The 54,409-nt window shown below is 62.5% G+C and carries 57 protein-coding genes, 1 pseudogene and 1 riboswitch (1 of these 59 running past the window's edge); of the genes and pseudogenes, 24 read left to right on the forward strand and 34 right to left on the reverse strand.

Going from position 1 to position 54,409, the window contains the following annotated elements; translation table 11 throughout:
* Positions 1 to 378: 378 nt before the first annotated feature.
* From RPF88_RS14525 to RPF88_RS14540, 4 genes are all read left to right on the forward strand, one after another.
* Positions 379 to 1,581 (forward strand): alpha-2,8-polysialyltransferase family protein, encoded by a 1,203-nt coding sequence (locus RPF88_RS14525; RefSeq protein WP_244514274.1) that lies wholly within the window; start codon positions 379 to 381, stop codon positions 1,579 to 1,581.
* A gap of 75 nt (positions 1,582 to 1,656) precedes the next feature.
* A complete protein-coding gene (locus tag RPF88_RS14530) occupies positions 1,657 to 2,538 on the forward strand; it encodes a hypothetical protein (protein ID WP_013532751.1) in 882 nt (293 codons plus the stop codon).
* A gap of 92 nt (positions 2,539 to 2,630) precedes the next feature.
* The gene (locus RPF88_RS14535; RefSeq protein ID WP_013532752.1) at positions 2,631 to 2,999 is read left to right on the forward strand and encodes a hypothetical protein; all 369 of its coding nucleotides are present in this window, start codon (positions 2,631 to 2,633) and stop codon (positions 2,997 to 2,999) included.
* Positions 3,000 to 3,179: 180 nt separating this feature from the next.
* Complete coding sequence (locus tag RPF88_RS14540; RefSeq protein ID WP_082826424.1) at positions 3,180 to 3,395, forward strand: hypothetical protein; 216 nt, start codon at positions 3,180 to 3,182, stop codon at positions 3,393 to 3,395.
* A gap of 263 nt (positions 3,396 to 3,658) precedes the next feature.
* On the opposite strand, the gene smc is transcribed toward RPF88_RS14540, so the two are convergent.
* The 3 genes from smc to RPF88_RS14555 form a co-directional block, all read right to left on the reverse strand.
* Positions 3,659 to 7,120, reverse strand: a complete 3,462-nt coding sequence (smc, locus tag RPF88_RS14545) for a chromosome segregation protein SMC (RefSeq protein ID WP_013532753.1) — start codon at positions 7,118 to 7,120, stop codon at positions 3,659 to 3,661.
* Between the two features lie 105 nt (positions 7,121 to 7,225).
* On the reverse strand, positions 7,226 to 7,969 hold the full coding sequence (locus RPF88_RS14550; RefSeq protein WP_013532754.1) for a DsbA family protein: 744 nt from the start codon (positions 7,967 to 7,969) through the stop codon (positions 7,226 to 7,228).
* Between the two features lie 163 nt (positions 7,970 to 8,132).
* Positions 8,133 to 8,633 (reverse strand): DUF721 domain-containing protein, encoded by a 501-nt coding sequence (locus tag RPF88_RS14555; protein ID WP_013532755.1) that lies wholly within the window; start codon positions 8,631 to 8,633, stop codon positions 8,133 to 8,135.
* A gap of 53 nt (positions 8,634 to 8,686) precedes the next feature.
* Here RPF88_RS14555 and mutY point away from each other — a divergent pair, with 53 nt between their 5' ends.
* Both mutY and RPF88_RS14565 read left to right on the forward strand, forming a co-directional pair.
* Positions 8,687 to 9,892: an A/G-specific adenine glycosylase gene (mutY, locus tag RPF88_RS14560; protein ID WP_013532756.1), complete on the forward strand. Its 1,206-nt coding sequence runs from the start codon at positions 8,687 to 8,689 to the stop codon at positions 9,890 to 9,892.
* Entirely contained in the window at positions 9,885 to 10,496 is a 612-nt protein-coding gene (locus RPF88_RS14565) for an HAD family hydrolase (RefSeq protein ID WP_013532757.1), read from the forward strand. The genes mutY and RPF88_RS14565 overlap by 8 nt, the downstream gene beginning before the upstream one ends.
* Before the next feature lie 66 nt (positions 10,497 to 10,562).
* Here RPF88_RS14565 and RPF88_RS14570 read toward each other — a convergent pair whose 3' ends face one another.
* On the reverse strand, positions 10,563 to 11,696 hold the full coding sequence (locus RPF88_RS14570; protein ID WP_013532758.1) for a site-specific DNA-methyltransferase: 1,134 nt from the start codon (positions 11,694 to 11,696) through the stop codon (positions 10,563 to 10,565).
* A gap of 175 nt (positions 11,697 to 11,871) precedes the next feature.
* Here RPF88_RS14570 and RPF88_RS14575 point away from each other — a divergent pair, with 175 nt between their 5' ends.
* On the forward strand, positions 11,872 to 12,558 hold the full coding sequence (locus RPF88_RS14575) for an HAD family hydrolase (protein WP_013532759.1): 687 nt from the start codon (positions 11,872 to 11,874) through the stop codon (positions 12,556 to 12,558).
* Positions 12,559 to 12,600: 42 nt separating this feature from the next.
* Here the strand turns inward: RPF88_RS14575 and RPF88_RS14580 are convergent, their stop codons facing one another.
* A complete protein-coding gene (locus tag RPF88_RS14580; RefSeq protein ID WP_013532760.1) occupies positions 12,601 to 13,332 on the reverse strand; it encodes a hypothetical protein in 732 nt (243 codons plus the stop codon).
* Here RPF88_RS14580 and RPF88_RS14585 point away from each other — a divergent pair.
* The 5 genes from RPF88_RS14585 to RPF88_RS14605 are packed head-to-tail and all read left to right on the forward strand — an operon-like array spanning position 13,331 to position 19,669.
* The gene (locus RPF88_RS14585; protein ID WP_263499029.1) at positions 13,331 to 13,459 is read left to right on the forward strand and encodes a hypothetical protein; all 129 of its coding nucleotides are present in this window, start codon (positions 13,331 to 13,333) and stop codon (positions 13,457 to 13,459) included. The two genes, RPF88_RS14580 and RPF88_RS14585, sit on opposite strands and share 2 nt — an antisense overlap.
* Before the next feature lies 1 nt (position 13,460).
* Positions 13,461 to 14,858 (forward strand): threonine synthase, encoded by a 1,398-nt coding sequence (gene thrC / locus RPF88_RS14590; RefSeq protein WP_013532761.1) that lies wholly within the window; start codon positions 13,461 to 13,463, stop codon positions 14,856 to 14,858.
* Between the two features lie 14 nt (positions 14,859 to 14,872).
* The gene (locus RPF88_RS14595; protein ID WP_013532762.1) at positions 14,873 to 16,165 is read left to right on the forward strand and encodes a M16 family metallopeptidase; all 1,293 of its coding nucleotides are present in this window, start codon (positions 14,873 to 14,875) and stop codon (positions 16,163 to 16,165) included.
* Positions 16,166 to 16,180: 15 nt separating this feature from the next.
* Complete coding sequence (locus RPF88_RS14600) at positions 16,181 to 16,777, forward strand: GNAT family N-acetyltransferase (protein WP_013532763.1); 597 nt, start codon at positions 16,181 to 16,183, stop codon at positions 16,775 to 16,777.
* Positions 16,778 to 16,780: 3 nt separating this feature from the next.
* Complete coding sequence (locus RPF88_RS14605; RefSeq protein ID WP_063167686.1) at positions 16,781 to 19,669, forward strand: EAL domain-containing protein; 2,889 nt, start codon at positions 16,781 to 16,783, stop codon at positions 19,667 to 19,669.
* A gap of 5 nt (positions 19,670 to 19,674) precedes the next feature.
* On the opposite strand, the gene RPF88_RS14610 is transcribed toward RPF88_RS14605, so the two are convergent.
* Positions 19,675 to 20,283: a YqgE/AlgH family protein gene (locus RPF88_RS14610; protein WP_013532765.1), complete on the reverse strand. Its 609-nt coding sequence runs from the start codon at positions 20,281 to 20,283 to the stop codon at positions 19,675 to 19,677.
* 170 nt (positions 20,284 to 20,453) lie between these two features.
* Between RPF88_RS14610 and RPF88_RS14615 the strand changes: the two genes are divergently transcribed.
* The 3 genes from RPF88_RS14615 to RPF88_RS14625 all read left to right on the forward strand — a co-directional run bounded on the left by RPF88_RS14615 (position 20,454) and on the right by RPF88_RS14625 (position 22,376).
* A complete protein-coding gene (locus tag RPF88_RS14615) occupies positions 20,454 to 21,260 on the forward strand; it encodes a protein-disulfide reductase DsbD domain-containing protein (RefSeq protein WP_063167685.1) in 807 nt (268 codons plus the stop codon).
* 84 nt (positions 21,261 to 21,344) lie between these two features.
* Positions 21,345 to 21,827: a peroxiredoxin gene (locus tag RPF88_RS14620; protein ID WP_027164142.1), complete on the forward strand. Its 483-nt coding sequence runs from the start codon at positions 21,345 to 21,347 to the stop codon at positions 21,825 to 21,827.
* A gap of 72 nt (positions 21,828 to 21,899) precedes the next feature.
* Complete coding sequence (locus RPF88_RS14625) at positions 21,900 to 22,376, forward strand: DUF2938 domain-containing protein (RefSeq protein ID WP_013532768.1); 477 nt, start codon at positions 21,900 to 21,902, stop codon at positions 22,374 to 22,376.
* Between the two features lie 133 nt (positions 22,377 to 22,509).
* Here RPF88_RS14625 and rnhA read toward each other — a convergent pair whose 3' ends face one another.
* The 12 genes from rnhA to coxB form a co-directional block, all read right to left on the reverse strand.
* Positions 22,510 to 23,028, reverse strand: a complete 519-nt coding sequence (gene rnhA / locus RPF88_RS14630) for a ribonuclease HI (RefSeq protein WP_027164143.1) — start codon at positions 23,026 to 23,028, stop codon at positions 22,510 to 22,512.
* Positions 23,029 to 23,032: 4 nt separating this feature from the next.
* Positions 23,033 to 23,995, reverse strand: a complete 963-nt coding sequence (locus RPF88_RS14635) for a homoserine kinase (protein ID WP_063167684.1) — start codon at positions 23,993 to 23,995, stop codon at positions 23,033 to 23,035.
* 5 nt (positions 23,996 to 24,000) lie between these two features.
* Positions 24,001 to 25,011 carry a 4-hydroxy-3-methylbut-2-enyl diphosphate reductase gene (gene ispH, locus RPF88_RS14640; protein WP_063167683.1) on the reverse strand — a complete coding sequence of 337 codons (1,011 nt, stop codon included), beginning with the start codon at positions 25,009 to 25,011 and terminating at the stop codon, positions 24,001 to 24,003.
* An 88-nt stretch (positions 25,012 to 25,099) separates the two neighbouring features.
* Positions 25,100 to 25,855: an SURF1 family protein gene (locus RPF88_RS14645; RefSeq protein ID WP_063167682.1), complete on the reverse strand. Its 756-nt coding sequence runs from the start codon at positions 25,853 to 25,855 to the stop codon at positions 25,100 to 25,102.
* The gene (locus tag RPF88_RS14650) at positions 25,852 to 26,238 is read right to left on the reverse strand and encodes a DUF983 domain-containing protein (protein ID WP_024503617.1); all 387 of its coding nucleotides are present in this window, start codon (positions 26,236 to 26,238) and stop codon (positions 25,852 to 25,854) included. The genes RPF88_RS14645 and RPF88_RS14650 overlap by 4 nt, the downstream gene beginning before the upstream one ends.
* Positions 26,239 to 26,259: 21 nt before the next feature.
* The gene (locus RPF88_RS14655; RefSeq protein ID WP_063167681.1) at positions 26,260 to 26,751 is read right to left on the reverse strand and encodes a L,D-transpeptidase family protein; all 492 of its coding nucleotides are present in this window, start codon (positions 26,749 to 26,751) and stop codon (positions 26,260 to 26,262) included.
* 91 nt (positions 26,752 to 26,842) lie between these two features.
* Positions 26,843 to 27,724: a cytochrome c oxidase subunit 3 gene (locus RPF88_RS14660; RefSeq protein WP_024503615.1), complete on the reverse strand. Its 882-nt coding sequence runs from the start codon at positions 27,722 to 27,724 to the stop codon at positions 26,843 to 26,845.
* Between the two features lies 1 nt (position 27,725).
* Positions 27,726 to 28,358: a cytochrome c oxidase assembly protein gene (locus RPF88_RS14665; RefSeq protein ID WP_027164147.1), complete on the reverse strand. Its 633-nt coding sequence runs from the start codon at positions 28,356 to 28,358 to the stop codon at positions 27,726 to 27,728.
* A complete protein-coding gene (locus RPF88_RS14670; RefSeq protein ID WP_013532777.1) occupies positions 28,358 to 28,516 on the reverse strand; it encodes a hypothetical protein in 159 nt (52 codons plus the stop codon). Before RPF88_RS14670 ends, RPF88_RS14665 begins: the two co-directional genes overlap by 1 nt.
* A gap of 2 nt (positions 28,517 to 28,518) precedes the next feature.
* Positions 28,519 to 29,463, reverse strand: coding sequence for a heme o synthase (locus RPF88_RS14675; RefSeq protein WP_127365999.1), 945 nt, complete (start codon positions 29,461 to 29,463; stop codon positions 28,519 to 28,521).
* Between the two features lie 75 nt (positions 29,464 to 29,538).
* Positions 29,539 to 31,191 carry a cytochrome c oxidase subunit I gene (ctaD, locus tag RPF88_RS14680; protein ID WP_013532779.1) on the reverse strand — a complete coding sequence of 551 codons (1,653 nt, stop codon included), beginning with the start codon at positions 31,189 to 31,191 and terminating at the stop codon, positions 29,539 to 29,541.
* Positions 31,192 to 31,229: 38 nt separating this feature from the next.
* Complete coding sequence (coxB, locus tag RPF88_RS14685; protein ID WP_013532780.1) at positions 31,230 to 32,129, reverse strand: cytochrome c oxidase subunit II; 900 nt, start codon at positions 32,127 to 32,129, stop codon at positions 31,230 to 31,232.
* Between the two features lie 376 nt (positions 32,130 to 32,505).
* Between coxB and RPF88_RS14690 the strand changes: the two genes are divergently transcribed.
* Complete coding sequence (locus RPF88_RS14690; protein ID WP_013532781.1) at positions 32,506 to 33,060, forward strand: invasion associated locus B family protein; 555 nt, start codon at positions 32,506 to 32,508, stop codon at positions 33,058 to 33,060.
* A 157-nt stretch (positions 33,061 to 33,217) separates the two neighbouring features.
* A complete protein-coding gene (gene tldD / locus RPF88_RS14695; RefSeq protein ID WP_024503610.1) occupies positions 33,218 to 34,630 on the forward strand; it encodes a metalloprotease TldD in 1,413 nt (470 codons plus the stop codon).
* 23 nt (positions 34,631 to 34,653) lie between these two features.
* Here tldD and RPF88_RS14700 read toward each other — a convergent pair whose 3' ends face one another.
* The gene (locus RPF88_RS14700) at positions 34,654 to 34,947 is read right to left on the reverse strand and encodes a hypothetical protein (protein ID WP_063167679.1); all 294 of its coding nucleotides are present in this window, start codon (positions 34,945 to 34,947) and stop codon (positions 34,654 to 34,656) included.
* Positions 34,948 to 35,021: 74 nt separating this feature from the next.
* On the opposite strand from RPF88_RS14700, the gene RPF88_RS14705 reads away from it, so the two are divergent.
* Together RPF88_RS14705 and RPF88_RS14710 are read left to right on the forward strand one after the other, a co-directional pair.
* Positions 35,022 to 35,144, forward strand: coding sequence for a hypothetical protein (locus RPF88_RS14705; protein ID WP_263499028.1), 123 nt, complete (start codon positions 35,022 to 35,024; stop codon positions 35,142 to 35,144).
* A gap of 198 nt (positions 35,145 to 35,342) precedes the next feature.
* Complete coding sequence (locus tag RPF88_RS14710) at positions 35,343 to 36,002, forward strand: transglutaminase-like cysteine peptidase (RefSeq protein WP_063167678.1); 660 nt, start codon at positions 35,343 to 35,345, stop codon at positions 36,000 to 36,002.
* 16 nt (positions 36,003 to 36,018) lie between these two features.
* Here RPF88_RS14710 and RPF88_RS14715 read toward each other — a convergent pair whose 3' ends face one another.
* The gene (locus RPF88_RS14715; protein ID WP_063167677.1) at positions 36,019 to 37,260 is read right to left on the reverse strand and encodes a class I SAM-dependent RNA methyltransferase; all 1,242 of its coding nucleotides are present in this window, start codon (positions 37,258 to 37,260) and stop codon (positions 36,019 to 36,021) included.
* Positions 37,257 to 38,021, reverse strand: a complete 765-nt coding sequence (locus RPF88_RS14720) for a TlyA family RNA methyltransferase (protein WP_063167676.1) — start codon at positions 38,019 to 38,021, stop codon at positions 37,257 to 37,259. The genes RPF88_RS14715 and RPF88_RS14720 overlap by 4 nt, the downstream gene beginning before the upstream one ends.
* Before the next feature lie 326 nt (positions 38,022 to 38,347).
* On the opposite strand from RPF88_RS14720, the gene RPF88_RS14725 reads away from it, so the two are divergent.
* Together RPF88_RS14725 and RPF88_RS14730 are read left to right on the forward strand one after the other, a co-directional pair.
* Positions 38,348 to 39,343: a sterol desaturase family protein gene (locus RPF88_RS14725; protein ID WP_337122659.1), complete on the forward strand. Its 996-nt coding sequence runs from the start codon at positions 38,348 to 38,350 to the stop codon at positions 39,341 to 39,343.
* Positions 39,340 to 40,491, forward strand: coding sequence for a GNAT family N-acetyltransferase (locus tag RPF88_RS14730; protein WP_063167674.1), 1,152 nt, complete (start codon positions 39,340 to 39,342; stop codon positions 40,489 to 40,491). Before RPF88_RS14725 ends, RPF88_RS14730 begins: the two co-directional genes overlap by 4 nt.
* A gap of 88 nt (positions 40,492 to 40,579) precedes the next feature.
* Here the strand turns inward: RPF88_RS14730 and RPF88_RS14735 are convergent, their stop codons facing one another.
* The 6 genes from RPF88_RS14735 to RPF88_RS14760 form a co-directional block, all read right to left on the reverse strand.
* Entirely contained in the window at positions 40,580 to 40,873 is a 294-nt protein-coding gene (locus RPF88_RS14735) for a hypothetical protein (protein WP_024503606.1), read from the reverse strand.
* Positions 40,874 to 41,021: 148 nt separating this feature from the next.
* Positions 41,022 to 42,935, reverse strand: coding sequence for a 1-deoxy-D-xylulose-5-phosphate synthase (gene dxs, locus RPF88_RS14740; protein WP_063167673.1), 1,914 nt, complete (start codon positions 42,933 to 42,935; stop codon positions 41,022 to 41,024).
* Positions 42,936 to 43,077: 142 nt separating this feature from the next.
* Positions 43,078 to 43,998, reverse strand: a complete 921-nt coding sequence (locus RPF88_RS14745) for a pirin family protein (protein ID WP_063167672.1) — start codon at positions 43,996 to 43,998, stop codon at positions 43,078 to 43,080.
* Positions 43,999 to 44,037: 39 nt separating this feature from the next.
* Positions 44,038 to 44,304 (reverse strand): DUF2277 domain-containing protein, encoded by a 267-nt coding sequence (locus tag RPF88_RS14750; RefSeq protein ID WP_013532791.1) that lies wholly within the window; start codon positions 44,302 to 44,304, stop codon positions 44,038 to 44,040.
* 110 nt (positions 44,305 to 44,414) lie between these two features.
* Positions 44,415 to 44,666, reverse strand: a complete 252-nt coding sequence (locus tag RPF88_RS14755; protein ID WP_013532792.1) for an exodeoxyribonuclease VII small subunit — start codon at positions 44,664 to 44,666, stop codon at positions 44,415 to 44,417.
* A 3-nt stretch (positions 44,667 to 44,669) separates the two neighbouring features.
* Positions 44,670 to 45,596: a histone deacetylase family protein gene (locus tag RPF88_RS14760; RefSeq protein ID WP_063167671.1), complete on the reverse strand. Its 927-nt coding sequence runs from the start codon at positions 45,594 to 45,596 to the stop codon at positions 44,670 to 44,672.
* Positions 45,597 to 45,717: 121 nt separating this feature from the next.
* Positions 45,718 to 45,897, forward strand: a riboswitch (cobalamin riboswitch).
* A 111-nt stretch (positions 45,898 to 46,008) separates the two neighbouring features.
* Here RPF88_RS14760 and bluB point away from each other — a divergent pair.
* Positions 46,009 to 46,626 (forward strand): annotated as a pseudogene (bluB, locus tag RPF88_RS14765) (5,6-dimethylbenzimidazole synthase); the annotation flags it as partial.
* A gap of 122 nt (positions 46,627 to 46,748) precedes the next feature.
* Here the strand turns inward: bluB and RPF88_RS14770 are convergent.
* Both RPF88_RS14770 and RPF88_RS14775 read right to left on the reverse strand, forming a co-directional pair.
* Entirely contained in the window at positions 46,749 to 47,732 is a 984-nt protein-coding gene (locus RPF88_RS14770) for a hypothetical protein (protein ID WP_063167669.1), read from the reverse strand.
* Positions 47,733 to 48,016: 284 nt separating this feature from the next.
* Positions 48,017 to 48,625, reverse strand: a complete 609-nt coding sequence (locus tag RPF88_RS14775) for a TetR/AcrR family transcriptional regulator (protein ID WP_013532796.1) — start codon at positions 48,623 to 48,625, stop codon at positions 48,017 to 48,019.
* 120 nt (positions 48,626 to 48,745) lie between these two features.
* Between RPF88_RS14775 and RPF88_RS14780 the strand changes: the two genes are divergently transcribed.
* Positions 48,746 to 49,969, forward strand: coding sequence for an MFS transporter (locus RPF88_RS14780; RefSeq protein ID WP_063167668.1), 1,224 nt, complete (start codon positions 48,746 to 48,748; stop codon positions 49,967 to 49,969).
* A 37-nt stretch (positions 49,970 to 50,006) separates the two neighbouring features.
* Here the strand turns inward: RPF88_RS14780 and RPF88_RS14785 are convergent, their stop codons facing one another.
* From RPF88_RS14785 to aroC, 3 genes are all read right to left on the reverse strand, one after another.
* Positions 50,007 to 50,549 (reverse strand): GNAT family N-acetyltransferase, encoded by a 543-nt coding sequence (locus tag RPF88_RS14785; RefSeq protein ID WP_337122660.1) that lies wholly within the window; start codon positions 50,547 to 50,549, stop codon positions 50,007 to 50,009.
* 33 nt (positions 50,550 to 50,582) lie between these two features.
* A complete protein-coding gene (gene ribB / locus RPF88_RS14790) occupies positions 50,583 to 51,683 on the reverse strand; it encodes a 3,4-dihydroxy-2-butanone-4-phosphate synthase (RefSeq protein ID WP_013532799.1) in 1,101 nt (366 codons plus the stop codon).
* 127 nt (positions 51,684 to 51,810) lie between these two features.
* Entirely contained in the window at positions 51,811 to 52,920 is a 1,110-nt protein-coding gene (gene aroC / locus RPF88_RS14795) for a chorismate synthase (protein ID WP_013532800.1), read from the reverse strand.
* Positions 52,921 to 53,098: 178 nt separating this feature from the next.
* On the opposite strand from aroC, the gene RPF88_RS14800 reads away from it, so the two are divergent.
* Complete coding sequence (locus tag RPF88_RS14800) at positions 53,099 to 53,359, forward strand: DUF1344 domain-containing protein (protein ID WP_013532801.1); 261 nt, start codon at positions 53,099 to 53,101, stop codon at positions 53,357 to 53,359.
* A 168-nt stretch (positions 53,360 to 53,527) separates the two neighbouring features.
* Here RPF88_RS14800 and RPF88_RS14805 read toward each other — a convergent pair whose 3' ends face one another.
* Both RPF88_RS14805 and fabI read right to left on the reverse strand, forming a co-directional pair.
* Positions 53,528 to 54,115, reverse strand: a complete 588-nt coding sequence (locus RPF88_RS14805) for a histidine phosphatase family protein (RefSeq protein ID WP_013532802.1) — start codon at positions 54,113 to 54,115, stop codon at positions 53,528 to 53,530.
* 44 nt (positions 54,116 to 54,159) lie between these two features.
* On the reverse strand, positions 54,160 to 54,409 hold the 3' portion of the coding sequence (gene fabI, locus RPF88_RS14810) for an enoyl-ACP reductase FabI (protein WP_063167666.1). Its footprint extends 569 nt past the window's final position; only the last 250 of its 819 coding nucleotides appear in the window; its start codon lies off the right edge, out of view; its stop codon occupies positions 54,160 to 54,162.

Genomic DNA, 54,409 nt, shown 5'->3' on the forward strand with positions numbered 1-54,409 from the left:
TTGACTGGGGGAAGCGAAACCCGCTTTCCCGGGCAACGACCTTCCCGAGAACCGGGAGAATTCGTGCTCTTGGTGCCGAGAGGGACCCGAAGCAGCAAGACGACCGCATGAGCGGTCTGCCGCACCGGGTGCTATTGCCGGATCTCGACAGGTCTCTGCCGCTCAGTTGAAGTGAATTCGCCTGCCTATTGTGCGGGACTCTAGCCTGTCTTGGACGTTAGACCCGCCGTCTGAAAGATATTTCCTACCGACGCGATAGGCAGTATTACGAAGCGGGTGGGACGCCCCGAGCCACACGGCCTGTCGGATATGAAGCAATTTTGCGGTTGAGATCGCGGAACATGCAGCGTTATTTCCATCCGATCTGGAGATCTTAAATTGCCAGCTCGAATATGCTGCGTCTTTGGCAGCTGGCAATTGCTCAGCCTGGTTGCCTCACTTCGCCAATCAACAATGGATGGAAGCTCCCCGGCGGATCAGGAGCATGAGGACTATCTCCTGCTTTATGAAACGGCCGGCGTTTCCGAGCATTTCAAGACCGGTCTTGCTGAACTTGCGTCTAAAGTATGGACCTGGAGACGGATCATATGGGCGTACGACCTTCTGACGTCCGAGCGTAAATATGGGCAACTGCAAATTTTCCGGATCCATCGTCTGATCCGAGACACAATTGGTCTCGACGCGAGTTCCGTAGCTGAAATCTGGGCCTGCTTCGTTAACCGGCCGTCGGAAAAAATACTGCTGGATTCATACCCTGAAGCCAAGATCGTTTTGTATGAGGATGGCTTGACGTCATACCTTCCATTCGAGATGGCAACCATGTCACGGCCGCCGGGCACAAGGTTTCGACGACGCATCACCGCGGTCTTGATTGCAGGACTCTCTACAATTTCACCGGCGTTCCGATTGAGGAAAGCGGCCGACAGGATAGAAAGACACCATCTGAGACGGGTGACGAAGTTTTATTCTTTGCTTCACGAAATCCCCATTCACGATGCACTGGAGAACGTACCAAGATTTCAGGTCGGCGCTTCGCTGATGCGCGACGTAATAGGTGAAGCCTGCAGGGATGCGCTTTCCGGCGGCGATGAACATTGCCGTGCGTCAGCCAACCCACGGATCCTGCTGCTCGGCCAGGCATTGTCGCGAAACCGCATAATGTCGTACGCGCAAGAGGCGGCGATCTATAGACGAATTGCGGAGCAGATCGTCGAGAGGGGATACGACGTCGTCTGGAAGGAACATCCCAGAATAAGCAAGCCCTTCTTCCCCGAATTGCTGGATGCAGTTGGCAATGTGACGGCCGACGCCAACACCAGGATCATGGAAGCTAACCTGCCACACATATATCCGATAGAGCTTGTCGTATCCCGAATGAACATCGTTGGCTGCGTCTCCGGCACGTCAGCTGCCCTTCTTTACCTGAAGTGGCTTTACGGCATCAAAACATACACATTTGCGGAAACCCTGGTCCCCCTCATGACTGGCGCGGATATTCTAATGAGCGAAATGGTAAAAGCCCATGCGGAGCCCTTTTCAACGCTCCAATCTTTGAACGAGACGCAGAAAGGGATCCGTTGAAAGGCGGTAACCCGAACAGGTTGAACACGATCCTCGCTGTCCAAATTCGGACAAACTCGATCTGGGACACCATCGATGTCAAAGCCGCTTTCAGTCCTTCAACGAGCCACCAAGGCCGACGTTCGATCGGAGCCGTTTCCACACATCATCCTGCCTGACGCCCTTCCCCTCGATCTCTACCAGGAATTGGCCGGCACGTTTCCCGCTCCGGAAACGCTCGAAATCGATACACGCCGCAACAACACCAGGTGGGATTATGAGGCCCACCGCGTTCGGTCGAACGAAGCCGTGCCGCAAATATGGCGCGATTTTATCGCCTACCATGTATCGCAAGCATTTTTCGGCGAGGTCGCCGACCTGTTCTATGACGATATTCACAAGCTTTACCCTGATTATTACCCCAATTATGAACGCCTCAAGAATATGAAAGCGGGCATCAGGTTTAGTGACACCTATGCAACACGCGACATACTGATGGATGCGATGCTCAGCGGGAACACGCCGGTGACCAATGCCGGCTCGGTGCGGACAAGCCACATCGACAATGGCGACAAGCTATTTTCTGGCCTGTTTTATATGAGGCCGGAAGATTATGATGCCGTTGGCGGGGACCTGACAATTAGTCGTTTCCAGTCCAAATACGCCACGCTGAAAGCCAAAGCGACACTCTTCAATGATGCCTATGTCGACGACACCCATTTGGAATGCGTCGAAACAGTTCAATACGACAAGAACATTCTTGTATTGTTCATCAACTCGATTGAATCGGTCCACGGCGTCACAGTCCGCCAACCCACCAACAAATCCCGGCTTTTCGTCAATCTGGTTGGAGAAGTCGAAAAGCCATTCTACATCAAAGGAAAAAAGATACGGCCGCGCTACGTCCCGGCGCATCAAAATCAGGATGAGGCGGAACAGACCTGGCTGAAAAAGCTCAAGCAAAAATTGCGGCTTTAGAAGAACAACGCCGTCGATCCGAGTTTCAGCCTGAACTGCCAATACCGAGCCGGATTCGACTTTCCCGGCGGCTAGGCAAAGATTGGAACAGAATGAGATTTTATCCAGCCGTCGAACGGATCGCCTTTTTCGCCACGCTTGCCGCTGTTCTTGCCCTTGCACTGCTGCCTATACCCCGACTTGAAGAGTACGGGATCGATATCGGTTTCCGTTCCGACAAGCTGAACCACGCCAGCGCCTTTGCCGTCATGACTTTCCTTGGAGGGCTCGGCTGGCCCGATCGAAAAGCAAGACTAATCGTCTTCCTGGCCATGATTGGAGCGGCGATCGAGGTCCTGCAGGGCACGGCGCTGATACGGCGCGATCTGGATGTGTTCGACTGGTTTGCCGATTGCGCCGGCATCGCATGTGGCCTCGTGGCCGTGATCTGTGTGAACTGGATCTTGCGGCGCAGAGGTTGAGCCCGCTCTCAAGCCTTATCTGCACGGCGCCGATAGCCACAGGAGTTCGCCCTCGGCTCCATTGACTCAGCGAAATCGGATTGCAACGATCCGATCCGAGAGTGAGCGATTTTTCTAACTTGGCCGGACAGATATTTTGGGCGCGGCACCCAGGAAGTGCGCCATCAGTATTGAGGGACGATGACGATCAAGATCAGGCTTCCGGGCGGTGTATTGAAGGTCAAGCAACGTTATGAGTTGCGGCGGCGAGAGTACAAGGGCGAAGTCCCGGTCTGGCAGTTTGGCAAATATTTCGTCATCTGGTGGCCCAGTACAATTCCTGATCGCCCCTCCAGGAGCTCGAATACTGATGAGGAACTTGAAATGAATCTTCCATCGTCTGGAGAAAGCACGTAAGCTCTATGCATCATGGCTTTGCGAATCAGATTGCCGGGGGGCACACTGAAGGTGAAGACCTACCGGGAACTGCGTGATCGCGAGCGGGATCACAGGGTGCCTGTGCTGAAACTGGGCTCGCTCTATTTCGTCTGGTCCCCGGCCAAACATCATTCGCACAGGCACAGTCCGCGGCCCTGACATTTTTTGCCGAGCGAGAACCGCTTGCACCCTTTTCCTGAAATTGCTCCGGTGCGGCCCATTCCAGCCAGCGCTGACCTGGGTCAGCTTGCCTCGCGCATGGCCTCGGCCGCCTGCAGGTCGACCGACACCAATTGGCTGACGCCCTGTTCGGCCATGGTGACGCCGAACAGCCGGTTCATGCGCGCCATGGTGATGGGATTGTGGGTGATGATGACGAAGCGCGTCTCGGTGGTGGCGGCCATTTCGTCCATCAGGTTGCAGAAGCGCTCGACATTGTGGTCGTCGAGCGGGGCGTCGACTTCGTCGAGCACGCAGATCGGCGCCGGATTGGTCAGGAACACCGCGAAGATCAGCGACATCGCCGTCAACGCCTGCTCGCCGCCCGACAGCAGCGTCATGGTCTGCGGCTTCTTGCCGGGCGGGCGGGCCAGGATTTCGAGGCCGGCCTCGAGCGGATCGTCGGATTCGATCAGCTGCAATTCCGCCGTGCCGCCGCCGAACAGATGCGAGAACAGCCGCTGGAAATGGCCGTTGACGACATCGAAGGCGGCAAGCAGCCGCTCGCGGCCTTCGCGGTTGAGGCTCTGGATCGCCTGCCTGAGCTTGCGGATCGCCTCGATGATGTCCTCGCGCTCCGACACGATCGCCTCCAGCCGGTCGGAAAGCTCCTTCTGCTCTTCCTCTGCGCGCAGATTGACGGCGCCCAGCCGTTCGCGCTCGATCTTCAGCCGGTCCAGCTGACGCTCGATCTCGGGCATCTCAGGCATCGGGCTGTCAGCCTCCAGACCGGTATGGCGAATAACCACATGCGGCGGTGTGTTCAGCGTTTCCTGGATGCGCGCCTCGACCTCCAGCCGGCGTTCGTCGGCCGCGGTCAGCCGCTCTTCGGCGCGAACGCGGCTCTCGCGCGCCTCAGCCAGGAACTGGATGGCGCCGGTGGCGGCCTTGTCCAGTTCGGATTGCCGGTTCTCCGCTTCCTGCAGACGGTCGGCCGCCGCCTTGCGCAAGGTTTCGGCCTCGGTGAGCTGCGACAGCAGGGCGCGCCGCTTGGCGTCGATTTCATCGGGCGCATCCGCCAGCCGCTCGCGTTCGGCCTCGGCCTCGGCCTTGCGTTCGCCAAGCGAGGCGATCTGCGTCGAGGCGTTTTCGGCCCGCTCCAGCCAATTGCTGCGTTCGGCGCCAATGGCATCGAGCCGGCGCGCGCGCGCCTCGGCTTCGCGGCGCAGCCCCTCATGCACCGCACGCGCATCGGCAAGCGCGGCGCGGTCGCGGGCGACATTGGCCGAGGACTGTTCGAGCTGCAATTGCAGATCGCCAAGATCGGGCGCGTCCTGCAGCAGCATTTCCGCCTCGGCGAAGGCGGCCGAAATCTCCTCATGGCTGTCGACGATGCGGGCGCGCGCTTCATCGAGTGCTGCGCGCCGGCTCTGCAATTCGCCGCCGGCCCTCTCGGCCTCAGCCAGTGCATTGCGGGCGGCGTCCAGCCGATGCTGTGCGTCACGACCGGCCTGGCGCGTGTTGCGCTCGGCCTCGCTTGCCAGGCGGAGCGCCTGTTCGGCCTCTCCCAGCGCCTCCTCGGCCTGGCGCAGGACGAGCGTCGCCTGTATCGCCTCGGCATCGAGCTCAGCCAGCCGGTTCTTCTGCGCCAGCCGTTGCGCCGCGGCGGTCGGCGCGTCGGCACTGGCGGTAAAGCCGTCCCAGCGCCACAGCGCGCCCTCGCGGCTGACCAGCCGCTGGCCGGGAGCAAGCAGCGGCTGCAACCGGCGGCCATCGCCGGCGGCATCGACGATACCGATCTGCGCCAGGCGGCGGGCGAGCTGTGCCGGCGCGTGGACCACGCTGGCCAGGCTCTTCACGCCTTCCGGCAGAGCCGCGTCGCCGGGTTGGATCGCGCCTTCGCCCCAATGCACCGGCGCGCTGCGGTCGAGCGGCACGTCGAGGTCTTCGCCAAGGGCTGCACCCAGCGCCGTTTCGAAACCGCGATCGACGCTGATCTGCTCCAGCACGGCCGGGAAGAGATCGCCGCTGGCGGCATTGAGGATTTTTGCCAGCGTGCGCGCTTCGGTTTCGATCCTTGCCAGCTCGGCCCTGGCATCCTGAAGCGGTGGCCGGGCAGCGCTTTCGGCAGCGCGGGCATCGATGACCGACTGCTCGGCCTCGGACACGGCAGCCTCGGCCTCCTCCAGCAGCGCCATGGCCTGTTCGACCAGCACCCGCTTCTCGGCCGGATCGGGCAGGCCAGCGACCTTGGAGAGTATCTCCGACAATTCCCGGTCGACATCGGCAAGCTGACGCGCGAAGCGGTCGCGGCGCTCGGCGGTATCGCGCAGCGTCCGTTCGATCTGGTTGCGCGAGGCGGCAGCCTCGGCCCGCTCGGCAGTCAGCGCGGCGAGTTTGGCTTCGCTTTGTGAAAGCGTAGATGCCGCTTGTTCGAAAGCCGCGCGGGTGGTGGCCTCGCGCTCGGCGGCACCAGCATTTTCCGAATTGAGTGCCGCCTCTTCGGCGCGCAGGCGCTCGAGAATGTCCGCGTTGTCGCGGACCATGCGCTCCTCACGCGCGATATCGCCGTCGAGCTGCTGCAGCCGGCGCTCGAGTTCGCTCTGACGGGCGCGGATGCGGCCGGCTTCCTCTTCGATCTGCGACTTGGCGATCGAGAGGCGCTGGAAGGCAGCGGCGGCGGCGGCTTCCGCGTCGCGCAGGTCCGGCAGCCGATGGGCGCCTATGCCTTGCTCCCTGGCGGCGGCCATCTGGGCCGCGGCGCGGTCGCCGACCAGTGCCGTGGCAACCGCCAGCGCCGATCGCGCCTCGCCTTCCTGGGTTTTGGCCAGCGTCCAGCGCAGATGCAACAGCGTCGCTTCTGCCTTGCGGATATCGGCCGACAGGTTCTTGAAGCGGGACGCCTGGCGCGCCTGGCGCTTCAGGCTTTCGATCTGGCTTTCCAGCTCGCCGACGACGTCGTCCAGCCGTTCCAGGTTCTGTTCGGCCGCCTTCAGCCGCAGTTCTGCCTCGTGGCGGCGGGTGTGCAGGCCGGAAATGCCTGCCGCCTCTTCGAGCAGGGCGCGGCGTGCCTGGGGCTTGGCCTGGATCAGTTCGCCGATGCGGCCCTGGCCGACCATCGACGGCGAACGCGCACCGGTCGACTGGTCGGCGAACAGAAGCTGCACGTCCTTGGCGCGGGCCTCCTTGCCGTTGATACGGTAAAGCGAACCGGCCTCGCGCTCGATGCGGCGCGACACCTGCAGTTCGTCGGCATCGTTGAAGGCAGCGGGCGCCGAGCGGTCGCTGTTGTCGAGGAAGAGCGTCACTTCGGCGGTGTTGCGCGCCGGACGCGTGCCCGAGCCGGAGAAGATGACGTCGTCCATGCCGGACGCGCGCATATTCTTGTAGGAGCTTTCGCCCATCACCCAGCGCAACGCCTCGACAAGGTTCGACTTGCCGCAGCCATTGGGCCCGACAATGCCGGTCAGGCCGCGTTCGATGACGAACTCGCCAGGCTCGACGAAAGATTTGAAACCAAGGAGGCGAAGGCGCGAAAACTTCATTCGCGCCGCCCGCTAAGCGGATTTCCGTGGTTTTGCGAAAGGAATTCGCAGCACAACGAGAAGCCGCGCACGCCGAAGCGCCGCCGCCTCAGGGCTGACTGGACGTCAGAGCAGAGGGTCGATGATGGCCGACATTTCCTCAATCGACATCGCCCCCTTGTAGGTCTTACCGTTGATGAAGAAGGTCGGTGTCGAGTCGACCTTGAATTCATTGGCGCCGCGCTTCTGGACCGATCTCACATCGTCCAGAAGTTTCTGGTCCGTCAAGCAGGCCTCGAAGGACTCCTGTGTAAAACCGGCGAGCTTCGAGATTTGCAGCAGCGCATCCTTGGTATTCTGGACGCCAACCCAGTTCGCCTGCTGCCGGAACAGGACGTCGACCATGGGGTAATAGTTATCCTTGGCGCAGCGCGCCAGCATAAAACCGGCTTCGGCGCTCGGGTCGAACGGGAATTCGCGCAGGATGTAGCGAACCTTGCCGGTGTCGATGTACTTGGTCTTCAGGTCCGGAAAGGTGGTCTCGGCGAAATGCGCGCAATGCGGGCAGGTCATCGAGGCGTATTCGACGATGGTGACCTTGGCGTCGTCCTTGCCAAGCTGCTTGTCGGGCAGCGCGCCCGGCTTCATCAGTTCCGTCATGTCCACGGTGCCCTGGGCTTCCGGCGCGGTGGCGGCGGCCGGCGTGGCCGGCTTTGCGGGAGCGGCCGGCTCAGCGGGCTTCACATTCGCAGCCTTCGCCTCCTCGCCAGAGTCGCTGCAGGCCGCGAGCAGGGCCACCGCCGGAATGGCGGCCAGCGAAGACAGGACGTTTCTGCGAGACAAGCTTTGGCCAAACGGGGGACGGTTCATACGAATCACCTGACAAGGGTTGGATTTTGCAATGCAAAGACACGAAAAGGCGAGAGTTGGCGCGAATTAAGGCATCTCGATCCCCAATCCAATCGCGAAACCTGACAAGGGCGATCACGAATGCGAGATATAGACGACGAATCCATGACTTTCTTCAAGACGCCTATGATTTTCTCTCCCCAATAATGGTCGCGCCAAGTTTCTCCAGCGAGGCGCGCAGTCCTTCATTATCGACCAGGCCGACAGTCCCCGACAATTTCGTCTTCTCAGCCGCGGTCAGCGGTCTCAGGGCCGGTCTGCGCTTTCCTTTGTCGGCTGTCACCGGCTTCTGCAGGATCCTGATGCGGTTGATGGCGGTGAAGCCGAGGAAGGCGTTGACCCGGTTGATGATCTCGCCCGTCTCGTGCTGCAGATGAAGTGCCGCCATGCCTTCGCAGGCAATGACCAGCACGGCCGGCTCGAACGGATCGTCCTCATGCATACGGCGCGGCCACTGGATTTTTTCGGGGCGCGAGTGGCTGGCCAGCCGTGGGCCGGCGATCTCGTCCCATGACTGGACGAGGCCGATCGAAATGCCGGCCCGCTTGCGCAGCACCGGATCGAGGATCCTGGTCGCGAGATCGCTGACCGGGACGGGATTGCCGTAGGGCGTTCTCCCTGCCATGTACGTCCTCCAGCGACGACCCAGCAGATACCGGCCAGGCCAATACAAGATCAATGGCACCAGCAGACCAGACCCGCAAGACCGCATCCTGGGATAGTGGCAAAGCCACATCCGCAGATAGCAGCATAGCTGCATCTGGAGATAGCAGCACAGCTGCATCCGGTGTCAGCGACGATATCGCATCCCGCCTGCTCGGCTGGTATGATGTGCATCACCGTGAATTGCCGTGGCGCATCACGCCCCGTGAGCATGCACGCGGCGTGCGGCCTGATCCCTACCGCATCTGGCTCTCCGAGGTCATGCTGCAGCAGACCACCGTCGAAGCAGTGAAGGCCTATTTCCGGATTTTCGTCGAGAAATGGCCCGATGTCGAGGCGCTGGCCGCGACGCCAGCGGAGGACGTGATGAAGGCCTGGGCCGGGCTCGGCTACTACTCCCGCGCCCGCAATCTCAAGGCCTGTGCCGATCTTGTGGCTGCGCGTGGCGGCCGGTTTCCCGACACGGAGACTGGTTTGAGAGAATTGCCCGGCATCGGCGCCTATACGTCGGCGGCCATCACGGCGATTGCCTTCGACCGCCCCGCCGCGGTTGTCGACGGCAATGTCGAACGTGTCATCTCCCGGCTGTTTTCGATCACAACCCCGCTCAGCGAAGCCAAGCCCGAGATCCGCGCCCATGTCGAGCGCATGGTGCCCGGGATAAGGCCTGGCGACTTCGCCCAGGCGATGATGGATCTCGGCGCCACCATCTGTACGCCACGCCGGCCACGCTGCATGCTGTGCCCGCTGCGCGAAGACTGCGACGCGGTCGTTTCAGGCGATCCCGAGCACTTCCCGGTGCGCCTGCCCAAGGCCGACAAGCCGCAGCGGCACGGCGCGGCCTTTGTCGCCGTACGGGCCGACGGCGCCATCCTTCTGCGCAAACGGGCCGAGAAGGGCTTGCTCGGCGGCATGACCGAGGTGCCGACGACAGGCTGGACCGCGCGGATCGATGGGGCAACCACGCAAGCGGCCGCGCCGTTTCCCGCCGACTGGCGGCATGCGGGCCGCATTGCGCATGTCTTCACGCATTTCGCTCTCGAACTCGAAGTCTTTCACGCTCACATCAAAGGTGATGCGCCAGACGGGCATTTCTGGTCGCTCGCTCACGAGATTTCCGGCGAGGCGCTGCCGACTGTCATGAAAAAGGCAATCGAGGCTGCGATACCCGGCGCGACGAAAAAGCCGTCGCCACACAGTGCAAAGAGGCCCCATGACTGAAATACGCCACATCGTTTTCGATATCGGCCGCGTGCTGATCCACTACGATCCCAACATTCCGTTCAGCCGCCTCATTCCGGATGCCGAAGAGAGAAAGTGGTTTTTCGACAATGTCTGCACGCATGATTGGAACATCGAGCAGGATCGCGGCCGGACCTGGGAAGAGGCCGAGGCGCTGCTGATCGCGGACCATCCCGATCACGCGGAAAACATCCGCGGTTTCCGCCGCCACTGGCACGAGATGGTGCCGCATGCCTATGAGGACAGCGTCGCCATCATGGTCGGTCTGATCGAGAGCGGCCACGACGTGACCATGCTGACCAATTTCGCCAGCGACACGCTGGCCGAGGCCCGCGAGCGCTTCGATTTCCTCAATCGTCCGCGCGGCGTGACGGTGTCGGCCGATATTCGCCAGATCAAGCCCGACCGAGCCATCTACGATCACCACGTCGCCGCATTCGGCCTCGAACCGGCCGCGACGCTGTTCATCGATGACAGCCAGAAGAATGTCGACGGCGCCAAGGCGGCAGGCTGGCAATCGGTGCTGTTCACCGACGCAAGGACGCTTCAAGCAGACCTTGAACGTCTCGGAATCAAGGCCTGATTTGAATCGCTTCGCGCGATCCGTTGAGCCTTTGAATCAAAGGCATTCGAAGCAATTGGCAGGGGCTCAGGCCCCTGCCCGCTCCATGCCGAGCCGCGCGATGCGGCGAAGCTCGTCGATCGGGGTCAGGCCACCGCTGCGCTCATAATGCCAGAAGGTCCAGCCGTTGCAGGCATCCAGCCCCTGCACTTCGGCGCCGACCTTGTGGATCGAACCGGCGCTGTCGCCGATCGCCACCGTGCCGTCGGCCCGCACCTTGGCCGCCCAGCGCTTCTTGGCATCGTAGAGCGTCGCACCCGGCATCATCAGGCCGGTGTCGATCAGGCTGACGAAGGCAACGCGCGGCTCGGCGCGCTTGCCCGTGAGAACGGTGAGATCGGCACCATCCAGCGGCCGCACCGCGTCGATGCGCTCGTTGGCGGCGTCGATGTAGGCCTGCTCGCGCTCGATGCCGACGAAATGGCGGCCGAGGCGCTTGGCCACCGCGCCGGTGGTGCCGGAGCCGAAGAACGGATCGAGCACGATGTCGCCCGGTTTGGTCGAGGCCATCATGATGCGGGCAAGCAGCGCTTCCGGCTTCTGCGTCGGGTGCAGCTTGTCGCCATTGTCGTTCTTCAGCCGCTCGCCGCCGGTGCAGATCGGAAACAGCCAGTCGGAGCGCATCTGGATATCGTCGTTGGACGCCTTCATGGCTTCGTAGTTGAAGGTGTAACCCTTGCCCTTCTGGTCGCGCGTGGCCCAGATCATCGTCTCATGCGCGTTCTGGAAGCGGCGGCCGCGGAAATTCGGCATTGGGTTGGTCTTGCGCCAGACGACGTCGTTGAGGATCCAGAAGCCGAGATCCTGCATCTTGGCGCCGACACGGAAGATGTTGTGATAGGAGCCGATGACCCAGATGGTGCCGTTGGGCTTCAGCACCCGGCGCGCCGCCAGCAGCCAGGCACGCGTGAAAGCATCATAGGCCTCGAAACTCTCGAACTGGTCCCAATCGTCGTCAACGGCGTCGACCTTCGACTGATCAGGGCGGTGCAGGTCGCCGTCGAGCTGCAGATTGTAGGGCGGATCGGCGAAGATGACGTCGATCGATTTTTCGGGCAGCCGGTCTAGCGCGGCGACGCAGTCGCCCTTGAGGATCGTGTCCAGCCATTCGGATTGCTGGGGAGCGTGGGAAAGCTCGTCGAGAAGACGCACGGCAGACATTCTGACACCCAAGGCACGCGTTACTGTTTACTCCTGGTTATGGTTACCGATCAGCGTAAATATTCCGTGAAGGCAAGGGACTGGTGTGGCGAATTTGCGAAGGCGGCCCTGTTGGTGTATGCCGCGCCGCCTGAGCCTTCCGAGGCCACTTCGCCCTCCCATTGTCCGGATCACCATGCCCCAGCCAGACCTTGTCATCTTCGATTGCGACGGCGTGCTCGTCGATTCCGAGATCATCGCCGCCCGCGTCGACGCCGAGCTTTTGACCTTGGCCGGATACGAGATATCGGCTGAGGAGATTTCGGAGAGCTATGCCGGCCTGACCTTCAAGGACATCATGCTGCGGGTCGAGGAAAAGTCCCGCATTCCCTTCCAAGCCTCTCTGATCGACAGGGAGGAACAATTGGTCGACCGCAAACTGCGCAGTGACGTCCGCGCCATCGATGGCGCGCGCGAGGCCGTTGCCGCGGTAACCGTGCCGCGCTGCGTCTGCTCGAATTCACGCTCCGAGAGGATCGAATTCATGCTGGAAAAGGTGCATCTTCTGCCGTTTTTCACCGACCGGATTTTTTCGGCGATGGAAACACCGACCGCGAAAACGAAACCGGCGCCGGACGTGTTCCTGTTCGCGGCGGAGAAACTCAACGCCAACCCGGCGAACACTTTCGTCATCGAGGATTCCGTGCACGGCGTCCACGGCGCAAGGGCGGCGGGCATGCGGGTGATCGGCTTCACCGGCGCGGGACACAGTTATCCCGGCCATGCCGACGCGCTCACCGAGGCCGGCGCCGAAACGGTGATCCGCCGCTGGGCAGAGTTGAAAAGCGTGATCGCCGCGCTGTCGGAGTGGTCGGACGCCTGAGAAGCGTGCGCCGCGACGCACGCCTCATGCAACTGCCGAGACCTAGTTCGTCGCGGCAGCCCTCTTGCGGCGGGTCTTCTTCGACTTGTTGGCCGTTGCCTGATGCGCGGTTTCGTCATAGCCGGCAAAGGCCTGATAATCCTGGGCCGTCGGCTCGGGCACGACGACATTGGAATCGGTGAAGACGAACTGCGTGGCAACGGAAGGATCGGTGACCTGGACCTGATACTGGTGGAGCTGCGAATAGAGGACCTGGGTGCCGTGCATCACCGCCGTTCGGATCGGCATGGTGATCGTGCCTGGAGAAAACTTCGGTCCGGGGACAATCTTGCCGGCGACCGCAATCTTCATCGCCAACTGGCCGTTGGCACGGCTGCAGTCGCGTGTCACGTCGCTGACCGACGCCTGGTAGATGATATTGGCCGAATCGTCGGGCGGCGTTGCAGCAGCGGCGTCAGCCTCGGCCTGGGCCGCGGCATCCTGCGCGGCATCGCCGGTCTTCTTGATCCTGGGCTTGGGCTTCTGAGCTTCCCTGGAATAGGTGTTGAAGAAGGCCGTGCCGTCGCGCACGGTCACCCTGGGACAATAGGCCTGCAACTGGCTGGCCAGGATCTTGGGATCCTGCGGCGGCGGTGGCGCCGTCGGGTCCTCCTTCTTGCCGATGCCGAGGTTCAGGATGCCATTGTCGCCCGATTGGCAGCCGGCGGCGGCAAGCATAAAGCCGGTGAGCGCAAGACCCGCCAAAAAGCGACCACTGAATGTACGAAACGCCATGAAACTGCACTTCCCTCTCGCAAAGCTGGTGACGTATATCAACCGCGCGGCAAAAATGCGACTGAGCCAGTGCAGAATTAACCACCTTGCGGTGGACGGAAAAAGCCAGGCAGTAACGGAATTGTGACATGCACTATGTGAGTACCCGCGGGGAAGCCCCCGTTCTTGGATTTTCCGACGCCGTGCTGGCTGGGCTGGCGCGCGACGGCGGGCTCTACGTGCCGCGCGAGTGGCCACAGTTTTCCGCCGCCGAGATCCGCGCCATGCGCGACCTTGCCTATCCCGACCTTGCCATCCGCGTGCTGTCGCCGTTCCTTGGCGGCGAAATCCCGGCGCCCGTCTTCGAGCGGCTGGTCCGCGAAGCCTATGCCACCTTCCGCCACGAGGCTGTCTGCCCGCTGGTGCAGACCGGCCCCAACACCTTCGTCCTGGAACTCTTCCACGGGCCGACGCTCGCCTTCAAGGACGTGGCGATGCAGCTTCTGGCCCGGCTGATGGACCATGTGCTTGCCGAACGCGACCAGCACGCCACCATCGTCGGCGCCACCTCGGGCGATACCGGCGGGGCTGCCATCGATGCCTTTGCCGGTCGCAGCCGGACCGACATCTTCATCCTTTTCCCGCATGGCCGCGTCTCGCCGGTGCAGCAGCGGCAAATGACGACGTCGACGGCTGCAAATGTCCATGCGCTGGCGATCGAAGGCAATTTCGACGATTGCCAGGGCCTGCTCAAGGACATGTTCAACGATCACGGCTTTCGCGACCGGGTGGCGCTTTCGGGCGTCAATTCGATCAATTGGGCCCGCATCATGGCCCAGATCGTCTATTATTTCTCCTCGGCGCTGTCGCTCGGCGCGCCGGACAGGCCGGTTTCCTTCACCGTGCCGACCGGCAATTTCGGCGATATCTTTGCCGGCTATGCCGCCAAGAAGATGGGCTTGCCGATCGATCGGCTGGTCATTGCCACCAATGACAACGACATCCTGGCGCGCACTTTTTCGACCGGCGAATACCGCACCAAGGGCGTCTTTGCGACCACGTCGCCGTCGATGGATATCCAGGTGTCGTCGAATTTCGAACGCTTGCTGTTCGAGGCCTCCGGCCGTGACGCCGCGACCGTGCGGCGCTACATGGACGGCCTGAAGCAGTCCGGTGCTTTCACCATCGAACCCCACCAAATCGCCGGGATGCGGTCCGAATTCGACGCCGGCCGCGCTGATATGGACGAGGTCGCCGCCACCATCCGCTCGACGCTCGCGACCAGCAACTATCTGCTCGATCCGCACACTGCGGCAGCCGTGCATGTCGCCGCAGGCAAGGCGTCAGGCGCCGTGCCGATGGTGGTGCTGGGTACAGCACACCCGGCAAAATTCCCGGCCGCCGTCGAAGCCGCCAGCGGCGTGTCGCCCGCACTGCCCGCATGGCTAGGTGGGTTGATGACATCGGAGGAAAAATACACGGTACTTCCATCCGACCTGAAAATGGTGGAAGATTACGTCGGCCGCCGCGCGCGGGCGGCGCGTTAGGGAGTAGTAGCCATATGGGTGTTGAGGTAAGCCGTCTGTCGAACGGCCTGACAGTCGCCACCGAAACCCTTCAAAGCATCGAATCGGTTGCCCTTGGTGCCTGGGTGAAGTCGGGTGCCCGCAATGAACGTGACGACGAGCATGGCATGGCCCATCTGCTCGAGCACATGGCGTTCAAGGGCACGAAAAGGCGGAGCGCCTTCGAAATCGCCTCGGAGATCGAGGACGTCGGCGGCGAAATCAACGCCGCCACCAGCGTCGAGACCACCTCCTACTATGCCAGGGTGCTCTCCGACGACGTGCCGCTAGCCGTCGACATTCTTGCCGACATCCTGCAGGAGTCCGAATTCGACCCGCAGGAACTCGAACGCGAACAGCATGTGATCCTGCAGGAGATCGGCGCCGCGCACGACACGCCCGACGACATCGTCTTCGACCGTTTCACGGAAACCGCCTATCGCCATCAGACGATTGGGCGCTCCATTCTCGGCACGCCCGAAACGGTCAAGTCCTTCACCTCGAAACAACTTCACGACTTCATAGAGCGGCAATATGGCGCCGAGCGCATGGTGATTGTCGCCGCCGGCGACATCAAGCATGACAATTTCGTGCGCGAGGTCGAAAAGCAGCTCGGCGGCTTCCGCAGCAAGGCCGACAGCACCATCCCGCAATATGCGCAATATGTCGGCGGCGATTTTCGCGAGGACCGCGACCTGATGGACGCGCAGATCGTGCTGGGGTTCGAAGGCCGGGCCTATCATGTGCGCGACTTCTACGCCTCGCAGGTGCTGTCGATGATCCTCGGCGGCGGCATGTCGTCGCGCCTGTTCCAGGAGGTCCGCGAGAAGCGCGGCCTGTGTTACTCGGTCTATGCCTTCCATTGGGGCTTTTCCGACACCGGCGTCTTCGGCGTCCATGCAGCGACCGGCCAGAGCGACATCGCCGAACTGGTGCCTGTCATCATCGACGAACTGCAGAAGGCCGGTGAGAAGATCCTGCAGGAAGAACTCGACCGGGCGCGCGCCCAATATCGCGCCGGACTGATCATGTCAGCCGAAAGCCCGGCCAGCCGCGCTTCGCAGATCGCACGGCAACTGCTTCTGTTCGGCCGGCCGATCGCCAAGGAGGAACTGATGGAACGGCTGTCGGCGCTGACGATCGAGCGGCTGACCGATCTATCGTCGCGTTTGTTCTCGACCAAGCCGACGCTTACCGCTGTCGGGCCTGTGGGCACACTGGCGCCCTACGAGGCGATTCTCGAATCGCTCGCGGGCACGCAGACCGCGGCCCGCAAGCTCGCCGTCTAAGCCCCTCAAAGCGCCATGTTCGCGCTCCCTTTCTTTCGCCGTGACCTGCCGGCACTGAAAGGCGACCGTGTCACGCTGCGCGTGCCGTTCACCAACGACTATCGCGAGTGGGCGGCGGTGCGCGGGGAAAGCCGCGCTTTCCTCGAACCATGGGAGCCACGCTGGACTCCCGATGAACTCGACCGCAACGCATGGCGGCTGCGCATCAGCCGCTACCGCGAGGATTATGCTCAGGGAACCGCTATCGCCTTCTTTATCTTCGAGAGGAGCAGCGGCAAGCTTGCCGGCGGCATCACGCTCGGCAACATACGCCATGGCGTCTCGCAAAGCGGCCATGTCGGCTACTGGATCGGCGAGCGCTTCGGCGGCCGCGGCCTGATGACCGACGCGGTCAAGGTGGTGACCCGCTTCGCCTTCGATACGCTGAGGTTGCACCGGATCGAAGCGGCCTGTATTCCCGACAATATCAGGTCGATCCGCGTGCTTGAAAAAGCCGGATTTCGGCGCGAAGGACTGCTGCGATCCTATCTCAGGATCAACGGCATCTGGCAGGACCACTACCTCTACGCCCGGATCGCGGACGATCCGCCGGGCGTTGGAACGAAGGACTGATTTTTGACGAAATTCCTGCGCAACGGGCCGCTGTTCGCCATTGTCCTCGCGATACTCCTGACGCTGTGGGCGGCATCGTCGGCCTTCGCCGTCGAGCCGATCAAGATCGCCCGCGACGACGTCGCGCTCGACCTTTCCGGCGCCGTCGAGATCTACCGCAACCAGGGCGAGAATTTCCAGGTGTCGACCGCGCCGGGTCCGGACGGCATCGTGCGGCGCATCGAGGTCGAGGCCAATGATGCCCGTTCGACCGGCGACTGGGCTGTCTTCGCGCTCGCCAACACCACCGACCAGCAGCTCGACCGGCTGATCGTCGCACCGCATTTCCGCCTGGTGAATTCCGGCATCTTCTGGCCGGATCTGGGCTCGACCCGCATCGCTGCCATCACGCCCAGCGAAGGCTTCGCGCTCGACCGCCAGACCAGTCCCGACGCCGACGTTTTCCGGGTGACGCTGAACCCCGGCACGGTGATCACCTTCATCGCCGAACTGGCCTCGCCGAAGCTGCCGCAGGTCTACCTCTGGGATCCCGAATCCTACAAGGACTCGGTCAATTCCTACACGCTGTTTCGCGGCATCGTCATCGGCATTGCGGGCCTGCTGGCGCTGTTCCTGACCATCCTTTTCGTGGTCAAGGGGACCTCGATGTTCCCCGCGACCGCCGCGCTTGCCTGGGCGGTACTGGCCTATATCTGCGTCGATTTCGGCTTCCTCAACAAGGTCATCGAGATTTCGCCCGGCAATGAGCAGATGTGGCGGGCGGGAACGGAGGTGGCGCTGGCGGGAACCTTCGTGGTGTTCCTGTTCGCCTATCTCAACCTCAACCGATGGCACGGCCATTTCAGTTATGGCGCACTGGTCTGGATCCTCGGGCTGGTGCTGATCGCCGGCGTTGCGATCGTCGATCCCGCGGTCGCCGCCGGCATCGCCAGGCTGTCCTTCGCCGCCACCGCACTGACGGGGCTTGGCCTGATCATCTTCCTCGGGATTCGTGGTTATGATCGTGCGATCATGCTGGTGCCCAGTTGGGTCATGGTGCTGTTGTGGCTGTGCGGGTCGTGGATGGCGATCACCGGCATGCTCGACAACGACATCGCCCAGCCGGCCCTGGGCGGCGGGCTGATCCTGATCATCCTGCTGATCGGCTTCACCGTCATGCAGCATGCCTTTGCCGGCGGCGCGCTGCATCAGGGCCTGTTCTCCGACCTGGAGCGGCAGGCGCTTGCCGTGGCCGGATCGGGCGACACGGTGTGGGACTGGGACGTGCTGCGCGACCGCGTCGTCACCAAGCCCGATGTCAGCATCCAACTCGGGCTGGCGCCGAACAGCCTCGGCGGTGCGGCGCGTAACTGGCTGCCGGTGCTGCATGCCGACGACCGCGACACGTTCCGCACGACGCTCGACGTCGTGCTCGAGCACCGGCGCGGCCGGGTGTCGCAGAACTTCCGCCTGCGCGGCGCTGACGGCCACTATCACTGGTTCTCGCTGCGTGCGCGCCCGGTCATCGGATCCGACGGCGAAGTCATCCGCTGCGTTGGCACCATGGTCGACGTGACGGAGCAGAAAAAGTCCGAGGAAAGGCTGCTGCACGATGCCGTGCACGACAACCTGACCGGCCTGCCGAACCGCGAACTTTTGATGAACCGGCTGGAAGCGATCATCTCGATCGCGCGCACCGAAGAGAAGGTGCGCCCGACCGTCTTCGTCATCGACATCGACCGTTTCAAGCAGGTCAACGACGGGCTCGGCATCTCGGCCGGCGACACCATCCTCTTGACCATCGCGCGCCGCCTGCACCGGCTGCTCAAGCCGAAGGACTCGCTGTCGCGCTTTGCCGGCGACCAGTTCGCGCTGATGCTGTTGTCCGAACAGGACCCGGCCCGCATCGCCGCCGTGGCGGATGCCATCAAGCATGCCATCAACAATCCGATCACCTTTGCCAAGCGCGAGATCGTGCTGACCGCCTCGATCGGATTGATCACCTGGAATTCGCCACAGATGTCGGCCGAGGACATGGTCAAGGATGCCGAGCTTGCCATGCATCAGGCCAAGCGCTTCGGCGGCGACAGAATCGAGCCGTTCCGTCCGGCTTTCCGCACTGTCGGCACCGACAGGCTGCAGTTCGAATCCGACCTGCGCCGCGCCATCGAGCGGCGCGAATTCACCCTTGCCTACCAGCCGATCGTCCGGCTCGAGGACGGCAGCGTCGCCGGCTTCGAGGCGCTGCTGCGCTGGGACCACCCGCGCCGCGGCATGATCCCGCCGGCGGATTTCATCCCGGTCGCCGAAAGCTGCGGCCTGATCGTGCAGCTCGGCCTGTTTGCCATGCAGCAGGCGGCGGAAGACCTCGCCAGCTGGCAAAAGCAGATCGGCGACGCGCCGCTGTCGGTCTCGGTGAATTTGTCCAGCCGCCAGTTGATCCGCCGCGACCTGGTCAGCGACGTCCGCTCGGTCATCGCTCGGGCCAACCTGAAGCCGCGCTGCTTCCGGCTCGAACTCACCGAATCGCTTGTCATGGACAATCCCGAGCAGACCGCCCATGTGCTGACCAAGCTGAAGCAGCTCGGCATCGGCCTGTCGCTGGACGATTTCGGCACCGGCTATTCCTCATTGGCCTATCTGACGCGTTTCCCCTTCGACACCATCAAGATCGACAAGAGCTTCGTCGACGACAACACGCCCAAGCGCGCGGTGCTGCTGAAATCGATGGTCAACATGGCGCATGAACTCGGCCTGTCCGTCGTCGCCGAGGGCATTTCGGACGAGAGCGACGCGCTGGAACTGCGCCAGATGGGCTGCGAATATGTCCAGAGCTTCATGTTCGGCGCGCCGATGCCGGGCGACCAGGTGCTGAAGACGCTGAAAGAGCAGTATCCGCTGACGCAAGCGTAAACGGATCAGGCGTGTCCGGCAGCGAGGCTGAGATGCGCAAGGTCGATACCGATCGAGGCGAGGATCCGGTCGTATTTGCGCTCGATATCGGTGTCGAACAGAAGCTCGGCACTGGCCGGACAGGTCAGCCAGCCATTTTCTGCGATCTCGGTCTCCAATTGGCCCGCGCCCCAGCCGGAATAGCCGAGCGCCATCAGCGCATGACGAGGCCCGCGGCCGGACGATATGGCGCGCAATATGTCGACGGTCGCCGTCAGGCAGATGTCGTCGGAAACGGTCAGCGATGATTCCACCCGATAGTCGCCCGAATGCAGGACGAAGCCCCGGCTGCGATCCACGGGGCCGCCATTGCGCACGACGAAATCGCGGGCCTGAGCCGGCAAGCGGATTGCCTCCTGCTCGTTCATGATGCCCAGTTGCACGAGCAAGTCCGGAAACAGCATCTGCTGCGTCTGGTTGATGATCAGGCCCATGGCGCCTTCATCGGAATGGGCGCAGACATAGATGACCGAGCGCGTGAAACGGTCGTCCTTCATGCCGGGCATGGCAATCAGGAACTGATCGTCGAGAAAGCCGCGACTGGCGACCGTCTTCTTGTGGCGCAACAAGTCCATGAAGGGAGCGTAACGCGTTTCCAAAGCGCCGAAAAGATGCGCCGTGCTGGATTCGACCAAAGCCTGTGGCGGCGGCTCGAACATTCTTCTCCCTCGAAGTCACGCAAATATGATACCGGCAAGGCCATGAAATCATTGCGCGGCCACGAACGGACGATCAAATCACCGCCATGCGAAGCTTGAAAATCCTGCTGCTCGGCGCCGGCATCGGATCGGCCACCGCTCTTCCCGCCGCCGCCTCTTCGTCGGCGTGGTACAACAGCGAAGGCGGCAAGGTCCGGCTGGTTACATCAGGCAAAGCCGACGATGCCGGCCGCATACAGGGCGTTCTCGACATAGCGCTCAAGCCCGGCTGGAAGACATATTGGCGCGATCCGGGAGACGCGGGCGTGCCGCCGCAACTCGACATTTCGGCCAGCACCAACGTCGCCGACGCCGCTCTGTCGTTTCCGGCGCCGCAGCGCCATGACGACGGCTATGGCAAATGGGCGGGCTACAACTATCCGGTCTCTCTGCCGGTGACATTCACGCTGGCGACGCCGAACCAGCCGGCGGTGATCGATGCCGACATCTTTCTCGGCATCTGCGAAACGATCTGCATTCCGGTGCAGACGCGGCTGACCGTCGACCCCGCCTCCGATCCGGACAATGCCGAGGACGCGGCGCTGGTGAAGGCGAGTTTTACGGCACTGCCTGCGCCCGCGAGGTCCGATTTCGGCATCAATGTGCTGCCGGGCGACCATGAGACGCTGATTGTCGAGGCGAGCTTTCCCGGCGATCCGGCGGCGGCGGATTTCTTCGTTGCCGGCGAGCAGGACTACATGTTCGGCACCCCGGCCCGCAGCGAAAAGGACGGCAAGCTGATTTTCACCGTGCCGATCCTCGACCGCCCCTCGACGACGCCGACTGATGGCGGGCTTCACTATACGCTGACGAGTGCGGCGGGCGCTGTCGAAGGGGTTCTGCCTTTCCCTTGATCCAGCCCATCGCAACGGTTGCAGGAAGCCGTTGGGTTCGCTACGCAAAGACACGTCCTTCCCCATTTCCCAAGCGAGGAATCCATGACCATTTCCGTTGGCGACAAGCTGCCTGACGTGACCTTCAAGACGATGACCGACGACGGCGCCAAGCCGATCACCGGGGCCGAGATATTCCCGGGCAAAAAGGTCGTTCTGTTTGGAGTTCCCGGCGCCTTCACGCCGACCTGCAGCAACAACCACTTGCCCGGCTATCTCGAGAACCATGACGCCATCCTGGCGCGCGGCGTCGACACCATCGCCGTCGTCTCGGTCAATGACGTCCATGTCATGGGCGCCTGGGCGCGCTTCACCGGCGGCGAGGGCAAGATCCTGTTCCTGGCCGACGGCAGTGGCGATTTCGCCAAGGCAGTGGGCCTCGACAATGACCTTTCCGCCAGCGGCATGGGGCTGCGTTCGAAACGATTTTCGATGATCGTCGACGACGGCAAGGTCACCGCGCTCAATGTCGAGACCAAGCCCGGTGTCGACGAGTCCGGCGCGGCCCATATTCTGGGACAGCTCTGAACTTCAGTGCGCCTTCGGCCGCAACGGCGATGGCGCTTGTGGTTCATGGCTTGCTTTGGGGGGATCCTAGCGATGTTTGACATCTTCTGGCGCGCTATCGCGATCGGCGTCGGCGCCACCGTGCTGATGGATCTCTGGGCCATCTTCCTGCACAAGGCGTTCGGCCAGCCACGGCCGAACTGGGGGCCGGTCGGCCGCTGGGTCTGGCATCTCCGTGACAAGGTCTTTCACGACGATATCGGCGATACAGCACCATACGCGCATGAAAAGGCGCTGGGTTGGGCCTTTCACTATTTTGTCGGCATCATCTACGGCATCATCCTGGTGGTGCTGGCCGGAGCGGGCTGGCTTGCCGCGCCGACATTTCTGCCGGCCTTCATCCTCGGCATTGTCACCGTCGGCGCCGGCTGGTTCCTGCTGGCACCCGGCATGGGCGCCGGCTGGGCCGCCTCGAAGCGGCCCAACCCGATGCGGATCCGGGCGCTGAACCTGGTGTCGCATACGGTGTTCGCACTTGGGCTTTGGGGCACGGCGCTGCTGATACGATAAGCGCTTACGGCTGTGTCGGCCTGTCGATCGGCTGCCAGCCGTAGACAACGGAATGCGCGCCGATATCGTAGTAGTTGCCGCCGCCCGCTGGCTGATCTGCTTCTTCGTACCCGAGCCGCGCCGCTCCTGAAATTCAATAGCTCTGGGTCGAGCGCCGCACCTTCGCGATTGCCGGCGCAGCAGGCTTTGGCGCTGCTGCAGGCTTGAACGGGCCTTTCTTGAACGGCGCCATGCCTTCGCGCGCGAGTTCGTCGGCGCGCTCGTTCTCGACATGGCCGTCATGGCCCTTGACCCAGTTCCAGGTGACCTTGTGGCGCTTGTTGGCCTCGTCGAGCGCCTGCCAGAGTTCACCGTTCTTGACAGGCTTCTTGTCGGCGGTCTTCCAGCCGTTCTTCTTCCAGCCGTGGATCCACTTGGAAATGCCGTCCATGACGTATTTGCTGTCGGTGTGAAGCTCGACCGTGCACGGTTCCTTCAGCGCGTTCAGCGCCGAGATAGCGGCCAACAGTTCCATCCGGTTGTTGGTCGTCTCGGCCTCACCGCCGGAAAGCTCCTTGGTGGTGCCGTTGAAGCGCAGGATCGCGCCCCAGCCGCCAGGGCCGGGATTGCCCGAACAAGCGCCGTCGGTGAAGATCTCAACCTGTTTGCTCATGATATCAGGCCAATCCATATTCCGAAGGAGATTTGATCGCCCGGTGGAACCGCATCCTTCTGATGTATTCGGTCGGATCGCGTTTCATCACCAGCCCGCCATCGGGGACGGTCAGCCAGTCGTATAGCCGGGTCAGCATGAAGCGCAACGCCGAACCGCGCGCCAGCATCGGCAGCGCAGCCTTTTCCTGGTCGCTCAGGGGCCGGACGCTCTTGTAGCCGGCGAGCAGCGCCTTGCCCTTGGTCAGGTTGAAGGAAAAATCCTTCTCGAAGCACCAGGCGTTGAGGCAGGTGGCGACATCGTAGGCATAGAGGTCGTCGCAGGCGAAATAGAAGTCGATCAGGCCGGAGAGCTTTTCGCCGAGGAAGAAAACGTTGTCCGGGAAAAGATCGGCATGAATGATGCCTTGCGGCAGGTCTTTGGGCCAGTTGCGCTCAAAATCGGCAAAGTCGGCATCAACCTCGGCCGCCAGGCCCGGCTCGACCTCGTCGGCCCGGTCGCGCGCTGCGTCCCAGAGCTTGCGCCAGCCGTCGATGGCCAGGGCATTCGGACGTGTCATCGAAAAATCGGCGCCGGCCAGATGCAATTGCGCCAACGCCTTGCCGACCTCGGCACAATGCGTGGCTGTGGGCCGCCGCAACGAAAGCCCTTCCAGGAAGGTGATGATGACCGCCGGCCGGCCGGCGAGCGTGCCGATGACGCTGCCGTCATGGGCGGTCACCGGCAGCGGGCAGGACACGCCCTTGTAGGCGAGATGGCCCATCAGCCCAAGGAAAAACGGCAGATCCGCCTTCTCGACGCGCTTCTCATAGAGCGTCAGGATGTAGGAGCCGCTCGAGGTGTGCAGCAGGAAGTTCGAGTTCTCGGTGCCTTCGGCGATGCCCTTGTAGGACAGGAGATCGCCGACCGGATAGTGCTTCAGGAATGCGCCGAGTTCGCCTTCCGCGACGTCAGTGTAGACCGCCATGTGCCTTACGCGGCTCCATTGACGAAGGCCATGTCGGCCCGCGTCAGTTCGACATCGCGCAGTACCCGCATGACCGGAAAATCCTCCGTTTCCGTGGCCGTGATGGCCAGATCGATCGTGACATCGAAGCGCTGCCGGAACGCGTCGATGATCTCGTCGACGATGATTTCGGGCGCCGACGCGCCGGCCGACAGGCCGAGCGTCGAAATGTTGCCGATGTCATTCCACGGAATCTCGGCGGCGCGCTGCACGAGAAGCGACATGGTGGCGCCTGCACGCTCCGCCACTTCGACAAGTCGTCGCGAATTGGAGGAATTCGGCGCGCCGACGATCAGATAGAGATCGGCGCCCGGCGCGGTGTCCTTGACGGCTTCCTGGCGGTTGGTGGTGGCATAGCAGATCGATTCCGCCGCTGGCGCCTGCAGCGCCGGAAAGCGATCCTGCAAGGCGCGGATGATGCCGGCGGTGTCCTCGACCGACAATGTGGTCTGGGTAACGAAGCCTAGCGCCTGCGGATCGGTGGGCGAGAGCTTTGCGGCATCGGCTTCGGTTTCGATCAGGGTCACCGCTCCGTCCGGGAGCTGGCCCATGGTGCCGATCACCTCGGGATGTCCGGCGTGACCAATCAACAGCACATGACGGCCGAGCCGCTGATGGCGCATCGCCTGCTTGTGGACCTTCGACACCAGCGGGCAGGTGGCATCGAGATAGAAGAGATTGCGCGCCTTCGCATCCGCCGGCACCGATTTCGGCACGCCATGCGCCGAGAACACGACGGGCGACTGCCGATGTTCGGCCGGGATCTCGGAGAGTTCCTCGATGAAGACGGCGCCAAGGCTTTGCAGCCCCTCGACGACGTAGCGGTTGTGCACGATTTCATGGCGGACGTAGACCGGCGCGCCATATTTCTTCAGCGCCAGCACGACGATCTGGATGGCACGGTCGACACCGGCGCAAAAACCGCGCGGCTGGCAGAGCCGGATCGTCAGAGGTGGTTTGGTGGTTGTCTGAAGCATTAAATCCGGGCCGGTTGATCAAAGCCGAAATGAGGTGCGCACCCCTGCCCTGTCAAGGGCATCGGTAGAAAGGGGGCGTCGCTCGCATTCATTCCTCTTTCGCGGGGCGGCGAAGCCGCAGGATGAGCACGGCGGCGAGCGTGGCGGCAAGCCCGTACCAGGTGACGGCATATTGCAGATGGCTGTTCGGCAGGTCGATGATGGTGACGCCGCCAACCGGCAATCCGCCTGGATTTGGCGTCTTGTCTGCGTCGATGAAGATCGGCACCAGCGTGAACCCAGCCGGCAGGCCCGCGCTCGCCGCCATGACGTCGCGGTCCTTCCAGTAGAAGATGTTCTTCGCCACATCGTTGTCGGGCAGCATCATCGACGGCTTTGCTGGCAGGGGGTTGCGAGCGAGCCCCGTGACCGTCACTCTGCCGGTCACCTGTCCCTTGGCGCGCTTGGCGGCGTCCTTCAGATCGTAAGGCACGAAGCCGCGATTGATCAGGACGAAGCGGCCGTCGTCGAGCGCCAGCGGCGTGTAGACATTGAAGCCGGCATCACCCTCCCAGGTCGCGTAAAAATGCCGTTCGCCTTGATGCAGGAACGTCCCGGTGACGGCGACGGGCGTATAATCGACGTCCCCGGTGGCTGCGAATTCTTTCTCGACCTCGGCCAGCGGCCGCGGCGCTGAATGAGTGCGCTGGTCGATGGTCTGCAGAAGGCCTTCCTTCCAATAAAGGCGCTGCACCTGCCAGGTGCCGAGCGCCAGCAGGATCAGGAACAGCACAAGGCCAAGGCCGAGCAGCAATGCCGTCCTAGGCCGCGATCGGCCATCGGCTTTAACGGTTGCCTCGCTCATTCGCCGCGATCCAACCGGCCTTCGGCCGCCTTGTTGCGGTATTGCAGCGTCAGCAGCACGCCTTTGATCAGCCTCAGCGCCGCCAGGCACAGCACGACAGCCAGCGGAATCCAGACCAGCAGATGCAGCCAGAGCGGCGGGCTAAGCGTGACTTCAACCCAGAGCGCCAGGCCGACGATAAGGAAGCCTATGATCAGGATGACGAACACCGCCGGCCCGTCGCCGGCATCGGCGTAGGAATAATCGAGGCCGCAATTGACGCAGCGCTTGCCGACAGTGAGGAAGCCGGAGAACAACCGCCCCTCGCCGCAGCGCGGGCAGCGGCCATGCAGGCCGGCCGAGATCGGATCGATCGGCGGCCAGATCGCCCTGTCTTCACTCATGGGAGCGTCGTCGCTCATTGCTTACCGCTCGATTTCGATCGGTGTGCCATCGGCCACCAGCGCCCAGATTTCGTCCATGTCGGAGTCCGTAACCGCAATGCAGCCGTCGGTCCAGTCGACCAATTGAAGCAGCCAGCCCCACCAGCCATAACCATTCGGTTGGCCGTGGATCATGATCATGCCGCCCGCGCCGACATTGCGCGCCTTGGCGGCGGCCTCATCGTCGGCATTGGGGTACGAAATATGGATCGATTTGTGCGCGATGCTGTTCGGGTTGCGCCAGTCGAGGACATAGTTCCCCTCGGGCGTGCGCTGATCGCCCTCCTGGTGCTTGTGCCCGACGGGATCGCCGCCGAGCGCGATGCCGTAGTTTCGCAGGACCTTGCCGTCGCCGATCAGTTCCAGCCGGCGTTCGGCCTTGTGAACACGCACCAGGTCCACCTTCTCGCCGGCAAAGGCCGGGAGTGCCCCGATCATCAATGCGCAAATAGCCCGGAAGATTGTCAGTCGCATTGGCTATCGATCAGCGATCATTGCGCCAAAAAGAAGAAGGCGGCCACGTTGCCGCGGCCGCCTCCAGAAATGAAAATCCCTCAGGCCTGGATCAGTGGCCCTCGATCACCGCGCCGACCGATCCCCAGACGTAGATCGAGGCGAACAGGAACAGCCAGACCACGTCGACGAAGTGCCAGTACCAGGCGGCCGCCTCGAAGCCGAAATGCTGCTTGGGGGTGAAATCACCCTTCATCGCCCGGATCAGGCAGACCAACAGGAAGATGGTGCCGATGATGACGTGGAACCCGTGGAAGCCGGTCGCCATGAAGAAGGTGGCGCCATAGATGGAATCCTTGAAAGCGAACGGAGCGTGCATGTACTCGTAGGCCTGCACCATGGTGAACAGCATGCCGAGGCCAACGGTCAGCACCAGGCCGTTGATCAGCCCCTTGCGGTCGCCGTGAAGAAGCGAATGGTGCGCCCAGGTCACCGTGGTGCCCGACAGCAGCAGGATGACGGTGTTGTAGAGCGGCAAATGGAAGGGATCGAGAACCTCCATGCCCTTCGGCGGCCAGACGCCACCAGTAAATGTGGCGCGCGCGTAGTTCTGTGCCTCACCGGCAAAAAGGCTGGCATCGAAATAGGCCCAGAACCAGGCAACGAAGAACATCACCTCCGAGGCGATGAACATGATCATGCCATAGCGCAGGTGCAGCGACACGACCCGCGTATGATGACCCTCATGCGCTTCCTTGATCGTGTCCGACCACCAGGCGAACATGGTGTAGAGGACGATCACGAGGCCGATGAAGAACAGCCACGGATTGGCGATGTTGAAGCCGAAGATCGGGAACGACCCGCCCTTCAGATATTCCATCAGGGCGACACCGCCAAAGGCCATGACCAGCGCCCCTACCGAGCCTAGGAAAGGCCATGGGCTCGGGTCGACGAGATGATAGTCATGCTGTGGTTTTGCGTGCGCGTCTGCCATATCAACCCCCGAGATTTGCTTCGGTATTCGAAATTGTCTTGCTGTTGCCATCGGTCGGCGCCGAGGAGGCGACCGGCTTGGTCTTCTCGACCGGGAACATCGTGTAGGACAGCGTGATCGTCTTCACGTCCTTGAGCTCCGGCACATTGACGATGTCGGGGTCCACGTAGAACAGGACCGGCATGTCCAGCGTCTCGCCGGGCTTCAGCGTCGTGTCGGTGAAGCAGAAGCACTCGACCTTGTTGAAATAGGGGCCCGCCAGTTCAGGCTGCACGTTGAAGGTGGCGCGGCCGGTCACCGAACGATCGAACTTGTTGGTCGCCTGGTAGTGCGCCTGCACGGTCTCGCCGATCTTCATCGTCATCGAGCGCTGGACCGGCTGAAACTCCCATGGCACGCCGGCGACGTTGGCATCGAAGCGGACGGTGATCTCGCGGTCGAGCACGCGGCCGGCATACTGCTTCTCGGCACGTTGCGTCGTGCCGCCATAGCCGGTCGCCTGGCAAAACATCTTGTAGAGCGGCACCGCGGCATAGGCCATGCCGATCATGCCGGTGAAGAAGGCGAGGCAGACAGCCGCGACGATGACGTTGCTGTTCTTGCCCGCCGCTTTCCTGGACTTCTCGACGCTCATCACATCGTGCCCAGATTGTGGCCGAACTTCACGATCGTCGCGATGTAGAAAATGACCACCAGCAGCGCCAGCGCCACGCCGATGGCGATAGAACGGCTGCGCTGCGCCTTCTTCTGACGCTCGGTCAACGTGACGGTCTCGAGCTTTTCCTCGATCATGGTCATGCTCCACCCATGGCAAGCGCGCGTTCGACAACGCTGTCGGCCAGATAGGCAGCGAAGATGGCGAAGAGATAAAGCAGCGAATAGGCGAACAGGGCCTTGGCCGGTTTCATGACGCGGTCATCGTCGGCCATGCCAAGCACTTTCCACGCGTACCAGGCAAAACCGACCCCGAGCAGCAGGGCGGCCACGCCATAGAAGGGCGTGGTGTAGCCGAGCAGCCACGGCAGCACGCCTACCGGGGCCAGCACCAGCGCATAGGCGAAGATCTGGCGGCGCGTCGAAGCGTGGCCGGCGACGTTGGGCATCATCGGAATACCGGCCTTGGCGTAGTCCTCGGATTTGAAAAGCGCCAGCGCCCAGAAATGCGGCGGCGTCCAAAGGAAGATGATCAGGAACAAGACAACGCTTTCGAGGCTGACCGTCCCGGTCACCGCGGCCCAGCCGATCACGGGCGGAATGGCACCGGCGGCCCCGCCGATGACGATGTTCTGCGGCGTCCAGCGCTTCAGCCACATCGTGTAGACGACGGCGTAGAAAAAGATGGTAAAGGCCAGCAGCGTCGCCGCCAGCCAGTTGACCAGCACGCCGAGCGTCATCACCGACAGCACCGACAGCACCAGCCCGAAGGTCAGCGCTTCGTGCGGCTGGATGCGACCGGCCGGGACCGGGCGGCTGGCGGTCCTGGTCATCACGGCATCGATGTCGGCATCGTACCACATGTTGAGCGCGCCGGAGGCGCCAGCACCTATCGCAATAGCCAGGATGGCGATCACCGCCAGCAGAGGGTTGATGGTCACGGGGGCGGCGACCAGGCCGACAAAGGCGGTGAACACCACCAGCGACATGACGCGCGGCTTCAGCAGCGCGAAGAAATCGCCCGCCGTCGCTTCCGACATGCGAAAGCCCGCTTCGTCAATCAATGGGTCGTCGACAAGGGCCATGCGTACTTAAGTCCATCATCCGTTGGCCGAAACCGCCGGCGGACCGGCGGTTTCGTATTCGAGCGAACAGCCGCCTTACTTGATCTTCGGCAGCTGTTCCCACTGGTGGAAGGGCGGCGGCGAAGGCAGCTGCCATTCGAGCGTCGTTGCGCCCTCGCCCCATGGGTTGGCGCCGGCGATCCGCTTCTTCTGGAAGGCCTCGAACACGCCATAGAGGAAGATCAGGACGCCGACGGCCGAGATATACGAGCCGATGGACGACACATAGTTCCAGCCGGCAAACGCATCGGGGTAGTCGATGGTGCGGCGCGGCATGCCGGCGAGACCGAGGAAGTGCTGCGGGAAGAAGATCAGGTTCACGCCGACGAAGGTGACCCAGAAGTGGGTGTTGGCGATGACGGGCGAATACATGTAGCCGGTCATCTTCGGGAACCAGTAGTACCAGCCGGCGAAGATGGCGAACACCGCGCCCAGCGACAGCACGTAGTGGAAGTGGGCGATGACGAAATAGGTGTCATGCAGCGAGCGGTCGAGGCCGGCATTGGCCAGCTGGACGCCGGTGACGCCGCCGATGGTGAACAGGAAGATGAAGCCCAGCGCCCACAGCATCGGCGTCTTGAACGAGATCGACCCGCCCCACATCGTCGCGATCCAGGAGAAGATCTTCACGCCTGTCGGCACCGCGATGACCATGGTGGCGAAGACGAAATAGCGCTGCGTATCGAGCGACAGGCCGGTCGTGTACATGTGGTGCGCCCAGACGATGAAGCCGACGGCGCCGATCGCCACCATGGCGTAGGCCATGCCGAGATAACCGAACACCGGCTTCCTCGAGAAGGTCGAGATGACGTGGCTGATGATGCCGAAGCCCGGCAGGATCAGGATGTACACTTCAGGGTGACCGAAGAACCAGAACAGGTGCTGGAACAGGATCGGGTCGCCGCCGCCGTCGGGCGCAAAGAAGGTGGTGCCGAAATTGCGGTCGGTGAGCAGCATGGTGATGCCGCCGGCCAGAACCGGCAGCGACAGCAGGAGCAGGAAGGCGGTGATCAGCACCGACCAGGCAAACAGCGGCATCTTGTGCAGCGTCATGCCAGGCGCGCGCATGTTGAAGATGGTGGTGATGAAGTTGATGGCGCCGAGGATCGACGAGGCACCGGCAATGTGGATCGACAGGATCGCCAGATCCATGGCCGGCCCGGGCTGGCCCGAAGTCGACAACGGCGGATAAAGCGTCCAGCCGCCACCGACACCATAGGCACCCGGTGCGCTCGGCATGAACATCGAGGTGAGCAGCAGGATGAAGGCCGGCGGCAGCAGCCAGAAGGAGATGTTGTTCATGCGCGGGAACGCCATGTCGGGCGCGCCGATCATGATCGGGACCATCCAGTTGGCAAAACCGCCGATCAGCGCCGGCATGACCATGAAGAAGATCATGATCAGGGCGTGCGCGGTGGCGAAGGCATTGTACATGCTCTTGCCGCCGTCGATCGCGGCGTCACCGTTCATGCCGTAGACCATCTGCGCCAGACCGCTGAAGATCTGGATGCCAGGCTCCTGCAGTTCCATGCGGATGGCGACCGACAAGGCGCCGCCGATGATGCCGGCCATGATCGCGAAGATCAGGTAGAGCGTGCCGATGTCCTTGTGGTTGGTCGAATAAACCCAGCGCACCCAGCCGTGATAAGGCTTGTGGTCGTGCCCGTCGTGAGCTGCAGCGTCTGCCATGTTCCGCTCCGTTCCCTAAATCTTGCTAACCCGCGGCATCAGTTGCCGGCGGCCGCTACCTTGTTCTGGCCGTCGACCTCGGCCATCAGCGTCTTGTTGGCGCCGGGCAGATCGGTCTTGGCTGCCGCCAGCCAGGTCTTGAACTGCGCATCAGAGACGACGCGGATGGCGATCGGCATGAAGGCATGGTCCTTGCCGCAGAGCTGCGAGCACTGGCCGTAAAAAATACCTTCCTTCTCCGCCTTGAACCAGGTCTCGTTGGTGCGACCCGGAACGGCGTCGATCTTGATGCCGAACGACGGCATGGCGAAGGAGTGGATCACGTCGGTCGCGGTGACGAGCACGCGGGTCATGGTGTTGACCGGCACGACCAGCTCGTTGTCGACGGCCAGCAGGCGCGGGTAGACCTTGCGGTCCTCCTTGCCGGCAGCGGCGCGTTCGGCGTCCTGGAGGATCGCGGAGTTGAAAGAGAGCGTGTTGTCGGTCTGGTACTCGTAGTCCCAGTTCCACTGGTTGCCGGTCGCCTTGACGGTCAGCTTTGCTTCTTCCGGCGGCGTGTATTGCGCGGTCAGCAGCTGGAACGAGGGGATAGCGATGAGGAGCAGGATGACGACAGGTCCGATCGTCCAGATCAACTCGATCCACGTGTTGTGGCTGGTCTTGGACGGAACCGGGTTGGCGCTCGCGCGGAATCTGATGATGCAATAGGCGAGAAGAATCAGCACCAGGATGGTGATCGGGACGATGAACCACATTGTGTAGTTCCCGAACCACTCGATCTGCCGCATCATGTCGGTCGCCGGCGCCTGGAAGGTTGTCTCCCAGTTCTTGGGCTGGTCGGCATGGGCGGATGCGCCGGCGAAAAACGTGATAGCGGCACAAGCACTTAGAAACTTGGCACTTGCTGGAACCTTGGCGTTTGCCAGGAAATTTCTCATCGCCCTCATCGTCTCCCAGTTCCTCGCTGTGGTACCCACGAGAATAACGAACAATGCCGGGACGGGAATCCCGACAGTTTCAAGCTGGTTCAAACCATACTCTTTTTCCCTCCGCAAGAAAGGAGCGGACGAAACCGTGCGGCATTTTTGCGCGCAAGCCCGGATGTGCCTTTGGAGGCAGCCGCGGCAGCCCCGAATCGCCTACATTGAACCCACAGCGGCATTCCCGCGGCGCGCACGTGCCGAACGTCGCAATTCGGGCGAAATTGGCAGGGAAAAGCGCCGTATTGGCTTTTTCGGGGCAGACCTGGTGCGGTCTCGTCCTTTACTTGGCTTTGGCGCGGCTTAAAGTGCCGTGATTCGCAATGGAGCCGTCATGAATTACTGGCTTTCGAGAAACTCTCGGTTTTCGAGAAACTGGGCGAAGGTCATCTTTTTCGCCGCCCTGTCTGGCATCGGCTTGTCCGCGATCGTGTCCGGCACGGCGAACGCCGCGCAACCGAGCGGTACCGTTCGCTCGACGCATGGCGCATGGTCGATCATCTGCGACACGCCGGCCGGTGCCACCTCGGAACAATGCGTGATGATGCAGAACGTCGTCGCCGAGGACCGTCCGGAGATGGGACTGTCGGTCGTCGTGCTGCGCACCGCCGACAACAAGGCGGAGATCCTGCGCGTTCTGGCGCCGCTCGGCGTGCTTTTGCCCAACGGGCTTGGCCTCAATGTCGACGGCAAGGACATCGGTCGCGCCTATTTCGTGCGCTGTTTCCAGGACGGCTGCTATGCCGAGGTTATCCTCGAAAAGCCGCTTCTCGACACGCTGAAGACCGGCACGTCGGCCACCTTCATTGTCTTCCAGACCCCGGAAGAAGGCATCGGCATCCCGGTCGACCTCAAGGGTTTTGCCGACGGCTTCGCCGCCCTCCCCTGAAAGCCCGGCGACATCACCGGCTTCATCAACCAGAAGTGACGTCGACGGTCTGCTGGCAAACCGCTTTTGTCTTCACAATGCGGCTGAGCGATTGTCTCGGCGCACCTTCGCGCCTACATCGTGGCAAAGACCCATTCCTCCTGTGAACGGACGCGCCATGAACAGCCTGATCGGCCAATTCGACATTTCAGACGATCGCATCAAGCAGATCGTCGCCGAAACCATCAACGGCGCCGATGACGGCGAGCTGTTCCTCGAATACAGCGAGAGCGAAGCGCTGATGTTCGACAATGGCCGGCTGAAGACCGCCAACTTCAACACCGACCAAGGGTTTGGCCTGCGCGCGGTTGCCGGCGAAGCCAGCGGCTATGCCCATTCCAGCGATCTCTCCGAAGCTTCGCTGCTGCGCGCGGCCGATGCCGTTTCGACCGTCAAGGGCGGCTATTCCGGCACGCTTGCCGCCGCACCCGCCCGCACCAACCGCCATCTCTATGGCGAAGAGAACCCGATCCCCTCGCCCTCCTTCGAGGCCAAGGCAAAGCTCCTGCAGGAAATCGACGCCTGGCTGCGCGCCGAGGACCCGCGCGTGCGGCAGGTTTCGGCATCGCTCGCCGCATCCTGGCAGCATGTCGAGATCGTGCGCGCCGACGGCCAAATGGTGCGCGACATCCGCCCGCTTGTCCGCGTCAACGTCTCCGTCGTTGTCGGCAATGGCGACCGCCAGGAGAGCGGCTCCTACGGCATGGGCGGCCGCAAGGCGTTTGGCGAATTCCTGGTCGAGGACAGCTGGAAGCACGCCGCCAAGGAGGCGCTCAGGCAAGCTCTGGTCAATCTTGAGGCGATACCGGCGCCGGCCGGCACTTTCGACATCGTCTTGTCCAGCGGCTGGCCGGGCGTCATGCTGCACGAGGCCGTCGGCCATGGGCTGGAAGGCGATTTCAACCGCAAGAAGACCTCGGCCTTCGCCGGACTGCTCGGCCAGCAGGTCGCCGCCAAGGGGGTGACCGTCGTCGACGACGGCACGATGCCCGAGCGGCGCGGCTCGCTGACAGTCGACGACGAAGGCACGCCTTCGGCCCGCAATGTGCTGATCGAGGACGGCAAGCTGGTCGGCTACATGCAGGATCGCCAGAACGCCCGGCTGATGGGCATGAAGGCAACCGGCAACGGCCGCCGCGAAGGCTACGCACACCAGCCGATGCCGCGCATGACCAACACCTATATGACGGCGGGCGACATGGAGCCGGACGAAATCATCGCCTCGGTCAAGAACGGCATCTATGCCGTCTCCTTCGGTGGCGGCCAGGTCGACATCACCTCGGGCAAATTCGTGTTCGGCTGCACCGAGGCCTACATGATCGAGAACGGCAAGGTGACGCAGCCGATCAAGGGCGCGATGCTGATAGGCAACGGTCCGGACGCCATGCATCGCGTCTCGATGATCGGCAACGACATGAAGCTCGACACCGGCATCGGCATGTGCGGCAAGGCCGGACAGGGCGTGCCGGTCGGCGTCGGCCAGCCGCATCTGCGCATGAACCAGATGACGGTGGGCGGCACGCGGGTCTGAGCGAACGGCCCCGATGGCCGGGCTTATGCCTTGCCGATAGACCGGCGCGAAGTCGTGTAGAGAATCAGGAAGGCGATGACGCCACCGATCGCATATTTGACCCAAGCACTCAGGTAGTCGACGGTCCCGTCGTGGCCGGAGACATACAGCGCAGCTGCGACAAACGTCATGGCTGCGATGCCAAGTGCATAGGACGGCAATAGCCCGGTTCGAGCGATCTTTCGCAAAATCCAGGCGACGAGCGCACCCGAGAGCGCCATCATGAGAGTTGCGCCGGCGCTTACGTTATGCGGCGCCTGACATCGCGCTGCGGACATTTGGCGGGCTCCCAACAGTAGAGGTCGCGGACAGCGCGGTGGTGTCGTCCGCACTCGACCTCGCAAAGAAGGGAATGGATTTCGCAGATGCTCTGCATCTGGGGAAATCAGCTCATTGCGCTGGCTTTGCAACCTTTGATCGTAATTTCCTCAAGGCTGCAAAGACGGCGGGATATGACAGCTTGCAGGAAGCATGACAAAGGTCCGTCGCTGGCGCCCTGATGGTCGAGTCAGACCGAATGCGCCCGCTGATGCTTGCGTTTTCCAGTTTGAATTCCCGGCTGCACCTTGAAGTGAACACAATCGGCATTAGGAAATTGTTAGGTGTTTAACTGCCTGGGCTGCCGTTTCCGCACGAACGCAGTGCCGGCCTTCTGGTTGCGGTGGTGTTGGCAATGCGGCATTTCCCCGGCGTCCTGACCTCCTCTTTCCTGCTTGGCTTCGTTTCGTTGATTGGCGCGACATGGTTGCAAGCCAGTCCGGCGGCGGCACAGTCGACATTGTTCAAGTCGCGATCGACGCAATCTGCCGCAATTGGTGGAAGCACCAGCGTCCCCTACGGTTGGGTCGATTTCTGCCATCGCCGGCCAAAGGAGTGCAAGGTGCCCGCTCTGCCGGCCGCGAATATCAAGCTGACCGCGCAGAACCTACGCATCCTCAAGCGGATAAATCACAAGGCGAACAGCGCCATCAAACCCGTCAGCAATTTCGATCACTGGGGTACGATGGCGGATCACTGGGACTATCCGGTAGACGGTAAGGGCGACTGCAAGATCTACGCGCTCTACAAGCGCAAGCTTCTTCTGGCAGCGGGATTCCCCCGGCAAGCGTTGCTGATGACCGTGGTGCGCGACCTGGACAATGAAGGCCACACCATTCTGACGGTGAAAACCGACAAGGGTGATCTTGTCCTGGACAATCTGGTCAATGAGATCAGGCCCTGGAATGCGACGGGCTATTACTTCGTGAAACGTCAGTCGCAGCAGAACCCAAACACCTGGGTGTCGATCAACCAACGCGGCGGCACGTCGAAACGACTGTCGCCAAGTTCGTAGGGCCGAAGCCTCCAGGCTATCGCCGCTTCTTCGGCTTCTCCAGCAGTGCCACCGCTTCGACTTGCGGCGACCACAGGAACTGGTCGATCGGCGTCACGCTCTTCAAGGCGTAGCCGCCGTCGATGAGGATGCGCAGGTCGCGAGCCAGCGTCACCGGATTGCAGGATACCGCGGCAACGTAGGGAACATCCGAGCGGGCGATCTGCTTCGACTGGTCCTCGGCGCCGGCGCGCGGCGGGTCGAACACCACACCGTCGAACGCATTCAACTCCTTGAACGTCAGCGGCCGGCGGAACAGGTCGCGGCGTTCGCCCGTCACCCGCTTCAAGCCGGTGGCGAAGCGCGATCCACGGTCGAGCGCTGAAAGCGCTGCCGCATCGCCTTCCACCGCATGGACTTCCGACTTCGCGGCCAGGCGCAGAGCAAAGCTACCGCAACCGGCGAAAAGATCCGCCACCTTCTTGGCACGCTTCAGATGTCCGCCGACGATGTCGGCCATCGCCTGTTCGGCGGCCTCGGTTGCCTGCAGGAACGCGCCCGGGGGCAAGGCGACAGCGACGCTGCCGAACATGACCACCGGCTTTTTCGGCTCGATAATGATTTCGTCATCGATGGACAGCCTGGCAAAGCCCTGCGCCATGACGAAGTTAGCCGCGATCCGGCGCTGGTGCTCCCCGAGCTTGCCGGATTCGTGAACCGCGACATCGAGCCCCGAACCGGTCACGGTGACCGCCAGCCGGAACGATTTGGCGGTTGCGCAGACCAATTCGGCGAGCGCCTTCAAGCGATCGAGCGCGGCAACGATCTCCGGCAGCGAGATCGGGCATTCCGATATGGCGACGATCTCCGGCGACAGATGGCGATGGAAGCCGAGCAGCATGCCTGTCTCGGTGCGCCGGGCGGCAAGCACGACACGGCGGCGCGTCTGCGGTGCGCAGGCGACCAGGTCACCGATCTCGCAATCGATGCCCTTGCCCTTCAGGATGTGCGCCACTTTTTCGCGCTTCCACTGGCGATAGGCTTCGGCTTCGAAATGCTGGAGCGCGCAACCGCCGCATTCGGTGAAGTGGCGGCAGGCGGGATCGATGCGCAGCGGCGATGCTTCCAGCACCGCCATCAGCATGGCGCGATCCCTTTCGCGCGCGGCGGTGACCGTTTCACCGGGCAGTGTGAAGGGAATGAACAGATCGCCTGTCTCGGTCTCGGCGACACCGTCGCCCTGGGCGCCAAGTTTCCTGATGCTGAAGCGCGCGCTCATCGGTCCTTGATCCCACCGAGCAGGAATTCGCGATTGCCGTCGCCGCCATCGATCGGCGACAGATGCAGCCCCAGCGAGCGCCAGCCGGGAACGGAGTCCAGCCAATCCTGCAGCAGGCCGGCGACACGGGCGGCGTCGAAGGGATCCTTCAACAGACCACCCTTGCCGATCGCTTCCCTGCCGGCCTCGAATTGCGGCTTGACCAGAAACATGGCCTTTGCGCCAGCCTTGGCCAGACCAAGGGCCGGCGGCAGCGCCAGTTTCAGCGAGATGAAGCTGACGTCGGAGACGATGAAATCCGGAATACGCCCGCCGAGATCGGTGACGGCGAGGTCGCGGGCGTTCAGCCCTTCGATCACCGTCACACGCGGGTCGCCGCCGATATCAGGATGCATCTGGCCATGACCGACATCGACGGCGGTGACATGGGCCACGCCGCGCTCGAGCAACACCTGGGTGAAGCCGCCGGTCGAGGCGCCGATGTCGAGCGCTTCACGGCCGGCAGGATCGAGGCCGAAATGATCGAGCCCGCCGATCAGCTTGAGTGCCGCGCGCGACACATAGCCTTGCGCCGGATCATCGATGGTAACGTGACATTGCGGCAAAACGCTCTGGCCGGGCTTGCGCGCAATGAGGCCGTCGACGGTCACAGTGCCGCGCTCGACCGCGTCGCGGGCACGCGAGCGGCTGGCAAACAGCCCGCGCTGGACGAGCAGGTCGTCGAGCCGCTGGCGTGCGCTGGCTGGCAGAGGCGAATTCATCGGCCTTCATGGCGAAAGCCGACGACGATGGCAAGAGCGCCAGCTGGAAGCATTTCGTCTCCCGTTCCCATCATCACGCTCAGCATCTTGCACGGCGACGATGGTGAGGCGTCCCGTCCCGCCGACCATCCTTATGAATACCCATGCGTTACGCCCGTTGAGACGGATGACCGCCGAAGCATGAGGTCTCACCGCCTGCGGGTAAATACCAACAATCTAGAAAGCCTCATGATTTCTTAACCAATTTTCATCGCATTTGCTTGAGGACTTCAATGTTATGACCGCGACGACGGGAAAACCCGGATGAAGAGGCGGCAACTTTGGAAATGGCCAGCGACATCGTCTACAAGGTTCTTGACCGGATTTCTGGCGCCGGCCTGCTGGCGACCGGACTTCTGTTGCTGACTGCTTTGGCCAGTGCCCTGGTCGCCTATTGGCGCACGGTCGAGAAAAAGAGCTGGAAAGAGTTCTTCGAGTTCGCGGTCCCGCATGAGGTCATCACGCATCCTTCGGCGAAAGCCGACCTTTTGTTCTGGGTGACGCGGAAGGCGCTGATGCCATTCCTCATGCTGCCCGCCGGCGTCGTCTTCGTCAGCGCCGTCGGCTATGCGACGAACTGGTTGCTCTCCACGCTGCTGGCAATCCAGCCGCCTCTGATCGAGGGGCCGGCGGGGCCTGTGACGGTGACGATCTTCACCCTCACCATGCTGCTTGCCTACGACATTTCGTACTATCTCTATCATGTCGCCCAGCACCGCTACCCGGTGCTCTGGGAACTGCACAAGGTGCACCATTCGGCCGAGGTGATGGTCGGCATCACCAAGGATCGCGTCCACCCGCTCGACGAATTGATGAACCGGGCCTGGGACGGCGTCATTCCCGGCATCTGCTTCGGCATCTGGTCGCTGGTGTCGCTGAACCTGGTTGAACTGACGGTCTTCGGCGTCAACGTCTACATCATACGCAACATCCTGATGATGGATTTCGTCAGGCACACGCATTTCAAGATCTCGTTTGGGCCGTTGAACAATCTGATCCTGTGCCCACACTGGCATCAGTTGCACCACAGCACCGACCCGCGCCATTACGACAAGAACTTCGGGCTGCTCTTCTCGTTCTGGGATCGGCTCTTCGGAACTCTGTGCGTTCCGAAACCCGACGAGGACTTCAAGTTCGGTTTGATCGAACGCAACGTGCGCGACTACCAGTCGCTCGCAGGCCTCTATGTCATGCCGCTGCAGCGGATGTGGCGGCAGATCGCCAGACATTTCCGCGCCGACAAGCCCGAGCCACAGCAATCGCCGCAGGGGGGCAAGCCATGAACGGACCGGCCGTGTTTCGGATGCAGCAAGCGCACCGGATCGAAATTGCAACCTCGCCAGAGCGACTGGCAGAAATCGCGCCCGCCTGGGCAGCGCTCTGGCAACGCGCCGGCGGCCTCGTTTTCCAGCATCCCGACTGGATCTCGGCCTGGTGGCACACCACACCGCATCAGGACCGCCGCGGCCTCAGGATCGGCCTGGTCTGGAGCGGCGAGCGCCTCGAGGCGGTCATTGCGCTCGCGACCTTCTGGCGCTCGGGCATCCGTATGCTGGAATGGGCGGCGAAGGATCACTGCGACTATGGCGATGTCCTGCTTGCTCCCGATGCAGAGCCACAGATCCTGCCGCAACTCTGGCAACATATCCTCGACGATAGCGGCTTCGATCTTGCGTATCTCAATCGGCTGTTGCCCGATGCTCGATTCCGGACCCTGCTTGGTCCCGCCGCCCCAGGCCAGGGCAGCATCTTGCAGCCGAGCCACCGCAGCGAGGTCAGCTACCGAGTTTCCAGCGCCGGACAACGCGGCGCACAATGGTTTGAAAGCCAGTCGAAGAAAACCCGGCAAAACTATCGCCGTGGTTACAAATTCATGGAGGAAGGCGGCGCGCTGCGTTTCCGCCTGATGGATGCGCACGAAGCCCGCGAGCCGGTGCTGGAACGCGTCGCCGCGCTGAAACGGCTATGGCTCGCAAAACACGGCCGCGTTTCGGACCTGTTCGACGAAGGTTCCCCCGCGCTGCCGGCACTGATCTCCGTTCTGGCCGGGCTTGGGTTGCTGCGCATCTTCGTGCTCGAACGCGAAGACGAGATCATCGCCATATCGATCAATTTCGAGCAGCATGGAACCATGATGGCTTTCGTCACCACCTATGATCCGGCCTTCGAACGGGCCTCGCCGGGCATGGTCTTGATGATGGATTACATCCAGTGGTCGTTCGACAGGGGCTTGACCACGATCGATTTTCTCTGCGGCGGCGAGGATTTCAAGCGCCGCTTTGCGACGCATTCGGTGATCTTGTCGTCAGTGGTGGGTGGACGAAACCTGCGCGGACGCCTTGCCGCCCTGGCAGACCGCGCCCGCCACGCGGCGCAATCCTGGCGCCCCGAGAAACCGGCGCAACAAGCGGAGCTGGTGGCGGCGGAGTAGCAGTGCCGACGCCTTTAGATCACCCGCACAGCGGCAAAGCACGATGAAACGATCGGGCAATCCCGATCAGGGCTTGCTGGTCTCTAGCTCAGAATACGCTTCGCGAAACCGGGCGCTCGACGGCCGGAGACAACCCATCCGCACGCCCTCCCGACGCTTGCTCGCGTGAAGGCTCGATGGCAACCGCAGGTGCGGGAACGGGGGCCGGCAGAACCACCAGTTGCGGCACCTGCTTGAAGGAAAAGCCGCCGCGGATGTCGCCCATCTTGCCGGCGACGATGCCCATGGCCGCCTTTTCGAGGCTGCGATCATAGCGCGTTTCGGCTGTGGCCGGCGCGACGATGACGGCGCAAAGCGCTGCGCCGCACAGAAGCGTTTTCATTGTTGCTGTCTCCCTGCCTGATCACGATCTAGCAGGGCGCCGTTGAAAAACGGCCAAGAGACACGGTAAGCAAAGCGCCAAACGGCAGCGTAAACAACGCGTTAAGAACGTTGGCCGGCAAACTGATTCAAGTCACTGAGACTTTGATTCAGGCGCGCTGGGCGCGAACCGTATGCCCGAGCGCGACGAACACGGTGCGCACGATGCCGGCAGCATCGAGCCCGGCATCGGCATACATCTTTTCCGGCTTGGCGTGGTCGGTAAACACGTCGGGCAGCACCAGCGGGCGCACCTTCAGGCCGCTTTCCAGCAGGCCTTCATGGGCGAGGAACTGCAGCACATGGCTGGCGAAGCCGCCGACGGCGCCCTCCTCCACCGTCACCAGAACCTCATGCGAGCGGGCCAGCCGCCGGATCAGATCCTCGTCGAGCGGCTTGGCGAAACGGGCGTCGGCGACCGTGGTGGAGAGCCCGGCAGCCCCTAGCTCCTCGGCGGCGATCAGGCAATCCTGCAGCCGTGTGCCGAAGGACAGCAATGCTACCTTGGTGCCCTCCCTGACGATGCGGCCCTTGCCGACTTCGAGCACGGAGCCACGCTCCGGCATGTCGACGCCAACGCCATTGCCGCGCGGATAGCGAAAGGCGATCGGGCCGTCATCATAGCTTGCCGCGGTGCGTACCATGTGGCGCAGCTCCGCCTCGTCGGCCGCCGCCATCACCACGAAGCCCGGCAGTGTCGCCAGGAAGGTGGTGTCGAAGGCGCCGCAATGGGTGGCGCCATCGGCGCCGACGAAGCCGGCGCGGTCGATGGGAAAGCGCACCGGTAATTTCTGGATGGCGACGTCGTGGACGACCTGGTCGTAGGCGCGCTGCAGGAAGGTGGAATAGATGGCCGCGAACGGCTTGTAGCCTTCGGTGGCGAGGCCGGCGGCGAAGGTCACCGCGTGCTGTTCGGCGATGCCGACATCGAAGGTCCTCGACGGGAACGCTTCGCCGAACAGGTCGAGGCCGGTACCGCTCGGCATGGCTGCGGTGACGGCGACGATGCGGTCGTCCTCGCGGCCCTCCTGGACCAGGCTTTCGGCGAACACCTTGGTGTAGGCCGGTGCGTTGGCCGGCGCCTTGGCCTGCGCGCCGGTGATGACGTCGAACTTGTTGACGCCGTGATATTTGTCGGCGGCGGCTTCCGCCGGCGCATAGCCCTTGCCCTTCTGGGTGACGACATGGATGAGCACCGGGCCTTCGCCATTGTCTCGGACATTTTTCAGGACCGGGATCAGATGCTCCAGATTGTGGCCGTCGATCGGGCCGATGTGATAGAAGCCGAGTTCCTCGAACAGCGTGCCGCCGGTGACGTAGCCGCGTGCATGCTCGACCGCCCTTGTGATCGCACGATCCGCCCGCTTGCCGAGATAAGATGTCAGTTTTTTGCCGAAATCGCGCAGGCCGATATAGGCCTTGCCGGAGGCCAGCCGCGCCAGATAGGCGCTCATGGCGCCGGTTGGCGGCGCGATCGACATGTCGTTGTCGTTGAGAATGACGATCAGCCGTGCATCGAGCGCGCCGGCATTGTTCATCGCCTCGTAGGCCATGCCGGCAGACATGGCGCCGTCGCCGATGACGGCGATGACATTGTTGCGGCCGCCGGAGAGATCGCGGGCCGCGGCCATGCCGAGGCCGGCCGATATCGATGTCGAGGAGTGGGCAGCGCCGAAGGGATCGTACTCGCTCTCGGCGCGGCGGGTGAAGCCGGACAGGCCGCCTTCCTGGCGCAGCGTGCGGATACGGTCGCGGCGGCCGGTCAGGATCTTGTGCGGATAGGCCTGGTGGCCGACATCCCAGATCAGCCGATCATCGGGGGTGTTGAAGACATAGTGCAGCGCCACTGTCAGCTCGACCACGCCAAGGCCGGCGCCCAGATGACCACCCGTGCGGGATACCGCGTCGACCAGCTCGGCGCGAAGCTCGGACGCCAGTTGCGGCAGCTCACTCTCGGCAAGCATGCGCAGGTCGGCCGGGATGCGGGCCTTGTCGAGAAGCGGCGTATGCGGCGTTGCGTTCACGGTGCTCAGGCTTTCGGTTGATGGGCGAAATAGGCCGCCGGCCGGCGAAAGTAAATGCGTGTCAGTGACGCGGATCAGACTGTGGTCTTTTGCTTCTATGCAGGTCGTTTCCCCAAAACCGGGCCACTTTGGGCGACAGGCATCAGCTTTCCGGCAGCGGAATGAACTCTTCCTCGTCTCCTGGAACGATGTCGAAGCGGCCTGTCTTCCATTCCTCTTTCGCCTGTTCGATACGCTCTTTCGACGACGAGACGAAATTCCACCAGATGTAACGCTTCGAACCAAGAGAGGCGCCGCCGAACAGCATGAAATGCGCCCCGGTCTGCGACGACACGACGATCTCGTCACCGGGACGGAAGACCAGCAGCCGTTCGGCTGGGAACACATCGCCCGAAATCGAGACCTCGCCTTCCAGCGTGTAAATGGCGCGCTCTTCCGCATCGGCAGGGATTTTCACGCTGGCGCCGGGCGCCAGGCGCAGGTCGGCGTAGAGCGTCTCCGAATCGGCCCTGACCGGGGACCGTAATCCTTGGAAATCGCCGATGATGAGGCGCCCGTTGACGCCTTCGGCATCAATCTCGGGAAGCCTGAGCGCTCCTGTGTTCTCGAACACAGGAGCCACCTCTTCCTTGTCGTCCGGCAGCGCCAGCCATGTCTGCAGGCCGGATACCGACATCGGCGCGCCACGCAGTTCCTCCGGCGTACGCTCCGAATGGACGATGCCGCGGCCGGCGGTCATCAAATTCACGTCGCCGGGCTGAATGACCATTTCGGTGCCGAGGGAGTCGCGGTGCCGGATCTTGCCGTCGAACAGATAGGTGACCGTCGACAGTCCGATATGCGGATGCGGACGGACGTCCAGCGCCTGGCCGGCCCGCAGGATCGCGGGACCCATGCGGTCGAAGAAGATGAACGGACCGACCAACCGCCTTTTTGCCGTTGGCAGGGCACGGCGCACCTGAAAACCACCGATGTCCTTGGCGTTCGGAATGACCATCAATTCGATCTGATCGCTGGCGAACGCATCGCCCACCTCAGGGTCTTTCCCGGGGAAGAAGCTCATGGACTCTCCTTGTCGGTGGTCGAAGGCCGCCTGGCCGCATCAGGCAAAGCGGATGGCCGCCTTTGCCCGCAGCTTGGCCGCCACCTCTTCGCGATTGCGCGGATGCTGATGGGTTTCCAGGGAATCGAGCAGTTCGCGCGCCGAGGCCGCGATGGCGTCGACGGCATGATCGAAGGCGTGCTGGTTCTGCTTCGAGGGTCGCGTCGTTCCGCTCAGCTTGCGGACGAACTGAAGGGCCGCGTCGCGCACCTCGTCATTGGTTGCCGGCGGATCAAAATTGAACAGGGTCTTGATGTTTCTGCACATCGCTTCCGTATCTCCTCTTGTCCTTGAGCTGTTTCAATCGCAACGAGTTATATCCTCGATCATGATCATGTCCAAAAACCGGTGAGGCGAGGCCATCGTTCGGACCGGCCTCAATCCGCGTCGAGCGGCTCCGTTCCAACCGGCTTGCCGTCGCGCGACAGCCTGATCTTCTCGACCTTGTCCTCGGCGGCCTTCAGCAGCCGGTCGCAATGCGCCTTCAGCGCCTCGCCACGTTCATAGATCCTGATCGACTGGTCGAGCGGCACGTCGCCACGCTCCAGATCATCGACGATCTTCTCCAGCGCATCGAGTGCCTGCTCGAAGCTCATCGCCTTGACGTCTTCGTTGGTCTCACCAGCCATCGTTCATCCTTTCATCAGTCGCCCGACATGGGCGGCGACCGAAAATGCCAATCCCTGCAGATCGTAGCCGCCCTCGAGCAGGCTGACGAGCCGGTTGCCGCTGTGGCGTGCCGCGCGCTGCATCAGCTGGCCGGTCGCCCAATCGAAATCATCCTCGGTCAGATTGATCTCGGCCAGCGGATCGCGGTGGTGCGCGTCGAACCCGGCCGAAATGATGATCAGGTCGGGCGCGAAATTGTCGAGCGCGGGCAGGACGCGCGACAGGAAGGCATCGCGAAACACTTCGCTGCCGGTCTGCGGCGCCAGCGGTGCGTTGACGATGTTGCCGGCGCCCGTTTCGGTCTTCGCTCCGGTGCCGGGATAAAGCGGCATCTGGTGTGTCGAGCAATAGAGCACCGAGGGATCGTCCCAGAAAATATCCTGCGTGCCATTGCCGTGATGCACGTCCCAGTCGACGATGGCAACGCGCTCGACACCGTGTTTCTTCTGCGCATAACGCGCCGCGATCGCCGCCGTGTTGAACAGGCAGAAGCCCATGGCCGTGGTCTTTTCGGCATGATGGCCGGGCGGCCGGGCGGCGACGAAGACGTTGTCGGCGCGGCCCGAAAAGACATCATCGACGGCGGCGTTGGCGGCGCCGATCGCGGTGATCGCCGCTTGCCAGCTCTTCGGACTGGCAGTGGTGTCGGCATCGATGCGGGCAATCCCCTCGTCGGGAATGGCGGCGCGCACGCGGGCGACGAAATCGGCGGGATGCGCGTAGAGGATGGTGGCCTCGTCGCCTTCCGGCGCCTGGATACGATCGAGCCCGGCAAAGGCTTCCTCATCGAGCACGCGCTCGATGGCACGCAGGCGGTCGGGCCGCTCGGGATGTCCGGGCGGCGTGAGATGCTCGAGGAAGATCGGATGCGTGTAGAGACGGGTGGTCATCGTCCTAATCTAGTGACCCGGATCGACAAAGGCCATGCACGGGCGGCCGATGACTGGGGAAAATCGCGCCTGCGTCCATTCGTGTCGCCGCAGGCATTGGCCTCGCCGGCGCTTCGGCGTAAAGTCCTTGGCACTGCCTGGTGCCCGCCGCAAGCGGGAGAATCGGGAACACGGTTGAATTCCGTGGCGTGCCCAACGCTGTGAGGGGGACCGCGCCGGTAAATGCCACTGTCGATGACGGGAAGGCACCGGACGCGGGTTGATCCCAAGCCAGAAGACCGGCCTGGCAGGCATCGTCATCCGCATGGTCGGGCGGGTGGCATCAGAGCGACGTGCGTCCATTTGGACGCACAAAGTACGCTCTGACCGTTTTGAATCTGCAATCGCAAGGGGACAAGCGATGCCGGAACATATGACCGCTGCCATTGACGATGGATTCGACCAGAATGCGCGCGATGCGGTCTATCGCGCCATGTTCACGCGGCGCGACGTGCGCAGCCATTTCCTGCCCACCGCGATCGATGACGACGTGCTGGCGCGGCTGCTGCTTGCCGCCCATCACGCGCCATCGGTCGGCTTCATGCAGCCATGGAATTTCATTGTCATTCGCGATGCCGGACGACGAGCGGAGGTGCGCGACCTGTTCCTGGCCGCGCGCGAGCAGGAACTGCCGGCGATCGAGGCGGAAAAACAGGCGCTGTACCGCAAGCTCAAGCTGGAAGGCATCTGCGAGAGCGCGCTCAACATCTGCATCACTTGCGACCGGCAGCGCTCGAAGGGTTCGCCGCTGGGACGCTGGCACAATCCGGAGATGGATCTCTACAGCACCGTCTGCGCGGTGCAGAATTTCTGGCTGGCCGCGCGTGCCGAGGGCGTTGGCGTCGGCTGGGTGAGCATCATCGAGGCTGAGGCGCTGAAGCGGCTGTTGGCCATTCCGGATCACGTAACGCCAATCGCCTATCTCTGCGTCGGCCGTGTTTCCGAGTTCGCTTCCAAACCGGACCTTGAAACGCATGGTTGGGGACGGCGGCTGCCGCTGCCGGAACTGATCATGAGCGAGACGTTTTCCGGGCAAGGCGAGACACAGCTCAAGTCCACCGTGGCGCGCCTCAACACCGTTTCTGCCTCACCAGACACCACCTGCCCGGCCGATCAGGGTGTGGCGCCGGCCGTACCCCAGCGCGAACCGCCGAAGGAGGCGAGCGCCTTGTCCTTGAGCTCCCTGAACTTCGACGACGCCTCGGCCAACCGGGCGTCCCAGGCCGGATCCGGCACCTGGCCCGCGATGGTCTTGAAATAGACCTGCATCAGGCAAGCGATGGCGAAAGGCTCGATGAAGGCCGCCTTGAATGCCCAGGCGAAGACGATGGCGAGCACGAAGGCCCAGCCGGCGAGCTGGCCGGGCATCAGGAACAGAATGGCGCCGGCAGGCGCCAGCATCATCAGAAAGATGACGAACGACACGCCCCACATGATGACCGCCAGCCAGACGGCGTTCTTGACCATGACCTTGCCGTTCTGGGCATAGAGCACGACGCCTTGGCGCGCCGTCTCGAAGGGTGAGGCTGAATTGATGCGGATGTTGTAACCGAGGATGATCTCGTCGACATAGGTCAGCGACAGGCGGATCACCGTGTTGATGAAGGAGACCAGGCCGCTCAGGCCCGGTATCGGCAGGAAGGCGGCGATACCGCCGAGCAGGCCGGTGATGGCGCGGATGGCACCCTTGACGAGCTGGTCGACGACGAAAAGGATATTGGCCTCGGCAAAACGCTGGGTGACGACATCCCTGGCGTAGGCGATCTGGTCCTGACCGCCGGGAATGTCGCGGCCGTCGATCAGATGAACCATGACGGCGATGTGGCCGGCCTTGACGATATAGAGGATGTATTCGCGGATCCAGTAGACCGCGATCGAGACGATGCCAAACCCGACCACGCCGCCCCACAGGGCAAAGGACATGGGCCCGTCGGGATCGGTGGAGATATGGCCGACGCCATAGCCGACCGAGGCACCGGTGCCGGTCGCCATGATGTAGGCCAGCGTGATGCCGAAATAGACGATCATACGAAAGACGATGAACGGCCAGGTCCGCATCATGATGGACACCGACCGGCCGATCTCGAAATCCCACATGTGCCCCTCCGCCTCAGAGATGGTGGAAGAGGATGAACTCAACCCGGCGATTGTCAATTGCCGGCCCTGGCACCACAGGGCGACGAATTCTGGGCAACGGTTTTCTTTCGCAGCCTTTCGCCGGCGCATTGTCTGACGGAGCATCAAACGAAAAACCCGCCTGTGCGGCGGGTCACCGGCGCAAATCAGCACCATGGACGAATATGTACCTTAGCTGAGGGCAGGTGTCAAGAAAAAATTCCTATCGGGAACAGCTGCCGGCACGAAAAGCTCCGGTGGGAACTTCAATTCGACTGCGGATCCGGCTTCTTGAGCAGGCCTTCGAGCAGTTGCTTGAACGCCGTCACCACCTTCTTGGACGTCGCTTCGGGGTCGTCCGAATTGGCGATCCGTTGCGCTGCCTGGCTGCTCGCTCCGTTGATCAGTCGCGAGGCCGTCTCGGGGTCGAGGCTCGAGACAACGACCCCCTCCTCCTGCAGCGCGGTCAGATGGTCGGTCATTGACACGATGCACGCACTGGCATTCGGCCATTGCGCTGGATCCCCCAGCACGGCCGGGCCATCCCGGAACATGATGCGCTGGATTTCCGGCTCCAGCGCCATCTCGATATAGGTCGAGCACTCGTCGACGAAATGCTGCCAGCGGGTCGGCGCTCTCGACGCGACCTCATTGATGCGCGCCGCCATTTCGCCGTCGATCTGGGCTATGACCGCCTGCAGCAGCCCCTTCTTGTCGCCGAAATGATGATAGAGCGCGCCGCGCGTCAGCCCGGCCGAAGCGGTGAAATCATCCATCGAGGCTTCCGCATAGCCTGTTGTGCCGAAGGCATGGCGGGCCGCCGCGATCAGCTTTGCGCGCGTCTCGGCGATCATCTCCTTGCGGGGTCTGTGCATGGCTTCTGGCCCTATTCACATACGTAACGTATGCCAATTGACATACGCGGCGTATGCTCTATTTAACAATCATACGCTTCGTATGTAATTGCCGAATCGTCCTTTGTCGAGGAACCACCCATGCAAAATCCCTATGCGGAAATCTTTCGTGCCCCCGGAACCAAGGGCTTTGCGGCCGCCGGATTCATGGCGCGCCTGCCGATCGCCATGGCGCCCATCGGCATCGTGGCGATGCTGTCGCAGACGCGTGGCGAATACTGGCTGGCCGGAGCCGTCTCGGCAACATACGCGCTGGCCAACGCTTTCGTTGCGCCGCAGATATCCAGACTGGTGGACCGCCTGGGCCAGACACGGATCGTCGTGCCCACCACCATCATCGCGGTGCTGGCTTTCGCCGTCCTGATAGCGGCGGCCAACCAGGACTGGCCGGTGTGGACGCTGTTCGTGTCGGCCTTACTGGCCGCGGCCATGCCAAGCATGCCGGCGATGGTGCGGGCGCGCTGGACAGAGATTTTCCGCGGACGGCCGCAGATGAACACCGCATTCGCCTTCGAGTCCGCGGCCGATGAACTGGTCTATATCGCCGGGGCATCGCTATCGGTCGGTCTCAGTGCTGCCCTGTTCCCGGAAGCCGGCGTTCTGGTGAGCACATTATTTCTCGCATTCGGATCAGCGGCCTTCATCCTGCAACGCTCGACGGAGCCGCAAGTGCGGCCGGTGGACCATGGCTCAAGCGGCTCGGCGATCCGCCTGCGGCCGGTTCAGATCATCACCTTCGCCCTGATCTTCATCGGCGCGACCTTCGCGACGACGGAAGTCAGCACCGTGGCGATCACCAAGGAGCTTGGCCAGCCCGGCGCCGCCAGCCTTGTCATCGGCGTTTATGCGCTGGGATCGTTCGTGCTCGGCATCATCGTCGGCGCGCTCAGCCTGAAGGCGCCGCTGCAACGCCAGTTGGCCATCGCAGTCGCCCTCGTCGCGCTCGGCACGCTGTTGCCGCTCACCGCCGACACCGTGCCACTGCTGGCGCTGACCGTGTTCATCAGCGGCGTGGCGATCTCGCCGACCTTCATCACCGCCTTCGGCCTGATCGAGCGGCATGTGCCGGAGGCGATGCTGACCGAAGGCATTACCTGGGTCATGACCGGCATCGGCATCGGCATGGCGCTCGGCTCGTTCGCGGCCGGCGCGGTGGTCGATGCGTTCGGTGCCCAGAACGGGTTCTGGGTCTCTGTGGCTTCAGGCACGATCGCGCTGGCCACGGTGCTGCTTGGCCAGCGCAGCCTTGCCACGGCTGAGTGCGAGACGGACGGATGCGAAGCAGCCGCGATTGCTGCGGAATAGTTCCGGCGCGCCCGGGCCTTAGGCCGGGCGCGCCGCTCTAGGCAGCCGGGCCTGAAATATTGACTCTTCTTGGGTGCGCCAATGCCAAAACTATCGTTGGCGCCCCGTGCAGAATCACCTCTTTTTCGAAGACGAAGCCACATTTCTCCAGCACCCGTCGCGAAGCCGGATTGGCGGGGCGGACGAGGCCGACAACCCGATCGGCACGCAAGGGGCCGAACGCGGTGCGCAGTGCTTCCGTCACCAATTCCGTGGCATAGCCATGTCCCCAGCTCGCCGGATGAAGATGATAGGACAGGTTCAGACCGTCGAAATCCGCCGATACCGTGACGCCGCCGAAGCCGACCAGCTTTTCATCCGCCTCGACCGCCCAGCGGCCAAAGCCGTGCTTGTCCCAATGACCGATGTCGCGCGTCAGCCGCGCGGCGCTCTGCTGGGCTGTATCCGGGACAGGGCCCGGACGATGCGCAACAAGTTCCCGGCGCGAAAAGAGATCGATCAGGAAATCCAGATCAGCCTCTTCTGGGCGGCGCAGCAAAAGCCGCTCGCTGCGCTGGCTGGAAGGCAGGGACGCATTCATCCGTCTTCTCCGGCAACCGGATCGACGGGAGGCTCAGAGGATCTCGGTCTTGGCGATGTGGATGCCAAAACCTTCAAGGCCGACATAGTGGCGTTCGCGCGAGGCGATCAGGTTGATCGAGGAGATGCCGAGATCCTTGAGTATCTGGGCGCCTAGCCCGATCTCGCGCCACTCGTTTTCACGGCGGCGCGCCTCTTCGTGATCCTCGCGGTCGCCGCTTGCCGGCCGCTTGCGCTCCTGATGCGCAACGCCGACGGAGCCTTCTCTGAGATAGACGATGACACCGCGCCTGCGCTCGCCCATTGTCTTCATGATGGCGTCGAGCCGGTGGCTGGTGCCGAAGACATCGGTCACCACATCCTCCGAATGCAGACGCACCGGCACGTCCTCGCCGTCACGAATGTCGCCGAAGACGATGGCGACGTGATGCATGGAGTCCCACGGCAGCGTGTAGGTGAAGACCTGTGCCTTGCCGCCGAGCGTGTCGATTTCCGAGCAGGCGACGCGTTCGACCAGCGTTTCCTTGCGCTGCCGGTAGGCGATGAGGTCGGCGACCGAAACCTGCTTGAGGCCATGCTCCTCGGCGAAAGCCTGCACCTGCGGACCGCGCTTGACGGTGCCGTCATCATTGACCAGCTCGGAAATGACGCCAACCGGCGGCAGGCCGGCGAGCTTGCACAGATCGACCGCTGCTTCGGTATGGCCTGAGCGCATCAGCACGCCGCCTTCGCGCGCGATCAGCGGGAAGATGTGGCCGGGGCGGACGAAATCCGAGCCACCGACATTGCCGTTGGCAAGATTGCGAACGGTCAAAGTGCGATCTTCGGCCGAGATGCCGGTCGTGGTGCCATGCTTGAAATCGACACTGACGGTGAAAGCGGTGGTGTGGGCGGAATCGTTGTCGGCGACCATGGGGGCAAGGTTCAGCCGCTTGGCTTCTTCGCGCGGCATCGGCGTACAGACGATGCCGGAGGTGTGGCGAACGATGAACGCCATCTTTTCGGGCGTGCAGTGGACAGCGGCGACGATCAGGTCGCCCTCGTTCTCGCGCCCGTCATCATCCATGACGACGACGATCTCGCCGCGTTCGAAAGCACGCAGGGCTTCGACGATTTTCTTCTGGTCGTAAGGCATAAGTGCTCGCTTTGCTCGCAGGGGAATAAGGGAGTAGGGCAGTAAGGGAGTAGGGAAAAGCAAAAAGATTTGGCCGGCCGGGCTAAGAGCGCAACATATTCCCCTATTCCCCTATTCCCCTATTCCCCTATTCCCCTATTCCCCTCCCCGTCTGTCCCCGATGCCGCAGATAATGATCGGCGATCGCACAGGCAACCATTGCCTCGCCGATCGGCACGGCGCGGATGCCGACGCATGGATCGTGGCGGCCCTTGGTCATGATCTCGACGTCCTTGCCGTCCTTATCGATCGACTTTCGCGGGGTCAGGATCGACGAGGTCGGCTTGACGGCGAAACGGGCGACGATTGCCTGGCCGGTCGAGATGCCGCCGAGGATGCCGCCGGCATTGTTGGACAGGAACACCGGCTTGCCGTCATTGCCGATGCGCATCTCGTCGGCATTCTGCTCGCCGGTGATGCGGGCGGCCTCGAAGCCGTTGCCGATCTCGACGCCCTTGACCGCGTTGATCGACATCAGGCCGGAGGCGATGTCCTGGTCGAGCTTGGCATAGATCGGCGCGCCGAGGCCCGGTGGAACGCCGTCGGCGACGATCTCGATCACCGCACCGACCGAGGAGCCCGCCTTGCGGATGCCGTCGAGATACTGCGTGAAGACAGGAACGGAAGCCGGATCGGGGGTGAAGAACGGATTTTCCGCATCGCCGATGAAATTCCAGTTCCAGTTGGCGCGATCGATGGATTTCTCGCCCATCGACACCAGCGCACCGCGCACCACCACGCCGGGCACCACCTTGCGCGCCAAGGCACCGGCCGCCACTCTGGCTGCCGTCTCGCGGGCCGAGGAGCGGCCGCCGCCACGATAATCGCGCACCCCGTATTTGACGTCATAGGTGTAGTCGGCATGGCCGGGCCGGTACTGGCGGGCGATCTCGCCATAATCCTTTGAACGCTGGTCGACATTCTCGATCAGCATCGACACCGGCGTGCCGGTGGTGATCATCGTCTCGCCGTCCTCGTCGAGGATGAAACCTGACAGCACCTTCACTTCATCTGGTTCGCGACGCTGCGTCACGAAACGTGACTGTCCCGGCCGGCGCTTGTCGAGTTCGGCCTGGATCTCGTCGCGCGTAAAGCGGATGCCGGGCGGACAGCCGTCGACCACGCAGCCGAGCGACGGGCCATGGCTTTCGCCCCAGGTGGTGACGCGGAAAAGGTGGCCGAACGTGTTGTGAGACATGAAATACCCTGCCCGGCATCGGAGCCGGCTGAAGATTGCGTTCTATTGGCGTTTTTCACAGGGGTCAAACTGTGATCTGGCGGATTTAGTTTTGACACATTCGGTTGGTTTCTGCTCTGCTCCATCCGCTGTTGAACAGCCCGCCGCCATGCCGGTGCAATGATAAAGAGGAACGATTATGCGTACCCTGATTAGCGCCGTTGCCGCCACGCTGCTGCTTTCCACCGCCGCTTTCGCCGGCCAGACCGAAGGCCTGATCAAGAAGATCGACAAGGACACGGCGACGCTGACGCTGGATGACGGCAAGTCCTACAAGCTGAACGCAGAGACCGATCTCGACGCGCTGAAGCCGGGCATGGACATCGTCATTGCCTACGATGTGACCAATGGCGAAAACGTCATCACCGACATGGAACTGCCGGACAGCTCAGCCAACTAGAGCTTCCAACCTCAATTGAATGCAGCGTTTGCGGTTCAGCTTTCGCCGAGCCGCCTGCGAAATGGCCTAGAGCGTGTCGCGTCTGAACGGATTCAGGCGACCCGCTTTAGGTCTTTGTTTTATGCATGTCGTTCTCCCAAAACCGGGGCCAATTTTGGGCGACATGCATCAAAGCCACTCCAGACTCTTGCCTTCGAGCTTGAGCAGGCGATCCTGCGGTATTTCCAGGTTCGCTGCCTCGTCCTCGGCCAATCCCAGAACGAAACGAAACAAGGTGCGCATGACGCCGCCATGGGTCACGCATATCGTCTGGCGTTCAATCGCGTCGAAGCATGGCCTCACCCGTTCGAGCAGCATCTGATAGCTCTCGGCGCCTTCGCCGGGCGGCTGGAAGTTCCACTTGTCCAGAGCACGCGTCCCGCTTGCTCCGGGATACCGCGTCTCCAGCTCGGGAAAGGTAAATCCCTGCCAATCGCCGAAATTGACCTCGACGAGGCGCGGATCGGTTCGATAGGCATCCGGATCCAGCTTCATCGCGGCGCGAATACGCTGCATCGTTTCGCGCGTCCGTTTCATCGGACTGGCGACGAAGTCGAATTCCCAGGGATCTGGAACCAACGCAGCTAGCCGAAGCCCGTTGCCGGTCGCCTGTTCGCGGCCAAGAGCATTGAGATCGGTGTCAGCCTGCCCCTGAAGCCGCATTTCGGCGTTCCACGCGGTCTGGCCGTGGCGCGCGATATAAACCAGCGGGTACATCAGGTCTTCCGGTGCGGATCGGGACGGACGACGGTTGGGGGGTGCTAGTCCTTGACCGTCGAAATATCAGGCGCGTCGACCGCCTTCATGCCGACGACGTGGTAGCCCGAATCGACGTGGTGCACTTCACCGGTGACGCCGCGCGACAGATCGGACAGGAAATAGACGCCGGAATCGCCGACTTCCTCCTGCGTCACCGTCTGCTTCAGCGGCGAATTGTACTCGTTCCACTTCAGGATGTAGCGGAAATCGCCGATGCCGGAAGCGGCAAGGGTCTTGATCGGGCCGGCCGAA

It is taken from the genome of Mesorhizobium sp. ISC11, assembly GCF_037162595.1.
Classification (GTDB): Bacteria; Pseudomonadota; Alphaproteobacteria; order Rhizobiales; family Rhizobiaceae; genus Mesorhizobium; species Mesorhizobium ciceri.

What these genes read in the sequence shown, in the direction of transcription:
- RPF88_RS14530 (WP_013532751.1), top strand. Translation starts at nt 1,657, where the DNA reads ATGTCAAAGCCGCTTTCAGTCCTTCAACGAGCCACCAAGGCCGACGTT.
- RPF88_RS14535 (WP_013532752.1), top strand. Translation starts at nt 2,631, where the DNA reads ATGAGATTTTATCCAGCCGTCGAACGGATCGCCTTTTTCGCCACGCTT.
- RPF88_RS14540 (WP_082826424.1), top strand. Translation starts at nt 3,180, where the DNA reads ATGACGATCAAGATCAGGCTTCCGGGCGGTGTATTGAAGGTCAAGCAA.
- smc (WP_013532753.1), bottom strand. Translation starts at nt 7,120, where the DNA reads ATGAAGTTTTCGCGCCTTCGCCTCCTTGGTTTCAAATCTTTCGTCGAG.
- RPF88_RS14550 (WP_013532754.1), bottom strand. Translation starts at nt 7,969, where the DNA reads ATGAACCGTCCCCCGTTTGGCCAAAGCTTGTCTCGCAGAAACGTCCTG.
- RPF88_RS14555 (WP_013532755.1), bottom strand. Translation starts at nt 8,633, where the DNA reads ATGGCAGGGAGAACGCCCTACGGCAATCCCGTCCCGGTCAGCGATCTC.
- mutY (WP_013532756.1), top strand. Translation starts at nt 8,687, where the DNA reads ATGGCACCAGCAGACCAGACCCGCAAGACCGCATCCTGGGATAGTGGC.
- RPF88_RS14565 (WP_013532757.1), top strand. Translation starts at nt 9,885, where the DNA reads ATGACTGAAATACGCCACATCGTTTTCGATATCGGCCGCGTGCTGATC.
- RPF88_RS14570 (WP_013532758.1), bottom strand. Translation starts at nt 11,696, where the DNA reads ATGTCTGCCGTGCGTCTTCTCGACGAGCTTTCCCACGCTCCCCAGCAA.
- RPF88_RS14575 (WP_013532759.1), top strand. Translation starts at nt 11,872, where the DNA reads ATGCCCCAGCCAGACCTTGTCATCTTCGATTGCGACGGCGTGCTCGTC.
- RPF88_RS14585 (WP_263499029.1), top strand. Translation starts at nt 13,331, where the DNA reads ATGAAACTGCACTTCCCTCTCGCAAAGCTGGTGACGTATATCAACCGC.
- RPF88_RS14580 (WP_013532760.1), bottom strand. Translation starts at nt 13,332, where the DNA reads ATGGCGTTTCGTACATTCAGTGGTCGCTTTTTGGCGGGTCTTGCGCTC.
- thrC (WP_013532761.1), top strand. Translation starts at nt 13,461, where the DNA reads ATGCACTATGTGAGTACCCGCGGGGAAGCCCCCGTTCTTGGATTTTCC.
- RPF88_RS14595 (WP_013532762.1), top strand. Translation starts at nt 14,873, where the DNA reads ATGGGTGTTGAGGTAAGCCGTCTGTCGAACGGCCTGACAGTCGCCACC.
- RPF88_RS14600 (WP_013532763.1), top strand. Translation starts at nt 16,181, where the DNA reads ATGTTCGCGCTCCCTTTCTTTCGCCGTGACCTGCCGGCACTGAAAGGC.
- RPF88_RS14610 (WP_013532765.1), bottom strand. Translation starts at nt 20,283, where the DNA reads ATGGACTTGTTGCGCCACAAGAAGACGGTCGCCAGTCGCGGCTTTCTC.
- RPF88_RS14615 (WP_063167685.1), top strand. Translation starts at nt 20,454, where the DNA reads ATGCGAAGCTTGAAAATCCTGCTGCTCGGCGCCGGCATCGGATCGGCC.
- RPF88_RS14620 (WP_027164142.1), top strand. Translation starts at nt 21,345, where the DNA reads ATGACCATTTCCGTTGGCGACAAGCTGCCTGACGTGACCTTCAAGACG.
- RPF88_RS14625 (WP_013532768.1), top strand. Translation starts at nt 21,900, where the DNA reads ATGTTTGACATCTTCTGGCGCGCTATCGCGATCGGCGTCGGCGCCACC.
- rnhA (WP_027164143.1), bottom strand. Translation starts at nt 23,028, where the DNA reads ATGAGCAAACAGGTTGAGATCTTCACCGACGGCGCTTGTTCGGGCAAT.
- RPF88_RS14635 (WP_063167684.1), bottom strand. Translation starts at nt 23,995, where the DNA reads ATGGCGGTCTACACTGACGTCGCGGAAGGCGAACTCGGCGCATTCCTG.
- ispH (WP_063167683.1), bottom strand. Translation starts at nt 25,011, where the DNA reads ATGCTTCAGACAACCACCAAACCACCTCTGACGATCCGGCTCTGCCAG.
- RPF88_RS14645 (WP_063167682.1), bottom strand. Translation starts at nt 25,855, where the DNA reads ATGAGCGAGGCAACCGTTAAAGCCGATGGCCGATCGCGGCCTAGGACG.
- RPF88_RS14650 (WP_024503617.1), bottom strand. Translation starts at nt 26,238, where the DNA reads ATGAGTGAAGACAGGGCGATCTGGCCGCCGATCGATCCGATCTCGGCC.
- RPF88_RS14655 (WP_063167681.1), bottom strand. Translation starts at nt 26,751, where the DNA reads ATGCGACTGACAATCTTCCGGGCTATTTGCGCATTGATGATCGGGGCA.
- RPF88_RS14660 (WP_024503615.1), bottom strand. Translation starts at nt 27,724, where the DNA reads ATGGCAGACGCGCACGCAAAACCACAGCATGACTATCATCTCGTCGAC.
- RPF88_RS14665 (WP_027164147.1), bottom strand. Translation starts at nt 28,358, where the DNA reads ATGAGCGTCGAGAAGTCCAGGAAAGCGGCGGGCAAGAACAGCAACGTC.
- RPF88_RS14670 (WP_013532777.1), bottom strand. Translation starts at nt 28,516, where the DNA reads ATGATCGAGGAAAAGCTCGAGACCGTCACGTTGACCGAGCGTCAGAAG.
- RPF88_RS14675 (WP_127365999.1), bottom strand. Translation starts at nt 29,463, where the DNA reads ATGGCCCTTGTCGACGACCCATTGATTGACGAAGCGGGCTTTCGCATG.
- ctaD (WP_013532779.1), bottom strand. Translation starts at nt 31,191, where the DNA reads ATGGCAGACGCTGCAGCTCACGACGGGCACGACCACAAGCCTTATCAC.
- coxB (WP_013532780.1), bottom strand. Translation starts at nt 32,129, where the DNA reads ATGAGAAATTTCCTGGCAAACGCCAAGGTTCCAGCAAGTGCCAAGTTT.
- RPF88_RS14690 (WP_013532781.1), top strand. Translation starts at nt 32,506, where the DNA reads ATGAATTACTGGCTTTCGAGAAACTCTCGGTTTTCGAGAAACTGGGCG.
- tldD (WP_024503610.1), top strand. Translation starts at nt 33,218, where the DNA reads ATGAACAGCCTGATCGGCCAATTCGACATTTCAGACGATCGCATCAAG.
- RPF88_RS14700 (WP_063167679.1), bottom strand. Translation starts at nt 34,947, where the DNA reads ATGTCCGCAGCGCGATGTCAGGCGCCGCATAACGTAAGCGCCGGCGCA.
- RPF88_RS14705 (WP_263499028.1), top strand. Translation starts at nt 35,022, where the DNA reads ATGGATTTCGCAGATGCTCTGCATCTGGGGAAATCAGCTCATTGCGCT.
- RPF88_RS14710 (WP_063167678.1), top strand. Translation starts at nt 35,343, where the DNA reads ATGCGGCATTTCCCCGGCGTCCTGACCTCCTCTTTCCTGCTTGGCTTC.
- RPF88_RS14715 (WP_063167677.1), bottom strand. Translation starts at nt 37,260, where the DNA reads ATGAGCGCGCGCTTCAGCATCAGGAAACTTGGCGCCCAGGGCGACGGT.
- RPF88_RS14720 (WP_063167676.1), bottom strand. Translation starts at nt 38,021, where the DNA reads ATGAATTCGCCTCTGCCAGCCAGCGCACGCCAGCGGCTCGACGACCTG.
- RPF88_RS14725 (WP_337122659.1), top strand. Translation starts at nt 38,348, where the DNA reads ATGGCCAGCGACATCGTCTACAAGGTTCTTGACCGGATTTCTGGCGCC.
- RPF88_RS14730 (WP_063167674.1), top strand. Translation starts at nt 39,340, where the DNA reads ATGAACGGACCGGCCGTGTTTCGGATGCAGCAAGCGCACCGGATCGAA.
- RPF88_RS14735 (WP_024503606.1), bottom strand. Translation starts at nt 40,873, where the DNA reads ATGAAAACGCTTCTGTGCGGCGCAGCGCTTTGCGCCGTCATCGTCGCG.
- RPF88_RS14745 (WP_063167672.1), bottom strand. Translation starts at nt 43,998, where the DNA reads ATGAGCTTCTTCCCCGGGAAAGACCCTGAGGTGGGCGATGCGTTCGCC.
- RPF88_RS14750 (WP_013532791.1), bottom strand. Translation starts at nt 44,304, where the DNA reads ATGTGCAGAAACATCAAGACCCTGTTCAATTTTGATCCGCCGGCAACC.
- RPF88_RS14755 (WP_013532792.1), bottom strand. Translation starts at nt 44,666, where the DNA reads ATGGCTGGTGAGACCAACGAAGACGTCAAGGCGATGAGCTTCGAGCAG.
- RPF88_RS14760 (WP_063167671.1), bottom strand. Translation starts at nt 45,596, where the DNA reads ATGACCACCCGTCTCTACACGCATCCGATCTTCCTCGAGCATCTCACG.
- RPF88_RS14770 (WP_063167669.1), bottom strand. Translation starts at nt 47,732, where the DNA reads ATGTGGGATTTCGAGATCGGCCGGTCGGTGTCCATCATGATGCGGACC.
- RPF88_RS14775 (WP_013532796.1), bottom strand. Translation starts at nt 48,625, where the DNA reads ATGCACAGACCCCGCAAGGAGATGATCGCCGAGACGCGCGCAAAGCTG.
- RPF88_RS14780 (WP_063167668.1), top strand. Translation starts at nt 48,746, where the DNA reads ATGCAAAATCCCTATGCGGAAATCTTTCGTGCCCCCGGAACCAAGGGC.
- RPF88_RS14785 (WP_337122660.1), bottom strand. Translation starts at nt 50,549, where the DNA reads ATGAATGCGTCCCTGCCTTCCAGCCAGCGCAGCGAGCGGCTTTTGCTG.
- ribB (WP_013532799.1), bottom strand. Translation starts at nt 51,683, where the DNA reads ATGCCTTACGACCAGAAGAAAATCGTCGAAGCCCTGCGTGCTTTCGAA.
- aroC (WP_013532800.1), bottom strand. Translation starts at nt 52,920, where the DNA reads ATGTCTCACAACACGTTCGGCCACCTTTTCCGCGTCACCACCTGGGGC.
- RPF88_RS14800 (WP_013532801.1), top strand. Translation starts at nt 53,099, where the DNA reads ATGCGTACCCTGATTAGCGCCGTTGCCGCCACGCTGCTGCTTTCCACC.
- RPF88_RS14805 (WP_013532802.1), bottom strand. Translation starts at nt 54,115, where the DNA reads ATGTACCCGCTGGTTTATATCGCGCGCCACGGCCAGACCGCGTGGAAC.